General features: G+C 70.9%; 54 protein-coding genes (2 of these 54 only partly in view). 36 read left to right on the forward strand and 18 right to left on the reverse strand.

Annotation, left to right across the window (positions count from 1 at the left end; translation table 11 throughout):
* The 7 genes from secD to PKF00_RS22490 all read left to right on the forward strand — a co-directional run.
* Positions 1-650, forward strand: partial view of a protein translocase subunit SecD gene (secD, locus tag PKF00_RS22460; RefSeq protein WP_271219572.1) — the final stretch only. Its footprint begins 1,621 nt before the window's first position; only the last 650 of its 2,271 coding nucleotides appear in the window; the start codon falls outside the window, past its left edge; its stop codon occupies positions 648-650.
* 160 nt (positions 651-810) lie between these two features.
* Positions 811-1,011, forward strand: coding sequence for an EF-hand domain-containing protein (locus PKF00_RS22465; protein ID WP_271219573.1), 201 nt, complete (start codon positions 811-813; stop codon positions 1,009-1,011).
* A 778-nt stretch (positions 1,012-1,789) separates the two neighbouring features.
* Positions 1,790-2,329 carry an EF-hand domain-containing protein gene (locus PKF00_RS22470; RefSeq protein WP_271219574.1) on the forward strand — a complete coding sequence of 180 codons (540 nt, stop codon included), beginning with the start codon at positions 1,790-1,792 and terminating at the stop codon, positions 2,327-2,329.
* A 180-nt stretch (positions 2,330-2,509) separates the two neighbouring features.
* Positions 2,510-3,637 (forward strand): aminotransferase class I/II-fold pyridoxal phosphate-dependent enzyme, encoded by a 1,128-nt coding sequence (locus PKF00_RS22475; protein WP_271219575.1) that lies wholly within the window; start codon positions 2,510-2,512, stop codon positions 3,635-3,637.
* Entirely contained in the window at positions 3,634-4,704 is a 1,071-nt protein-coding gene (locus tag PKF00_RS22480; protein ID WP_271219576.1) for a cupin domain-containing protein, read from the forward strand. Before PKF00_RS22475 ends, PKF00_RS22480 begins: the two co-directional genes overlap by 4 nt.
* Positions 4,698-6,236: a tRNA ligase subunit PheS family protein gene (locus PKF00_RS22485; protein WP_271219577.1), complete on the forward strand. Its 1,539-nt coding sequence runs from the start codon at positions 4,698-4,700 to the stop codon at positions 6,234-6,236. Before PKF00_RS22480 ends, PKF00_RS22485 begins: the two co-directional genes overlap by 7 nt.
* Positions 6,233-6,655: a nuclear transport factor 2 family protein gene (locus tag PKF00_RS22490; protein WP_271219578.1), complete on the forward strand. Its 423-nt coding sequence runs from the start codon at positions 6,233-6,235 to the stop codon at positions 6,653-6,655. Before PKF00_RS22485 ends, PKF00_RS22490 begins: the two co-directional genes overlap by 4 nt.
* A 46-nt stretch (positions 6,656-6,701) precedes the next feature.
* Here the strand turns inward: PKF00_RS22490 and PKF00_RS22495 are convergent, their stop codons facing one another.
* Positions 6,702-8,072 carry a hypothetical protein gene (locus tag PKF00_RS22495; RefSeq protein WP_271219579.1) on the reverse strand — a complete coding sequence of 457 codons (1,371 nt, stop codon included), beginning with the start codon at positions 8,070-8,072 and terminating at the stop codon, positions 6,702-6,704.
* A gap of 360 nt (positions 8,073-8,432) precedes the next feature.
* Between PKF00_RS22495 and PKF00_RS22500 the strand changes: the two genes are divergently transcribed.
* Positions 8,433-9,065: an IclR family transcriptional regulator gene (locus tag PKF00_RS22500; protein ID WP_271219580.1), complete on the forward strand. Its 633-nt coding sequence runs from the start codon at positions 8,433-8,435 to the stop codon at positions 9,063-9,065.
* 143 nt (positions 9,066-9,208) lie between these two features.
* Positions 9,209-10,036, forward strand: coding sequence for an SAM-dependent methyltransferase (locus PKF00_RS22505; RefSeq protein ID WP_271219581.1), 828 nt, complete (start codon positions 9,209-9,211; stop codon positions 10,034-10,036).
* A 60-nt stretch (positions 10,037-10,096) separates the two neighbouring features.
* Here PKF00_RS22505 and PKF00_RS22510 read toward each other — a convergent pair whose 3' ends face one another.
* The 3 genes from PKF00_RS22510 to PKF00_RS22520 form a co-directional block, all read right to left on the reverse strand.
* On the reverse strand, positions 10,097-10,837 hold the full coding sequence (locus PKF00_RS22510) for a DUF981 family protein (protein WP_271219582.1): 741 nt from the start codon (positions 10,835-10,837) through the stop codon (positions 10,097-10,099).
* A 204-nt stretch (positions 10,838-11,041) separates the two neighbouring features.
* Positions 11,042-11,497: a MarR family winged helix-turn-helix transcriptional regulator gene (locus tag PKF00_RS22515; RefSeq protein ID WP_271219583.1), complete on the reverse strand. Its 456-nt coding sequence runs from the start codon at positions 11,495-11,497 to the stop codon at positions 11,042-11,044.
* 72 nt (positions 11,498-11,569) lie between these two features.
* A complete protein-coding gene (locus PKF00_RS22520) occupies positions 11,570-11,923 on the reverse strand; it encodes a VOC family protein (protein WP_271219584.1) in 354 nt (117 codons plus the stop codon).
* 247 nt (positions 11,924-12,170) lie between these two features.
* On the opposite strand from PKF00_RS22520, the gene PKF00_RS22525 reads away from it, so the two are divergent.
* The 4 genes from PKF00_RS22525 to PKF00_RS22540 all read left to right on the forward strand — a co-directional run bounded on the left by PKF00_RS22525 (position 12,171) and on the right by PKF00_RS22540 (position 16,577).
* Entirely contained in the window at positions 12,171-13,337 is a 1,167-nt protein-coding gene (locus PKF00_RS22525) for a homogentisate 1,2-dioxygenase (RefSeq protein ID WP_271219585.1), read from the forward strand.
* Complete coding sequence (locus PKF00_RS22530; protein WP_271219586.1) at positions 13,334-14,140, forward strand: hypothetical protein; 807 nt, start codon at positions 13,334-13,336, stop codon at positions 14,138-14,140. The genes PKF00_RS22525 and PKF00_RS22530 overlap by 4 nt, the downstream gene beginning before the upstream one ends.
* Before the next feature lie 8 nt (positions 14,141-14,148).
* Positions 14,149-15,285 carry a fumarylacetoacetase gene (fahA, locus tag PKF00_RS22535; protein ID WP_271219691.1) on the forward strand — a complete coding sequence of 379 codons (1,137 nt, stop codon included), beginning with the start codon at positions 14,149-14,151 and terminating at the stop codon, positions 15,283-15,285.
* Between the two features lie 89 nt (positions 15,286-15,374).
* A complete protein-coding gene (locus PKF00_RS22540; protein ID WP_271219587.1) occupies positions 15,375-16,577 on the forward strand; it encodes a L,D-transpeptidase in 1,203 nt (400 codons plus the stop codon).
* 28 nt (positions 16,578-16,605) lie between these two features.
* Here PKF00_RS22540 and PKF00_RS22545 read toward each other — a convergent pair whose 3' ends face one another.
* Positions 16,606-18,231 (reverse strand): ABC-F family ATP-binding cassette domain-containing protein, encoded by a 1,626-nt coding sequence (locus PKF00_RS22545; protein ID WP_271219588.1) that lies wholly within the window; start codon positions 18,229-18,231, stop codon positions 16,606-16,608.
* Positions 18,232-18,322: 91 nt separating this feature from the next.
* On the opposite strand from PKF00_RS22545, the gene PKF00_RS22550 reads away from it, so the two are divergent.
* From PKF00_RS22550 to PKF00_RS22575, 6 genes are all read left to right on the forward strand, one after another.
* Positions 18,323-19,066, forward strand: coding sequence for a TetR/AcrR family transcriptional regulator (locus PKF00_RS22550; protein ID WP_271219589.1), 744 nt, complete (start codon positions 18,323-18,325; stop codon positions 19,064-19,066).
* A gap of 103 nt (positions 19,067-19,169) precedes the next feature.
* Positions 19,170-19,604, forward strand: coding sequence for an NfeD family protein (locus tag PKF00_RS22555; protein WP_271219590.1), 435 nt, complete (start codon positions 19,170-19,172; stop codon positions 19,602-19,604).
* Between the two features lie 2 nt (positions 19,605-19,606).
* On the forward strand, positions 19,607-20,680 hold the full coding sequence (locus PKF00_RS22560; protein ID WP_271219591.1) for an SPFH domain-containing protein: 1,074 nt from the start codon (positions 19,607-19,609) through the stop codon (positions 20,678-20,680).
* Positions 20,681-20,931: 251 nt separating this feature from the next.
* The gene (tdh, locus tag PKF00_RS22565) at positions 20,932-21,960 is read left to right on the forward strand and encodes an L-threonine 3-dehydrogenase (RefSeq protein ID WP_271219592.1); all 1,029 of its coding nucleotides are present in this window, start codon (positions 20,932-20,934) and stop codon (positions 21,958-21,960) included.
* Entirely contained in the window at positions 21,960-23,132 is a 1,173-nt protein-coding gene (locus tag PKF00_RS22570; RefSeq protein ID WP_271219593.1) for a glycine C-acetyltransferase, read from the forward strand. Before tdh ends, PKF00_RS22570 begins: the two co-directional genes overlap by 1 nt.
* A gap of 18 nt (positions 23,133-23,150) precedes the next feature.
* Entirely contained in the window at positions 23,151-24,059 is a 909-nt protein-coding gene (locus tag PKF00_RS22575; protein ID WP_271219594.1) for a LysR family transcriptional regulator, read from the forward strand.
* 104 nt (positions 24,060-24,163) lie between these two features.
* Here the strand turns inward: PKF00_RS22575 and PKF00_RS22580 are convergent, their stop codons facing one another.
* Positions 24,164-24,580, reverse strand: coding sequence for a DUF6223 family protein (locus tag PKF00_RS22580; RefSeq protein ID WP_271219595.1), 417 nt, complete (start codon positions 24,578-24,580; stop codon positions 24,164-24,166).
* A gap of 274 nt (positions 24,581-24,854) precedes the next feature.
* On the opposite strand from PKF00_RS22580, the gene PKF00_RS22585 reads away from it, so the two are divergent.
* The 4 genes from PKF00_RS22585 to PKF00_RS22600 all read left to right on the forward strand — a co-directional run bounded on the left by PKF00_RS22585 (position 24,855) and on the right by PKF00_RS22600 (position 28,562).
* Positions 24,855-26,108, forward strand: a complete 1,254-nt coding sequence (locus PKF00_RS22585) for a sensor histidine kinase (RefSeq protein WP_271219596.1) — start codon at positions 24,855-24,857, stop codon at positions 26,106-26,108.
* Positions 26,105-26,800, forward strand: a complete 696-nt coding sequence (locus PKF00_RS22590) for a response regulator transcription factor (protein ID WP_271219597.1) — start codon at positions 26,105-26,107, stop codon at positions 26,798-26,800. Before PKF00_RS22585 ends, PKF00_RS22590 begins: the two co-directional genes overlap by 4 nt.
* Positions 26,801-27,161: 361 nt before the next feature.
* Entirely contained in the window at positions 27,162-27,740 is a 579-nt protein-coding gene (locus tag PKF00_RS22595) for a hypothetical protein (protein WP_271219598.1), read from the forward strand.
* A 399-nt stretch (positions 27,741-28,139) separates the two neighbouring features.
* Complete coding sequence (locus tag PKF00_RS22600) at positions 28,140-28,562, forward strand: hypothetical protein (RefSeq protein ID WP_271219599.1); 423 nt, start codon at positions 28,140-28,142, stop codon at positions 28,560-28,562.
* 286 nt (positions 28,563-28,848) lie between these two features.
* On the opposite strand, the gene PKF00_RS22605 is transcribed toward PKF00_RS22600, so the two are convergent.
* Positions 28,849-29,451, reverse strand: coding sequence for a DUF6461 domain-containing protein (locus PKF00_RS22605; RefSeq protein ID WP_271219600.1), 603 nt, complete (start codon positions 29,449-29,451; stop codon positions 28,849-28,851).
* 675 nt (positions 29,452-30,126) lie between these two features.
* Positions 30,127-30,795 carry an ATP-binding protein gene (locus tag PKF00_RS22610; RefSeq protein ID WP_271219601.1) on the reverse strand — a complete coding sequence of 223 codons (669 nt, stop codon included), beginning with the start codon at positions 30,793-30,795 and terminating at the stop codon, positions 30,127-30,129.
* A 234-nt stretch (positions 30,796-31,029) separates the two neighbouring features.
* Here PKF00_RS22610 and PKF00_RS22615 point away from each other — a divergent pair, with 234 nt between their 5' ends.
* The 3 genes from PKF00_RS22615 to PKF00_RS22625 all read left to right on the forward strand — a co-directional run bounded on the left by PKF00_RS22615 (position 31,030) and on the right by PKF00_RS22625 (position 33,716).
* On the forward strand, positions 31,030-31,902 hold the full coding sequence (locus PKF00_RS22615) for a helix-turn-helix domain-containing protein (RefSeq protein WP_271219602.1): 873 nt from the start codon (positions 31,030-31,032) through the stop codon (positions 31,900-31,902).
* Entirely contained in the window at positions 31,890-32,102 is a 213-nt protein-coding gene (locus PKF00_RS22620; protein WP_271219603.1) for a DUF397 domain-containing protein, read from the forward strand. The genes PKF00_RS22615 and PKF00_RS22620 overlap by 13 nt, the downstream gene beginning before the upstream one ends.
* 447 nt (positions 32,103-32,549) lie before the next feature.
* The gene (locus PKF00_RS22625) at positions 32,550-33,716 is read left to right on the forward strand and encodes a Cmx/CmrA family chloramphenicol efflux MFS transporter (RefSeq protein WP_271219604.1); all 1,167 of its coding nucleotides are present in this window, start codon (positions 32,550-32,552) and stop codon (positions 33,714-33,716) included.
* A gap of 7 nt (positions 33,717-33,723) precedes the next feature.
* On the opposite strand, the gene PKF00_RS22630 is transcribed toward PKF00_RS22625, so the two are convergent.
* Entirely contained in the window at positions 33,724-34,332 is a 609-nt protein-coding gene (locus PKF00_RS22630; protein WP_271219605.1) for a TetR/AcrR family transcriptional regulator, read from the reverse strand.
* A gap of 138 nt (positions 34,333-34,470) precedes the next feature.
* Between PKF00_RS22630 and PKF00_RS22635 the strand changes: the two genes are divergently transcribed.
* The 6 genes from PKF00_RS22635 (at position 34,471) to PKF00_RS22660 (ending at position 40,651) form a co-directional block, all read left to right on the forward strand.
* Positions 34,471-35,334 carry an SDR family oxidoreductase gene (locus tag PKF00_RS22635; protein ID WP_271219606.1) on the forward strand — a complete coding sequence of 288 codons (864 nt, stop codon included), beginning with the start codon at positions 34,471-34,473 and terminating at the stop codon, positions 35,332-35,334.
* A 433-nt stretch (positions 35,335-35,767) separates the two neighbouring features.
* On the forward strand, positions 35,768-36,670 hold the full coding sequence (locus PKF00_RS22640; protein ID WP_271219607.1) for a hypothetical protein: 903 nt from the start codon (positions 35,768-35,770) through the stop codon (positions 36,668-36,670).
* Positions 36,667-37,569, forward strand: coding sequence for a hypothetical protein (locus tag PKF00_RS22645; protein ID WP_271219608.1), 903 nt, complete (start codon positions 36,667-36,669; stop codon positions 37,567-37,569). Before PKF00_RS22640 ends, PKF00_RS22645 begins: the two co-directional genes overlap by 4 nt.
* Positions 37,570-37,832: 263 nt before the next feature.
* The gene (locus PKF00_RS22650) at positions 37,833-38,867 is read left to right on the forward strand and encodes a pentapeptide repeat-containing protein (RefSeq protein WP_271219609.1); all 1,035 of its coding nucleotides are present in this window, start codon (positions 37,833-37,835) and stop codon (positions 38,865-38,867) included.
* A gap of 247 nt (positions 38,868-39,114) precedes the next feature.
* Positions 39,115-39,927: an aminoglycoside 3'-phosphotransferase gene (locus PKF00_RS22655; protein WP_271219610.1), complete on the forward strand. Its 813-nt coding sequence runs from the start codon at positions 39,115-39,117 to the stop codon at positions 39,925-39,927.
* Positions 39,928-40,231: 304 nt separating this feature from the next.
* Positions 40,232-40,651: a hypothetical protein gene (locus PKF00_RS22660; RefSeq protein ID WP_271219611.1), complete on the forward strand. Its 420-nt coding sequence runs from the start codon at positions 40,232-40,234 to the stop codon at positions 40,649-40,651.
* Between the two features lie 128 nt (positions 40,652-40,779).
* On the opposite strand, the gene PKF00_RS22665 is transcribed toward PKF00_RS22660, so the two are convergent.
* Together PKF00_RS22665 and PKF00_RS22670 are read right to left on the reverse strand one after the other, a co-directional pair.
* Complete coding sequence (locus PKF00_RS22665) at positions 40,780-41,667, reverse strand: prenyltransferase/squalene oxidase repeat-containing protein (RefSeq protein ID WP_271219612.1); 888 nt, start codon at positions 41,665-41,667, stop codon at positions 40,780-40,782.
* Between the two features lie 49 nt (positions 41,668-41,716).
* On the reverse strand, positions 41,717-42,262 hold the full coding sequence (locus PKF00_RS22670; RefSeq protein ID WP_271219613.1) for a hemerythrin domain-containing protein: 546 nt from the start codon (positions 42,260-42,262) through the stop codon (positions 41,717-41,719).
* 366 nt (positions 42,263-42,628) lie between these two features.
* Between PKF00_RS22670 and PKF00_RS22675 the strand changes: the two genes are divergently transcribed.
* The 3 genes from PKF00_RS22675 to PKF00_RS22685 all read left to right on the forward strand — a co-directional run bounded on the left by PKF00_RS22675 (position 42,629) and on the right by PKF00_RS22685 (position 45,839).
* A complete protein-coding gene (locus PKF00_RS22675; RefSeq protein ID WP_271219614.1) occupies positions 42,629-43,861 on the forward strand; it encodes a TolB-like translocation protein in 1,233 nt (410 codons plus the stop codon).
* A 242-nt stretch (positions 43,862-44,103) separates the two neighbouring features.
* Positions 44,104-44,604, forward strand: a complete 501-nt coding sequence (locus PKF00_RS22680; RefSeq protein ID WP_271219615.1) for a SigE family RNA polymerase sigma factor — start codon at positions 44,104-44,106, stop codon at positions 44,602-44,604.
* Positions 44,601-45,839: a TolB family protein gene (locus tag PKF00_RS22685; protein ID WP_271219616.1), complete on the forward strand. Its 1,239-nt coding sequence runs from the start codon at positions 44,601-44,603 to the stop codon at positions 45,837-45,839. Before PKF00_RS22680 ends, PKF00_RS22685 begins: the two co-directional genes overlap by 4 nt.
* A gap of 132 nt (positions 45,840-45,971) precedes the next feature.
* On the opposite strand, the gene PKF00_RS22690 is transcribed toward PKF00_RS22685, so the two are convergent.
* The 7 genes from PKF00_RS22690 to PKF00_RS22720 all read right to left on the reverse strand — a co-directional run bounded on the left by PKF00_RS22690 (position 45,972) and on the right by PKF00_RS22720 (position 54,563).
* Entirely contained in the window at positions 45,972-47,822 is a 1,851-nt protein-coding gene (locus PKF00_RS22690; protein ID WP_271219617.1) for a GTPase, read from the reverse strand.
* Positions 47,819-49,612 (reverse strand): P-loop NTPase family protein, encoded by a 1,794-nt coding sequence (locus PKF00_RS22695; RefSeq protein ID WP_271219618.1) that lies wholly within the window; start codon positions 49,610-49,612, stop codon positions 47,819-47,821. The genes PKF00_RS22690 and PKF00_RS22695 overlap by 4 nt, the downstream gene beginning before the upstream one ends.
* Positions 49,613-49,937: 325 nt before the next feature.
* Positions 49,938-50,636 carry a response regulator transcription factor gene (locus tag PKF00_RS22700; protein ID WP_271219619.1) on the reverse strand — a complete coding sequence of 233 codons (699 nt, stop codon included), beginning with the start codon at positions 50,634-50,636 and terminating at the stop codon, positions 49,938-49,940.
* Positions 50,637-50,707: 71 nt separating this feature from the next.
* Positions 50,708-51,316 carry a hypothetical protein gene (locus tag PKF00_RS22705; protein WP_271219620.1) on the reverse strand — a complete coding sequence of 203 codons (609 nt, stop codon included), beginning with the start codon at positions 51,314-51,316 and terminating at the stop codon, positions 50,708-50,710.
* A 27-nt stretch (positions 51,317-51,343) separates the two neighbouring features.
* Positions 51,344-52,594, reverse strand: a complete 1,251-nt coding sequence (locus PKF00_RS22710; protein WP_271219621.1) for an ABC transporter permease — start codon at positions 52,592-52,594, stop codon at positions 51,344-51,346.
* Positions 52,591-53,376 (reverse strand): ABC transporter ATP-binding protein, encoded by a 786-nt coding sequence (locus tag PKF00_RS22715; RefSeq protein ID WP_271219622.1) that lies wholly within the window; start codon positions 53,374-53,376, stop codon positions 52,591-52,593. The genes PKF00_RS22710 and PKF00_RS22715 overlap by 4 nt, the downstream gene beginning before the upstream one ends.
* Positions 53,373-54,563 carry an efflux RND transporter periplasmic adaptor subunit gene (locus PKF00_RS22720; protein ID WP_271219623.1) on the reverse strand — a complete coding sequence of 397 codons (1,191 nt, stop codon included), beginning with the start codon at positions 54,561-54,563 and terminating at the stop codon, positions 53,373-53,375. Before PKF00_RS22720 ends, PKF00_RS22715 begins: the two co-directional genes overlap by 4 nt.
* Positions 54,564-54,708: 145 nt before the next feature.
* On the opposite strand from PKF00_RS22720, the gene PKF00_RS22725 reads away from it, so the two are divergent.
* Positions 54,709-56,057, forward strand: the 5' portion of a protein-coding gene (locus PKF00_RS22725; protein ID WP_271219624.1) for an efflux RND transporter periplasmic adaptor subunit. 598 nt of this gene lie beyond the right edge of the window; the window shows 1,349 of its 1,947 coding nt (coding positions 1-1,349); the start codon lies at positions 54,709-54,711; its stop codon lies off the right edge, out of view.

Consider the following 56,057-nt stretch of genomic DNA (forward strand, 5'->3'; position numbering starts at 1 on the left):
AGGCGGCGAGGATCGAGGCCGCCCTGGAGAGCCGCGGCGGCCAGGTCACCAAGCAGCGCGACGAGCTCATCGGCCCGAGCCTGGGCGAGGAGCTGCGCAGGAACGCGCTGATCGCGTTGGGCGTCGCGCTCGCCGCGCAACTCGCCTACCTGGCCTTCCGGTTCCGCTGGACGTTCGGCCTCGCGACGGTGCTGGCCCTGGTCGCCGACGCGGCGATCGTGGTCGGCGCGTTCGCGTGGCTGGGCAAGCCCGTCGACGGGGTCTTCCTGGCCTCGATGCTCACCGTGATCGGCTACTCGGTCAACGACAAGGTCGTGGTCTTCGACCGGGTCCGCGAGCTGTGGGGGGCGCGGCGCAGGACGCCGTTCGCCGAGGTGGTCAACACCGCGGTCCTGCAGACCGTGCCCCGCACGGTGAACACCGGCCTCGGCGCGCTGTTCATCCTGGCCGCGCTGGCCGTACTCGGCGGCGACTCGCTGACCGACTTCGCGGTGGCGCTGCTGATCGGCATCGTCACGGGCACCCTGTCCTCGGCCCTGGTCGCGGCGCCGCTCGCGATCGAGTTCGAGAGGCGCGGCACGGCTCCGCCGCCGCGTCCCCGTCAGGGTCAGGCACGCCGCCCCCGCGAGGGATCGGGAGCCGTGGTCTGACCTGCCGGGACTCCCCCGGGATCCGGTGTCTCCCGCCGGGTCCCGGGTTCCCCTCTCCGATCCGGGGCCTCCTTCCGGATCCGGGCTTTCCCTCCGGAGGGGAGGGCCCGCTAATGTGCGTTGGGTCTGATTTCCCTGCTGCCGGAAGGCGGATGCACCCGTGGCGGACGACTACGCGACGACTTTCAGGATCCTCGACGTCGACGGCGACGGCCTGATCTCGGTCACCGAGATGACGCGTCTCATGGAGGTGCTCGGTCAGCCGATCACCCCTGAGGCCGCCGCGCAGGCCATCGCCAGGATCGACCGGGACGGCGACGGCCTCATCTCCCTGGAGGAGTTCGCCGGATACATCAACTAGACCCTGTGGCCGGGGACGCTCACCGGGTCGCGCACCGCTCGTCGGCGCCGACCCGCCCAGCGTCACCCCTCGCCGTACCGGCGCCAGAGACGACCCCAGACACAGCGAGCGGCGGGCGATGCACCCCCGCCATGAACCACCACACCGGGGCGGCGGGCCGCACTGCGGACGGTCATGGGCGGAGTAGGAGGGGAAGGTGCTCATCGGGTCGGTGTCCCGGGCGGACGCGGTGAGGACGGGCGGTCTGGGCCTTGGCGCTCGGCCCGCGGATCCCCCTTGCCGGCCATGACGGCCACCCGCGGGCCGAGCGTGATCGGAGGCATTCCCATGGACACGGCCTCGACACCTGCGGGTTTTCCCTTTCGTCCTCCGACGCGGCTCCCGCGGGCCTCCCGCCGCGCGTCTCGACGCGGGCATCGCGACCGCAGGTTCCGCGACCGTGGGTTCCGCGACCGCGGGCTTCGCACGAAGTGACCTCGCCCCGGATTCCGGGGGGCGAAACTTCACACCGCGCGCCGCCTCATGACCGGCACCGCCCATGAGGCAACCACCCATACTTCCTTAAATGGATTTATGCATATTTAAGTCGACTCAACTCATCAAAACCCGGTACCGGCCGGGCGTTATGGCAAAGCATTCAGGCCTGGCCTGGAGAGCTATTGACTCTCCATTCGCGACCTAATAACTTAAAGTAGCCAATGAGATTCATACTGTAACGGAGAGGTAAGGGTTCGATGCATCACTCAGCCACGCCGCCCGTTCACGACCGAGGTGGCACATGACCACCGCCCCTCTCGAACGCGTCAGGCTCCGTTTCACCCTGCTCGACACCGACGCCAACGGTTACGTCGAGGCGGACGACTTCGAACGGCTCGCGATCCGGATCATCAAGGCGGTGGCCGAGCCGGTCTCCTCGCCGAAGGCTCTGGCGGTCCTCGAAGGACACCGCAGATACTGGCGGGGGCTGGTCGACGACCTGGGGGCCGACCACGACGGCAGGGTCGCTCTCCACGAGTACGTCACCCACGTCGCCAGGCCCGAGCGTTTCGACGACGTCATCCGCGAGTACGCCGAGTCGCTCGCCCTCCTGCTCGACGTCGACGACGACGGGTTCATCGAGCACGCCCACTTCCTCGCCTGCATGCGGGCCGTCGGTTTCCACCCGGCGAGCGTCGACGCCCTGTTCGCGGAGCTCGACCCGTACGGCGCGGGCAAGGTCGCCGTCCGCGCCTGGGTGGCCAGCATCAAGGATTTCTACGGCAGTCAGAGAACGGACATCCCGGCTCAGCGCCTGCTGGCGGTTCCCAGCGTGGGCTGATCCGGATCCTGTCCAGCGGATCGGTCGCTCCCCTTCGCCGACCTCCCGCCGACTCACCGCGACAGCGCGGAGCCAGCCGGAGACAACAGGCACACGACCGGTCTCCAGGGTCCTCCATCCGGCTTTCTCCGCGGGAGGTGAAACATGGCCGGAGGTCTCGCACGTGAAGCGATTCGGTCGATGCGATCGGCGTTCCCCTTCGAACCCCCTCCAGGACGCCACGACCTGATCAACCTGAGGGACAACGAGAATCCCTTCGGCGGCCCGCAGCGCCACTACCCCGACAACACGAACGGCGACCTGGTCGCCGCGTACGTCCGCGCTCTGGACGTCGTCGAGGTCGCGCCGGGCTCCGACACCCCGGGGTGGCACTGGGGAGCGGACAACATCCTGATCACCAGGGGCGCGGCCGACGCACTCGACCTGGTCTTCCGGGCCTTCTTCGATCCCGGCGCGGACGCGGTGGCCGTGACGCCCCCCACTTTCGCGATCTTCGACGAGCTCGCCACGGTGTACGGGGTCGCCCGGCGCCCGGTCCCGCTCCTGGGCGAGGACCTCGACCGGCTCGACGTCGGGCGGCTGATGAAGCTCCCGGTCAAGGGCGTCCTGCTGTGCGATCCGGGAAACCCGACCGGCACCTGTCTCGCACCGGAGGACGTCCTGCTGCTCCTGGACTCCTTCGACGGCCTGGTGGTGATCGACGAGGCGTACGTCGAGTGCTCGGGACGCCCGTCCTACCGGCACCTGATCCCCGACCATCCCAACCTCGTGGTCCTGCGGTCGATGTCCAAGGCGCTCGGCATGGCGGCCCTGCGTCTGGGGGCCGTGCTCGCGCATCCCGAGCTCGTCCTCGCGCTGCGCAAGGTGCGGCTGCCGTTCGCCCTGCCGGGGCCGGTGACGGCGCAGGCCATGAACGAGCTGTCACGTCCCGCGCTGCTGCGCGCCCAGATCGAGACCTTCGCCGAGGAACGCGACCGTTTCGCCGCCGAGCTCGCGCGGTGCCCGGGGGTCGGACGCGTCTTCGCCGAGGCGGGCTTCGTCACGGTCGAGGGGGACGCCGAGCTCGCCTCCCTTCTGCGCCTGGCGGGCTTCGACACCCTGCCCGAACCGATGGGCTGGCCGGGACACGTGCGCATCTCCATCGGGAGGCCGTCGGACAACTCCCGTCTGATCGCCGCGCTGAAGACGACGACGGCACGGACGTCGCGGACGCCTCAGCCGGCACGACCGGATCGACCAGGACAGACAGCGCGGGAAGCGCAGACAGCGGGGTCACCGCCGTCCCGGGTGAAGGGACACCAGACATGAGCGCCGAGACGACCGCGGTGACGTCCGTGACGACCGTCGCCCGCGACGACATCCGGGCCATCACCTCAGTGCGGGTGGACGGCGAGACCCACCAGCTCGGCCAGCAACGGGACTTCCGCCGCAACGGCGCCCTCGCCGCGTTCCTGCCGGAGGCGGGCCGCCCGTCCTTCGCCTGGGTACGGCTGCGCGACGGGGAGACCCTGGCCGTCCACCGGCATCCGACCAAGTCGATGATCCTGGTCTGCAGCGGCTCGGTGCTGCTGCTCGGCACACGCGAACGCGAGCTGTCGGAGGGCGACGTGGTGTGCGTCCCGCCGGAGAGCGACCACGGCTTCCGCACCCGTCCCGGCGAGGAGTTCCACGGCCTGTCCGTCCAGTTCGAGGGGGCCGGTCTCTACGAGCACGAGCTGGCCCCCAGGGCCAGCTTCGGCGAGGCGGGCGCGGCGCTGGCCGAGCTGGAGCGGCTGAACGAGTCGCTGCTGGAACGCCACACCGGAAACGCCCTGTTCACCCTGTTCGGCACGGGCAGGCTCCGGCACGAGCCCGCGCTGCGCGCCCGGTTCGTCGCCGCCCTCTACGTGTGGTCGACCTACTTCCAGCGGATGCTCCACGCCCGTCAGGCGACCTGCGCCGACGCGGACCTGCGGGCCGAGTACGGCGAGCACCTGCGCGAGGAGCTCGGCCACGACCGCCTGCTGCTCGAACACCACGACGCGGACGCCGAGGCCTACGACACCGTCCTCGAGGCGGCGGGAAACTGGTTCGTCGCCCAGATGCACCAGCTGGACGAGGCGCAGAAGATCGTGCTCGTGCACATGGTGGTGGAGTCGAGCGGTCACGTCTTCGGCCTCGCCACCTCGGAGATCTTCTCCGAGGAGGCGAAGGGCGGCTACTTCGACCTGCACGCCGAGGCGGACGACGACCACCGGCGCATCGGCAGGGCCTACCTCCACCGCCTGCCCGCCTCGGCGTTCCCCCGGCTCATGGAGACCTGCAGACGGGCGTGGGACCAGATGGACCTGGTCCACGAACGCATCGCCGCCTGGACCCTGGAGCGCCAATGGTGACGAGACCCCGGAGAGGCCGCGGGGGCGACCGCGCGCCGCACGACTCCTCCGACCAACCGGACGAACGCCACGGGGCCAGGCATCCCGTGGTCGTCATGGCGGAGTGGATGGCCGACGTCTTCGTCGACCTGGGTTACCGGATCTCCGAGGGGCCCGAGGTCGAGGCCGAGTGGTTCAACTTCGACGCCCTGAACATGGACGACGGCCACTTCGCCCGCGCCCCGGACCGCACCTTCTTCGTCGCCGACCCCTCAGGACGGGGATTCGGTTCGGGCCTGGTGCTGCGGGCGCACACCTCGCCGGTCCAGGTGCGGGAGATGCTCGGCTCCTCCCCTCCGATCCGGATGGTCTCCACGGGGCGCGTCTTCCGCCCCGACCCGGTCGACGCCACCCACAGCCCGGTCTTCAACCAGCTCGAGGGGCTGGCCGTCGACCAGGACCTGACCATGGCCGACCTCAGGAGCACGCTCGACTACTTCGCCGCCCGCGTGTTCGGGCCGGGGACCGTGACCCGGTTGCGGCCCCACTGGTTCGCCTACACCGACCCGTCCGCCGAGGTGGACGTGGCGTGCGTCGTCTGCCGCGGCGGGGGGCGTGGTCCGGCGGGGCGGTGCCGTACGTGCGGGGGCGAGGGGTGGATCGAGTGGGGCGGTTGCGGGATGGTCCACCCGAAGGTGCTCGCCACGTGCGGCATCGACCCGGGCAGGCACACCGCGTTCGCCTTCGGCATGGGGATCGAGCGCACGCTGATGCTCAGGCACGGCCTGGCGGACATGCGCGAGATCGTCGACGGCGGCGTCCGCTTCACGCTCGGCACGGCCGAACCGCCGGTCTCCTCCCGCGCGTGGCCGGGCCTCGGCCTCACCCGGTCGCAGGGCGTCCGGCGTCTGGTCGGGCGGGCGCTCGCCCGCGCCGGGTTCGTCGAGACGCCCACCTTCCCCTTCGTCGGCGCCACCGTGTGGGACGCCTTCGGGCTGGCGTCCGACGATCCGCGCCGCGACGCCCTCACCCTCGTCAACCCGATCAGCCTCGGGGAGCCCGCGCTGCGCACCACGCTCCTGCCCGGACTGCTGGCCGCGCTGCGCCGTGACGCGGAGCACGGCAGGCCGCGCGCCGGGCTCTTCGAGCAGGGAACGGCCTTCACCTCTCCGCCCCGCGCGTGTCGTCCGCCGTGCCTGCCCGCGGACCGCCGTCCCACGGACGAGCAGCTTCGCGCCCTACGGGCCCTCGTCCCCGCGCAGCCGCAGCATCTGGCCGCTGTGCTGGACGGGGAGTCCGGATGGGACGAGGTGGTCGCCGCCGCGCGCGCCGCGGCCGACGCCGTGGGAGCGGATCTGACCACGCGCGGAGCGCGACGGCCGCCCTGGCTGCCGGGGCGCTGCGTGGAGCTGCTCGCGGGCTCGACCGTGCTCGGTCACGCGGGAGAGCTGTGCCCGGAAACGGTCAGCGCCCTGGGCCTGCCCCGGGGAACCAGCGCGATGGAGATGGACCTCACCACACTCGAACACCTCATGGAGGGGGAGGAACCATGACTCCCGAGCGGCTGGCGAGCGTCTACCTCGACGGGCTGGAACGCGGCGACCTGGAAACCGTGCTGAGCCTGTACCGGGAGGGCGGGATCGTCCACTCCCCCCTGTACGGTCCCATGCCCGCGACCGCGTTCTACCCCGCGTTGTTCGCCGACACGGGACGCGCCAGGCTTCGGCTGCGCGGCGTGACCGAGGGCAGGACCACCGCCGGAGACCCGCTGGTCACCATCTGGTTCCGCTTCGAGTGGACCCTGCCGTCGGGGCAGCCGGCGAACTTCGAGTGCGTCGACGTCATGGAGCTCGCGGACGACGGGCGCGTCGAGGCGCTCCACATCGTCTACGACACGGTGACCGCCAGGCCCGCGTTCGAGGCGGAGAAGGGGGCGGGCAGCTCCTGGCGTCCCGGCCGCGACACCGGGTGACGCGCGGAGGCGGCGATCCGCCCCCGCGCGCCGCGGGTCATGACGTTCAGACGGTCGTGAGATAGACCTGGCCGAAGACCTCGGAGAGCTTCTTGAGGTCGGAGGCGGTGTTCACCTCGGGGGTCGCCGGGTCGTAGACGGCGGCCACCCGGCGCTGGATCGGGGTGAGCTTCTTCAGCTCGTCCCAGGCGGTCAGCCGGGTCACCGTGCCCTTGGCGTCCTGGACCCGGGTCCAGACGTTCACCTGCTGGGCGGAGCCGTCCAGGACCGGCTTGGACACCCTGGCCGCGACCTGCTCCGCGGTGACCTGGCCGACCAGGCCGGTCTCCTCCGCGGCGACCTGGCCCAGGACGTCCCAGGCGCGGGCGCGGACCTGGATCCACTGGTTGCGCTGGGCCTCCTCGGCGTTGATCTTCCAGGTGTCGTAGCCGCCGTACAGCAGGCCGCTGTCGAGGGAGAGCTGGTCGACGCGACCGGCGATCAGGTGCGACTCGATCCGCTCGGGGGCCAGCAGCGGGTAGCGCTTGCGCATCTCGGTCTTGCAGGCGTCGTTCGCGCCGCAGGCGAGCTCGGGGACGACGGTGTGGACACCGAGGCGCTTGCCCGGCACGGCCTGGCGCAGCGCGGTCGACGCGGCCGTGACGAACGCGAGGACCTCGTCGTCGGTCTTGAACGTCGTGTTGTAGCCCAGCTGCGAGCTGAACCGGATGCCCGCCACCTCGGGGCGGGCGGCCAGCACGGCGATCCGCTTGACGGCCGCGGCGAAGTTCGCGGCTCCGGCCTTCCAGTCGTCGGCCAGCTCGGTGTCGATCCAGACCCGGAGCCCGGTCGTCCTGGCCGCGGTGACCACCTGGCCGACGGGGCTCTGCGCGGCGGCGGCGACCTCCTGCGCGGTCGGAGCCGCGACCTGGACGGCGGGGGCGGCACTCTGCGTGGTCGTCTTCGTCTTCGACGAGGCGGCGGGATCGGCGGGGCTGCCCGGCTCGGCCGCGCTCTCCGTGCCGTCGCCGCCCTCCTCGTAGCCGCCGACCGAGCACTCCTGACCGGCCTCGCACTCGGGCGTTCCGCCGTCCTCTGTGCCCTCGGGAAGCGGGGTGTTCTCGTCGCCGACGGCGCCGTCGCCCTCCAGTTCGGGGCAGAAGGTGCCGGGGGCCGAGCAGTCGATGAACTTGCCGTCCGACGGGGTCGCGCCCTTGAGGTTGGCCGCGTCGTTGCCCGCCCAGAACTTCACGATGTCGTATGCCTCGTCCGGCTTGGCGAGCCACCGGCACACGATGAACGCCGGGGCGTCGTCGCCCATCAGATCGTTGCAGCTGCGGTCGTCGTCCTGCGAGTACGCGGCGACCGCGGGCGTCACCACACCGACGACCGCGAGCATGGCTCCGACTGCGAGGGTCCGCCGCAGGTTGAATCGCATGTCCTGAACTCCCCGGTAAAGCCGGTCAAAACGATCGTCTTGCACCCTATCGAGATCATCACCACCCGAACAGCCCCAGTCAGGAAAACGTCAGGTACCCGACACGTCACATTCAGCTCAGACAGGTCATACCGACCGTCCATACCGGAAGCTGCCCGTCTTTCGGGCAGGGAACGGTCACCGGGGCGCGCGTCGCCCGCCGACGCCGGTCAGACCGCCGTCACCGCACGCTCCCGCCTCACGTGAGCCCTTCCACGGCAAAGGGGCGGACGACACCGGTGAACGGCGGGGCGTGGCCGTCGCGGTCGCCACGGCTACCCGGATAATCGTGGGCATGCTCCCAGTCCGGCAGGTGATCTGATGCCCGCAGAATCCTCACAGACCCTGGAACGCGGTCTGCGCCTGCTCCGCCTGCTCGCCGACGGCCACCGGGGCCGCACTCCGACCGAGCTCGCGACGGAACTGGGGCTGAGCCGCCCCGTGGTCTACCGGCTGCTCACCACCCTGCAGAGCGAGGGCTTCGTCAGGCGGGACGGTGAGGGCCGGGTCCACCTGGGCTTCGGCGTCCTGGTGCTGGCCCGGGCCGTCCAGCCGCTGCTCCGCGAGGGGGCGCTGCCCACTCTGCGCAGGCTCGCCGAGGAGGTCGGGGCGACGGCGCACCTCACGGTGGCGGAGGGAGACGACGGTCTGGCGGTCGCGGTGGTGGAGCCGTCGTGGACGGACATGCACGTCGCCTACCGCGAGGGCTCCCGCCATCCTCTCGTCAGGGGCGCGGCCGGGCTGGCCGTCCTCGCCCTGCGCGAGGGCCGCACGGGTTACGTGGTGACCGAAGGCCAGCTCCAGGAGGGCGCCCGGGGCATCGCCGCCCCTGTGCCCGGCCTGCCCTGGCTCGAAGCGTCGGTGGGCGTGGTCGCCTTCACCCCCCTCGATCCCGGCGTGGTCGGCCCCAAGGTGGCCGCCTCGGCCGCCGAACTGGCCCGGTCCCTCGCCTGAGGGTCCTCACCTCGGAGACACCAGGCCCCATTTCATGAAATATAGGTGCAAGATATAAATCATCCTCAACAAAATGGGCTACACAAGGAAATGACGATATAAAGGTCTTCGTTTGTTTCCGGCGTCAACGAAAGAGTCTCCCCGTGCCCGATGCCTCCCCCCTTCTCCCTTTCGACCAGGAACCTCCGAGGGGAATCGACAGTGGCGTCGCCCATTCAGCACGAATCTGGAACTACTGGTTGGGTGGCAAGGACAACTACGCCGTCGACCGTGAGATCGGCGACCAGTTTCGCGCCATATTTCCCGATATAGTCGATATCGCCAGATCCTCGCGCGGGTTTCTCGCCCGCGCCGTACGGTATCTGGCGGGCGAGGCGGGGATCCGGCAGTTCCTCGACATCGGCACCGGCCTGCCGAGCGTGGACAACACCCACGAGGTCGCCCAGCGGGTGGCCCCCGACTCCCGCGTCGTGTACGTCGACAACGACCCCCTGGTCCTGGCGCACGCCCGCGCCCTGCTGGTCAGCGCTCCCGGGGGAGTCACCGAGTACATCGACTCCGACCTGCGCGACCCCGAAAGGATCCTGAAGGCCGCCAGGGCCACCCTGGACTTCTCCCAGCCGGTCGCGCTCGTGCTGATGAACGTCCTGGGGCACGTCACCGACACCGACGAGGCGCGGTCCGTCGTGAGGCGGCTGCTGGACGCGCTGCCCTCCGGCAGCCACCTGGCGGTCGCCGACGGCGTCAACGTCATCAGGGGCCGGGAGTTCGAGGAGGCGATCGCCGTCTGGAACAGGGAGGGGTCGACCCCGTACCTCCTTCGCGCCCCCGAGGAGATCGCCCGCTTCTTCGACGGCCTGGAACTGGTCGAGCCCGGGGTGGTCTCGTGCCCGCACTGGCGTCCCCAGCCTGTCGTCCTCGGCGACAACCGCGAGGTGGACGAGTTCTGCGCCGTCGGCCGCAAACCCTGACCGCCGCCCCGCCCCTGACGGGAGGGGCTGCGGCCCCTCCCTGAAGCACGGCGCGCCCGCTCACATGGTGTTGACGATCAGGCCGATGTGGGTGAAGTAGTTCAGCGCGCCGAACAGGGTGAACGCCAGGCCCGCCAGCCCCCAGCACACCCCGACGGCCGTCGCGAGCCCGCCGCCCCTGGCGCGCAGGGCGAAGGGGAACAGCACCGCGCCGAGGCCGACCAGGACGTACAGGCCGGAGATGAACGTCGCCTCCAGCAACGGCAGGTCGGCGAAGGCCCCGGAGATGGGCTCCTGCGGAGGCGCGGCGAAGAGGGTGTAGGTCCATCCGGCGGCCGCGATGCCGAAACAGCCCAGCCCCATGCCGAACACGAACAGCGAGACGGGGCCCGCCGTACGGGCGACCATGCCGAGGCGGTCCAGCGCGGCGGCCAGCAGGACGCCCTTGGACCACAGATAGAAGGCGGCGGCCAGCAGCAGCACGCCGAAGGCCAGGGACGGCTCGCCGAAGACGATGTTGTCGAAGGGGAAGCCCTGTCCGGCCAGCGGCCAGGTGAGCGTCATGTGCAGCCCGGTGGCGGTCAGGATCAGGCCGAGCACGCCGAAGGCCAGCGCCCAGCCCTCGAAGTGGTCGGGCGTCCTGCCGCGCAGCAGCCGGCGGCCGAGCGCGACCACCAGGAGGAGCCCCACCCCCGCCGCGACCGCCATGATCGTGTTGTAGGTGGGCATCCTGGACCAGTCGATCTTCAGCTCCGGAGCCGCCCCGATCCGCGCCGCCGCCCCCACCCCCACTATCCACATAGGGGGAAATTTCCCTATGTAGTCACGTCAAAACAGGGAGTGACGACAACCGATCGCCTCCGAGGCGCGACCCGCCCCGCCACACCCCCGGGAAGCGGACGGACCGGGCCGCGTGCAGCGACGTCGGGAGGCGAAAGCGGACCGTGAGCCGTGTGCGGCGTCGGGAAGCGGAGCGGGGCGGGCCGTGAGCCGTGCGCGGCGGCCTCAGGGAGCGGAGCAGGCCGGGTCGTGGGCCGCGTACAGGCGAGCGATCATGTCGTTGAGCTGACGCCGCTCCGCGGGCTCCAGCGGGGCGAGGAAGCCCGCCTCGACCTCCGTCATGTGTGCCAGCGCCTCCTCGACGACCCGTCTGCCCTGGTCGGTGAGCACGACGAGCTGTTTGCGCCGGTCGGCGTCGCTGCGCGTCCGCCTGGCGTAGCCCAGCCTCTCCAGCTTGTCGATCACGGCGACCATCGTCGTGCGGTCCGTGTCGGCCAGCTCGCACAGGTCGCGCTGCGACAGCTCCTGCCCGTGGGCGTAGCCCAGCACCCGCAGCTCCTTGCCGGAGATCTCCCACCGCCGCAGTTCGCTCTCGATGCGGTCGCGGGCGAGGTCGCCCAGACGCAGGAGCATGTAGCCGGTCGCCGAGGAGATCTGCCGCGCTGCGGTCCACGTGCTCATCCCTCCAACCTACGACGCCGAGGGCGGAGAAACCATCAGCCGGCCTGACGGTCAGACCGGCCGGGCGGGAGATCAGGAGAGCGGTTCGAGGAACTCCAGGCGATTGCCGTGGGGGTCCTCGCTGTGGAAGCGACGCATCCCCGGGAAGTCGTCGTCGAAGGCGACCGGGTACCCGGCCTCGCCCAGACGCCGGGCCCATTCGTCGATGTCGCGGACCAGCAGGCCGGGGTGCGCCTTGCGCGCGGGACGGAAGTCGGCCTCGACTCCCAGGTGCAGCTCGATGCCGTGCCCCCGGAACCAGCATCCGCCGCGAGCGGCGAGAGCCGGGGGCTTGGGGATCTCGGCGAGGCCCAGCACCCCTTCGTAGAAGTCGCGCAGGACCGGTTCGCTGCCCGGCGGGCAGGCGATCAGAACGTGGTGCAGCATCACAGCCCCCACACATACCTTGACATCAAGATATTTCCCTTGACATCAAGATACTTTGCCCGGCCACCCATGTCGACCGCGCCACCCGTGTCGAGCGCGCCACCCGCGCCACCCGTGTCGACCGCGTCGACCGCCGATCGATTCCACCCCGGCGGGGCACATGTTTGACATCGCCCTCCTGGTGACGGATGGTTGTACGTATAAAGGACGTAGATGTCCGATAAACGGACGAGTTTGGGAGAAGCGGATGCCGTACTACCGCGTCGTGGGTGAGATTCCCCGCAAGCGACACGTGCAGTTCCGGCGGCCCGACGGCGGGCTGTACGCCGAGGAGCTGATGGGCGAGGAGGGTTTCTCCAGCGACTCCTCGCTGCTCTACCACCGGCACCTGCCCACGGCGATCATCAAGTCCGAGGCGGTCGAGCCGACGGCGGCGACGCTCACCCCCAACCTGCCGCTCTCCCCCAGACACTTCCGCACCCAGGACCTGAAGGCCGGCGGCGACCTGGTCTCCGGGCGCGGCCTGCTCGCGGGCAACTCCGACGTCCGCATGTCGTACGCCGCGAGCGAGACCCCCAGCGAGCTCTACCGCAACTCCATGGGCGACGAGTGCGTCTACATCGCCTCGGGGCGGGTCAGGTTCGAGTCGACCTACGGCGCGCTCGACGCCGGGGAGGGCGACTACGTCGTCATCCCGACCGGGACGATCCACCGCTGGGTTCCCCAGGGGCCCGTCACGGCCTTCGTCATCGAGGCCGCCGGGCACATCAGGCCGCCCAAGCGCTATCTGTCCAAGTACGGCCAGTTCCTGGAGCACGCCCCCTACTCCGAGCGCGACCTGCGCACCCCGCAGGAGCCGATGCTCGCCGAGGGCGAGGAGGTTCCCGTGCTGGTCCGCACGCGCGGCGGACTGACCCGGCTGGTCTACCGCAACCACCCCTTCGACGTGGTCGGCTGGGACGGCTGCCTGTATCCCTACGCGTTCAACATCAACGACTTCGAGCCCGTCGTGAAGCGCACCCACGCCCCGCCGCCGGTGCACCAGACCTTCGAGGGCCCGAACTTCGTGATCTGCTCCTTCTGCCCCAGACCTCTCGACTTCCACCCGGAAGCCATCCCGATCCCCTACAACCACCACAACGTCGACTCCGACGAGCTCATGTTCTACGCGGGCGGCGACTACACCGCGCGCAAGGGCTCGGGCATCGACATCGGCTCGATCTCGCTGCACCCCGCCGGGTTCACGCACGGCCCCCAGCCCGGCGCCGTCGAGGCCGTCATCGAGGCCGTACGGCAGGGCCACACCCAGACGAGCGAGCTGGCCGTGATGGTCGACACCTTCCGCCCCCTCGACCTCGGCCCCGCCGGCCTCTCCGTCGAGGACCCCTCCTACGCCTGGACGTGGGCCCGATGAGCCTCTTCCACGCCCTGGTCGACGACGCCGGGCTGTTCCCTCCCACCGCGCTGCCGATGACCGACGCCCTCGCGCGGCACAAGGCGGACCTGGCCGAGGGCAGCCCGGTGCTGACCCACCGCTTCCTGGTCGCCGCCAGCCGGCTGCCCGAGCTGCGCGAGCACCTCGACCACCCCGTCCGGCTCGGGATCATCCTCGACACCCCGGACCTGCCGCCGCTGAAGGACCTCGACGTCGAGCTGGTCGAGGTTCCCGGAGGCGCGGCCGTCGACCTCGGCGACCTGCCCGCCCGCCAGTTCGTCGAGGCCACCGCCGCCCAGCTGCCCGTCGACCTGCCAGCGGGTGTCGGGCTCAAGGTGAGGTGCGGCGGGACGGTCGCCGCCGCCTTCCCCACCGCCCAGGACCTGGGCGCCTTCATCTCCCACTGCGTCGAGCGGGGCATCCCCTTCAAGGCCACGGCCGGGCTGCACAACGCGGTCCGCCACTTCGACCCGGCGCTCGGCGTCGACCGGCACGGCTTCCTCAACCTGGTCCTGGCGGTCTGCGCCGCGGTGGCGGGCGAGGACCCGGTCGCCGTGCTGAGCACCACGGACGTGGGCGAGCTGGTGCGGCTGGCCCACGACGTGCCGGACGGCGTCGCCGTACGGGCCAGGGAACTGCTGGTCTCCTACGGCTCGTGCAGCACGAAGACCCCGGTCGAGGACCTGCTGGCCCTCGGCCTGATCACCGAGCGGCAGGACGGCGCGGCCACCGCGAACGGCGCCTCCGTCACCCGCACCGTCAGCGCAGAGGAGAACGTGTGATGCCCGTGATGTCGTGGGGCCTCGAGCACCTGCCCTACGGGGTCTTCTCCCGGCACGCGGGCGAGACCCCGCGCGTCGGCGTCCGGTACGGCGAGCACGTCGTCGACCTCGCCGGGGCCCTGCACGACGAGGTGTTCGCGACCGGGTCGCTCAACGCCTTCCTGGCCAGGGGCGCGACCGCGTGGCGGGACACCCGGGCGGTGATCCAGAACAAGCTGAGCACCGACGTCGCCGCCGTCGAGCCGCACATGGTCCCGCTGGAGCAGGTGACGCTGCACCTGCCGATCGAGGTGGCCGACTACGTCGACTTCTACTGCTCGCTGGAGCACGCCTCCAACCTCGGCCGGATGTTCCGTCCTGACGAGGAGCCGCTGAAGCCGAACTGGCGTCACCTGCCCGTCGGCTACCACGGCAGGGCCGGGACGGTCGTCGTCTCGGGCACCCCGGTCGTCAGGCCGTCGGGCCAGCGCGGCGCCGGGGTCTTCGGGCCCTCCGCCAAGCTCGACATCGAGGCGGAGCTGGGCTTCGTGGTCGGCGCGCCGACCGCCCTGGGCGAGCGGGCGGGCCGCTTCGAGGACCATGTGTTCGGGGTGACGCTCGTCAACGACTGGAGCGCCAGGGACATCCAGGCGTGGGAGTACGTCCCGCTCGGCCCCTTCCTCGGCAAGTCCTTCGCCACCTCGATCTCGCCGTGGATCACCCCGCTCGCGGCGCTGTCGGAAGCGCGGGTCGCCGGGCGGGAGCAGGAGCCGCAACCGCTCGACTACCTGCGGCGCGAGGAGCCGTGGGGGCTCGACCTGACGCTGGAGATCGCGTTGAACGGGGAGGTCGTCTCCCGCCCGCCGTACCGGGGCATGTACTGGACCCCCGAGCAGATGCTCGCCCACATGACCGTCAACGGCGCGAGCCTGCGCACCGGCGACCTGTACGCCAGCGGCACCGTCTCCGGCCCCGAGCCCGACCAACGGGGGTCGCTGATCGAGCTGACCTGGAACGGCACGGAACCCCTCAAGCTGCCCGACGGCTCCGCCAGGGCCTTCCTCGAGGACGGCGACACGGTCACCATCACCGCTTCGGCTCCCGGCCCCGGCGGGACGGTGATCACTCTGGGCGAGGTGTCGGGGACCGTCGCCCCCGCCCGGTGAACCGCCCGCCGTCACCTGACGTGATTTCATGATCACATGCCGCTAACCTGGGGGAGCCGAGCAACCGCGAACCCGGAGGCAGGAAACCGATGCGGCGCGCCGCGGGATCTCTCCCGATCGTCCTTCTCCCGCTCACGGTCACGGCCTGTTCGTCGGTCGTGGCCGGGAGCGTCGCACCGCAGGAGCCCCCGCCCGACGTGCGGATCGTCCCCGTCCCCGGCTCGACGGAGGCCGAGACGCGACGGGGCCTGGTCGTCCGCGCCCGCGCGGGCACGCTCACCGAGGTGAGCGCCTACGCGGGCGGGGCCCCGGTGCCGGGGCGCTTCAACGCCACCCGGACGACCTGGCGTTCGGACTGGGCGCTCGCCCCCGGCAGGGAGCACATCGTCAACGTCACCGCGTCGGGGGCGGGCGGCGTCCCGGTGAGCACCTCCGGCAGGTTCAGGACGCTCACCCCCGCCCGCGCCTTCGGCATCGCCTCCGTCGCCCCCTCTCCCGGCGAGACCGTGGGCGTCGGCATGCCGATCATCGTGAACTTCGACACGCCGGTGACCGACCGGGCGGCCGTCGAACGGGCTCTGGAGGTGCGTTCGACCAAGCCGGTCGAGGGCGCCTGGCGCTGGACGGGCGAGACCGAGGCGGTCTACCGGCCCCGCCGCAACTGGCCCGCCCGGCAGAAGGTGGTCTTCGCCGCCCACCTGTCGGGCGTCCGCGCCGCCGGGGACGCCTACGGCACGTCCGACCACGAGACGTCCTTCGCCGTCGGCCGCAGGCAGGTCAGCCTCATCGACGCCCAGGAGCACCAGATGGAGGTCAGGCGCGACGGCCGCGTGGTCCAGCAGATGGCGATCAGCGCGGGCATGGGCACCACCAGGGAGTACACCACGACGAGCGGCGTCCACCTGACCATGGAGAAGGGCAATCCGGTCCGGATGGTCTCTCCCGGCCGCAAGAAGGGCGACCCCGACTACTACGACCTGATGATCGACTACGCGGTCCGGATCTCCGACAGCGGCGAGTACGTCCACGCGCTGGACAACATCTGGGCCCAGGGCCGCCAGAACGTCAGCCACGGCTGCGTCAACGCCCGCCCCGACCAGGCCGCCTGGTTCCACGACACCTCCCTGCGCGGCGACCCCGTCGTCATCCGGGGCACCGACCGCGAGCTGGAGTGGGACAACGGCTGGGGGTACTGGCAGCTGTCCTGGGCGGAGTGGCTCGAGGGCAGCGCCCTGCGCGCGGCCCCGCCTCCACGCCCGACGACCGGTTCCCCTGCCCCTCCCGCCCCCTGAACCCTCCTGGGGTCCCTTCGGGAGGACGTCAGCGGGCGCGGTCGACCCGTCCCTCGTCCCACACCGGTTCGGCCGACTCGTAGACCCGCCCGTCGGCGCCGAAGACGAGGAAGCGGTCGAAGTCGGCGGCGAACCAGCGGTCGTGGGTGACGGCGAGGACGGTGCCGGAGAAGGCGGCCAGCCCCGTCTGCAGGGCCTCGGCGCTGGCCAGGTCCAGGTTGTCGGTCGGCTCGTCGAGCAGCAGGAGGGTCGCGCCCGACAGCTCCAGGAGCAGGATCTGCAACCGGGCCTGCTGCCCGCCGGAGAGCGTCTCGAACGGCCTGCCGCCCGCCTGCGCCAGCTCGTAGCGGGCCAGCGCCGCCATGGCCTCGTTCAGGGTCAGGGCGTGCCCGCCCTCGACCAGCTCGACGGGGGTGCGGCCGTGCAGGTCGGGACGCGCGTGGGTCTGGGCGAAGTGCCCGGGGACCACCCGTGCCCCCAGGCACGCCGACCCGCTGTGACGCACGGAGGGGGTCGCGCCGTCCGCCGCCTCGGCGAGGAGCCTGAGGAAGTGGGACTTGCCCGAGCCGTTCGAGCCGAGGACGCCCACGCGCTCGCCGTACCAGATCTCGGCGTCGAAGGGGCGCATCAGGCCGGTGAGCTCCAGCGACTCGCACAGGACGGCCCGCTTGCCGGTGCGGCCGCCGCGCAGCCTCATCCGGACGTTCTGCTCCCTGGGCGCCGCCTCGGGCGGCCCCGCCTCCTCGAACCTCCTCAGCCGGGTGCGGGCGGCCCGGTACGCCGAGGCCACCGCGTCGTTGTTCGCCGCGGTCTGGCGCAGGGTGTTCGTCATCCGTCTGAGCCTGACGTGCTCCTCGTCCCAGCGGCGGCGAAGCTCCTCCAGCCGGTCGACGCGGTCCCTGCGTCCCTGGGCGTAGGTGGCGAAGCCTCCGCCGTGGATCCAGACCCTCCGCGACTCCACGGTCACGACGCGGTCGGTGACGTTGGCGAGGAGCTGCCGGTCGTGTGAGACCAGCAGGACGGTCTTGCCCGTGCCGAGCAGCCGTTCCTCCAGCCACTGTTTGGCGGGGACGTCCAGGTAGTTGTCCGGCTCGTCGAGCAGCAGGACCCGGTCGGGGCCGCGCAGCAGCGCCTCCAGGACCAGCCGCTTCTGCTCGCCGCCCGACAGGGTGTTCACCGGACGGTCGCACGCGCCGTCGAACGACAGAGCGAGGGCCTCGGTGACGCAGGCGTCCCAGACGACCTCGATGTCGTATCCGCCCGCGTCGCCGTAGTCGGCGAGGGACTGGGCGTAGGCGAGCTGGTTCCGCTCGTCGTCGCGTTCGGCCAGCGCGGCCTCGGCGTGGCGCAGGGCGGCGACCGCCGCGCGGATCCGGTCGGGGGCGACGGACAGCAGCAGGTCGCGCACCGTGCGGCCGTCGCGGACGCCGCCGACGAACTGCCGCATCACGCCCAGTCCTCCCGAGTGGGTCACCTGCCCCGAGGCGGGCGTCACGTCTCCGGCGATCAACCGGAGCAGCGTGGTCTTGCCCGCCCCGTTGGGGCCGACGAGCCCGGCCTTGACGCCTTCGCCGACCCGGAAGGACACCTCGTCGAGCAGCGGCCTCCCGTCAGGCAGCAGATAGGTCAGGTGGTCCACCTCGACGTGTCCCATGGCCGCCCCTCACCGCTCATCGGTTGTGGACCAACGATCGAGTGACTGGATCGTTGGTCCGGTGGTCGATCACCATACTAGACTCGTCGTCGTGAACGACGGTGAGACAGGCGCGGCCCGCGCGGGTGACGCGGACGGCCCGAGTACGGCGCGGCAGGGCCGGACGGCCGCGGGAGACGTGTGGTTCCGCCCCTCCCGCGCGCGGCGGGAGACGCCCCCGCTCAGCCGGGAGCGCATCGTGCGGGAGGCGGTGGCGCTGCTGGACGAGGAGGGCGCGGAACGGCTGACCATGCGACGTCTCGCCGAGCGCCTCGGCACCGGCTCGACCACGCTGTACTGGCACGTCAAGACCAAGGACGACGTGCTCGACCTCGCCCTCGACTCGATCTTCGGCGAGGTCGGGCTGCCGTCGGGGCCCGACGGCGGCCGCTGGCGCGAGGACCTCACCGCCCTGGTCGGCGGCTGGCGCGCGGTGCTGCTGCGCCATCCCTGGTCCGCGGCCGTGCTGGGACGTCCCCTCATGGGCCCCAACGTCCTGGACCGCACCGAGTTCATGCACGCGACCCTGGTCGCCGCGGGATTCACCGAGCCGCATCTCAGCGCCGCGGCGTACGGCCTGTCCAACTACGTCATCGGCTCGACCCTGATGCAGGCCACCTGGCAGGCGAGAGACGAGGAGACGGCCAGGCAGGCGGCCGAGGAGCACCTGAGGGCACGACGCGACCGCTACCCCACCCTCGCCGAGCACGGCCCGCCGATCGGCAAGGACTGGGACGCCTCCTTCGCCCTGGGCCTGACCTATCTGCTCGACGGCCTGGAGGCCAGCAAGCTCTGAAACCTCGGTGAATCTCCGCTGTCAGCCCCGTGGATAACGACATACCGTGGAGAAGGGAACCTCCTGGACATCCAATTCGTTCATCAGTGAGGAGGGCCGGAGCATGGACTACTGGGTCATCTGGTTGATTCTCGCGGTGGCGCTGGGTGTCGCTGAGATCTTCACCCTGACCACCGCCCTCGGCCTGATCGGCGGAGCCGCCCTGATCACCTCCATCACCGCCGGTCTCGGCCTCCCGCTCCCGCTCCAGTTCGTGGTGTTCGCGGCCTCCCTGGTGACGGGGATGGTCGTGGTGCGCCCCATCGCCAAACGCCACCTCATGCCGCCGTCCGCCGACAGACGGTTCGGTGTCCAGGCTCTCGTCGGCAAGCCCGCCTACGTCCTGCGGGAGGTGACCGGCAGGGACGGCCGGGTCCAGATCGGCGGCGAGGAGTGGTCCGCCAGGGCGTACGACGAGACGCTGGTGATCCCAGCGGGAGCGGTCGTCGACGTCATCGAGATCGAGGGCGCCACCGCGCTCGTATATCCCCGGGAGTGACCATGGACGCACTGCTGATCGCCGGACTGCTCGTCGTCCTGTTCGCCGTGTTCACGGTGATGCGCTCGGTGCGCATCGTCCCCCAGGCCCGGGCACGCAACGTGGAACGGCTCGGCCGCTACCACAGCACGCTCAAGCCCGGCCTGAACTTCGTGATCCCGTACATCGACCGGGTCTACCCGATGATCGACCTCCGTGAGCAGGTCGTCTCCTTCCGCCCGCAGCCGGTGATCACCGAGGACAACCTCGTCGTCGAGATCGACACCGTCCTGTACTTCCAGGTGACCGACCCCCGCGCGGCGGCGTACGAGATCGCCAACTACATCCAGGCCGTCGAACAGCTCACGGTCACCACCCTGCGCAACGTCGTCGGCTCGCTCGACCTGGAGATGACGCTCACCTCCCGCGACACGATCAACAGCCAGCTGCGGGGCGTGTTGGACGAGGCGACCGGCAAGTGGGGCATCCGGGTGAACCGGGTGGAGATAAAGGCCATCGACCCGCCCAAGACCATCAAGGAGGCGATGGAGAAGCAGATGCGCGCCGAGCGCGACAAGCGCGCGGCGATCCTCAACGCCGAGGGGCAGCGTCAGTCCCAGATCCTCACCGCCGAGGGCGACAAGCAGAGCGCCATCCTCCGCGCGGAAGGCGACAGGAGCGCCGCGATCCTCAAGGCCCAGGGCCAGTCCCAGGCCATCGACGAGGTCTTCCAGGCGGTCCACCGCAACGACCCCGACCCCCAGCTGCTGGCCTACCAGTACCTCCAGGTGCTTCCCGAGCTGGCCAAGGGCCAGGGCAACACGTTCTGGGTGATTCCCAGCGAGGTCACCTCCGCCCTCCAGGGCGTCTCGAAGGCCTTCACCGAGTCCCTGCCCCGCTCGCCCGCGACCCGCGAGGCCCCGGCCGTCAGCGAGACGGCCGCCAGGGAGTCCGCCCAGGCGGAGCAGGCCGCGGCCGAGGCGGTCGCCGAGGCCGCGCAGGCCGACACCCTCGGCCCCCGTCAGCTCGGCCCCGGCGTCACCTCCCCCGACCCGCTGGCCGACCTGCAGGAGAACCGCCACCGCACGACCTCCTGACCCGCCCGCCCACGACTCCCCCGCCCCCGTACGGTCCCCCGTGCGGGGGCGGTCGCCGTTCCCGCACGGGTCGGCCGGGAACGGGGCGACGCGGGCGTGCGCAGGCATGACACGGGACGGCACGGGAACGGGGGAGACGTCCGAAGGCGAGCGTGAAGCAATGCTGTGGACCGGGTTAAGAAAACCGCGATGGACACCTGGGGAACCGGCCGGGCACAGTGCGTAAGGTCGAACCTGAGGGGGGATCTGTCATGAAAGCGCTGGTCAAGGAGAGGGCCGAGCCTGGCCTTTGGCTGGCCGACGTGCCGGAGCCGGTCGTCGGGGCGGGAGAGGTGCTGATCAGGGTGCTGCGCACCGGCATCTGCGGCACCGACCTGCACATCCGGAGTTTCGACGCCTGGGCCCAGCACGCTCTGCGGACGCCGCTGGTCGTCGGCCACGAGTTCTGCGGCGAGGTCGTCGAGATCGCGCCCGGCGTCGAGGACATCGCGGTCGGCGACCTGGTCAGCGGTGAGGGACACCTGGTCTGCGGCAAGTGCCGCAACTGCATGGCAGGGCGGCGGCACCTGTGCCGCAGCACGGTCGGCCTCGGCGTGAACCGCGACGGCGCCTTCGCCGAGTATGTGACGCTTCCCGCCTCCAACGTCTGGGTGCACCGGACGCCGGTCGACCTCGACGTCGCGGCGATCTTCGACCCGTTCGGCAACGCCGTGCACACCGCCCTGACGTTCCCGATGGTCGGCGAGGACGTGCTGATCACCGGCGCCGGGCCGATCGGGCTGATGGCGGCGGCGGTGGCCACCCACATCGGGGCCCGCAACGTGGTCATCACCGACGTCAGCCCGGAACGGCTGGCCCTGGCGAGCAAGCTCGGGGTGAACCTGGCGCTGAACGTCGCCGAGCGGACCATCGCGGACGGCATGCACGAGCTGGGCCTGCGCGAGGGCTTCGACGTGGGCCTGGAGATGTCCGGGCACCCGGGAGCGCTCCGCGACATGATCGCCAACATGACGCACGGCGGGCGGATCGCCATGCTGGGCCTGCCCGCCGAGGAGTTCGCCGTCGACTTCGCGACGGTCGTCACCTCGATGATCACCATCAGGGGCATCTACGGCAGGGAGATGTACGAGACGTGGTACTCCATGTCGGTGCTCCTGGAGAAGGGCCTCGACCTGTCCCCCGTCATCACCGACCGCTTCTCCTACCGCGACTTCGACGCGGCCTTCGACACCGCGGCGAGTGGCAAGACCGGAAAAGTCATCATGGATTGGACCGCCTGATGTTCGACAACGTCCGCGCCGACCTGCGTGACACCCTCGACGAGATCGCCGCCGCCGGGCTGCTCAAGCCCGAACGGGTCATCACCACCCCCCAGCGGGCCGACATCGCCGTGACCGGGGGCGGCGAGGTGCTGAACTTCTGCGCCAACAACTACCTCGGCCTGGCCGACCACCCCGAGGTGGTCGGCGCGGCCAGGGAGGCGTTGGACCGCTGGGGTTACGGCATGGCCTCGGTCCGGTTCATCTGCGGCACCCAGGAGGTGCACAAGGAGCTGGAGGCGCGGCTGGCCGACTTCCTCGGCCAGGAGGACACGGTCCTGTACAGCTCCTGCTTCGACGCCAACGGCGGGGTGTTCGAGACGCTGCTCGACGAACGCGACGCGGTGATCTCCGACGCGCTCAACCACGCGAGCATCATCGACGGCATCCGGCTGTGCAAGGCCCGCCGTCTGCGCTACGCCAACCGTGACATGACGGAGCTGGAGGCCAGGCTCAAGGAGTCGGCCGACGCCCGCCGCAGGCTGGTCGTGACGGACGGCGTGTTCTCCATGGACGGCTACGTCGCGCCGCTGGAGGAGATCTGCGACCTGGCGGAGCGGTACGACGCGATGGTCATGGTCGACGACTCGCACGCGGTCGGCTTCGTCGGCGAGGGCGGCAGGGGCACTCCCGAACTGCACGGCGTCATGGACCGGGTCGACATCATCACCGGCACGCTCGGCAAGGCGCTCGGCGGGGCCAGCGGCGGCTACGTCGCCGCCCGCAAGGAGATCTGCGAGCTGCTGCGCCAGCGCTCCCGCCCCTACCTGTTCTCCAACTCGCTGGCCCCGGTGATCGCCGCCGCCTCGCTGCGCGTCCTCGACCTGATCAGCGGCTCCAGCGAGGCCCGCGAACGGCTGCGCGCCAACACCGCGCGGTTCCGCACCCGGATGACGGAGGAGGGATTCGACCTGCTGCCCGGCGACCACCCCATCGTCCCGGTGATGATCGGCGACGCGGCGGAGGCGGGCGCGATGGCCGATCGGCTGCTCGAACAGGGCGTCTACGTGATCGGCTTCTCCTACCCTGTCGTCCCGCACGGCAAGGCCAGGATCCGGGTGCAGCTGTCGGCGGCGCACTCCACCGAGGATGTGGACCGGGCTGTGGCCGCTTTTGTGGCGGCCCGCAAATAATCAGAGCAAAATGGACAAGTGATAGACACGCGGCGGCTCAGGACCCTGCGTGCGGTGGCCGACCACAGGACGGTCACCGCCGCTGCCGCCGCGCTTCACCTCACGCCCTCGGCCGTCTCCCAGCAGCTCGTCGCCCTCGAGCACGAGGTCGGTCACCGGCTGCTGGAACGCGACGGCCGGGGCGTCCGGCTGACCTCGGTCGGCCGGATCCTGCTCGGCCACGCCAACGAGGTGCTCGCCCAGCTGGAGCGGGCCGAGGCCGACATCGCCGCCTACACGACGGGCACGGCGGGCGAGGTGAAGGCGGCCTCCTTCGCCACCGCCATCGGGCTGGTCGTGGCCCCGGCCGTCGAGCGCCTCATGGACAAGGAGCCGGGCATCCAGGTGCGCGTCCTGGACGCCGAGGGCGACCAGAGCCTCACCATGGTCCTGGACGGCGCGGTGGACGTCGCCGTCGCGGTCGAGTACCGCGGCGCCCCGGCCGAGGACGACCGCAGGCTGTCCCGCATCCCGCTGTACTCGGAACCGTTCGACGTGGTGCTCCCCCGCGACCACGCCCTGGCGGGCGGCGAGGTGACCGTCGCGGACCTGGCCGGGGAGAGGTGGATCGGCCCGTACCCGGGCAACCCCTGCCACGACGTGATCGCCCTGGCGTGCGAGCACGCGGGTTTCGCCCCCGTGTTCGCCCACTCCTCCGACGACTTCAGCGCCGTGGTCGCGCTGGCCTCCGCCGGAGCCGGAGTGGCGATGGTGCCGCGCCTGGCACTGCGCGGCATGGACCTGTCCGGCGTGGCGATCCGCCAGGTCGCGGGCCCCGAACGCCGCGTCTTCGCCGCCGTACGGCGCGGCGCGGAACGCCACCCGTTGCTGGTCCCCCTGCTGGACGCCCTCCAGGACACCGCGACAGCCCTGCGCCACACCGCCTGAATCGCGTACATCAGGGCGCCTGGCCGTGCCGGACGGCTCGTACGGGTCTCTGCGGCGGTTCACCCCGCAGAGACCCGACGTTGGAGAACGACACGGGGGCGGGGTCAGGCGGTGCGACGGGAGCGGGCCAGAGCCAGCCCGCCGAGGACCATGGCGATCGGCCCGACCACCAGGTCCACGTAGCCCCCGACTATTCCGTAGCCGGTGCCGGGACCACCGTCGGCGGCGGCCACGACCAGCCCGCCGACGACCGTGCAGGCCAGCCCCGCCGCCAGGGCCACGACAGCCCCCCTTCTCCCGGTGCCCCTGCCGATGCGACCGGCGGAGCGGGCCAGAGCCAGCCCGCCGACGACGACTCCGGCCAGCCCCGGCAGCGCGGCCACCGCGGACCAGAGACGCCCGGCGGTCAAGGTGTAGGCATCGACCGGCTGGGCCAGAACGTGCGCGGCCGCCGGTGTGGCGAGCCCCACGATGCCGAGCAGGACGGCTGCGACGGCGGCCATCGCGTGACGGACGGACATGAGGATCCTTTCGGTCGAATGACAGGCGTCGGCAGCGTGTGCAGCGCGGTGAACACGCCTGTGCCGGTCGAGGCGCCGGCGCCGAGCGTGAGCGCCTGGGAGGGGTTTCACGGAATCGATCGTCGCGCCGTCGAGGCGGCCGCCGCCTCCGACAGCGGACGGCAGCCTCTACGGACTTCTGCGTAGACGGCACGTGCCTCGGTACGCCCGTCGTCGTAGGCGGCCGCGCGCCTGGGCGGAGTGTTCCCACGGGCGGCAACCGTAGGATCACGGCATGGAACACCGCGTGATGTCGTTACGCCTGCCGGTGCCGGCACAGGACGTATTACTCGCGCTCTTCATCACCGTGATGCAGGTTCAGGGCACGGTAGTCCGCAATGCCGGTGAGGTGATACAGCGTCCCCTTACCGACCCCGGAAACCTGGGATATGTCCTGCTCATCGTGAGTGGCATGGTCGTCGCCGTCCGCCGCCGGTGGCCGGTGCCGGTGTTCGTCACCGCAGCGCTCGCCAGCGTGGTGTACTACGGCCTCGACTTCCCGGACGGGCCCGGCTGGCTCGGGCTCTTCGTCGCCCTGTACACCCTCGCCGCCTACGGCGACGGGCACCGGTCGCTGGTGATCGCCGGCGTGGGCGTCATGGTGCTGGCCGTCGTCTGGCTGGTCGCCGCGGCCGACATCGAGCCACGCGCCGCCATCGGCTGGGTGTACTTCCGGATCGGCGTGTCGGTCATGAGCGTGACCCTTGGCGAGTCCGTCCGGTCGCGACAGGTCATCGCGGCCGAGGCTCACAAGCGCGCCGAGTTGGCTGAACGGACTCGCGAGGAGGAAGCGCGGGCGCGGGTGGACGCCGAACGGCTCCGGATCGCGCGCGAGGTCCACGACACCGTCGCGCACGCCATAGCGATCATCAACGTCCAGTCCGGTGTCACCGCGCACGTGCTCGACAAGCGGCCGGAAGTGGCGCGCGAGGCGCTGCGCACCATCGAACAGACCAGTTCCCGGGCGCTGCGGGAGATGCGGGCCATCCTCGGCGTACTCCGTGACGACGACGGTGACGACAACGGGCGGGGGCCGTACCCCGGGCTGGGGCAGATCGACGAACTGGCCGCCAAGGCCCGCGAGGCCGGACTCGACATCAAGGTCGAGGAGACCTCGCCCACGGCGCCGTTGCCCAGCGCGGTGGGCAGCGCCGCCTACCGAATCGTTCAGGAATCGGTCACCAACGTGGTCCGCCACGTCGGTCCGACTCGGGTGACGGTAGCGCTGAACCCCGGGATCGAGGCCTTGGAGATCCGCGTGACCGATGAGGGCCGCCGTGCCGCCCCAGGTCATGACTCCGCCGATCCGCGCCTACCGGCCCGGCATCCGAGCGGCACGGGCAGCTCGGCCGAGCCCGGTCACGGGATCGTCGGCATGCGCGAACGCTGCCGGCTGCTGGGCGGAGAACTCGACGCCGGGCCGACTCCAGGCGGCGGGTTCGAAGTCAGGGCACGGCTGCCCCTCGCGCCGACGGGGTCGCGCCTGTGAACACGGCGGCCGCCTCACCGTCGACCAACGCTCAGATCAAGGTGCTGCTCGCCGATGACGAGGGGCTCGTGCGATCCGGGTTCAAGGTTCTGCTCGACCTCGAGGACGACATCACGGTGGTGGGAGAGGCCGCCAACGGCGCCGAAGCCGTCGAGCGGGCCCTCGCCACCCGTCCCGACGTCGTCCTCATGGACATCCGCATGCCGAAGCTCGACGGGATTCAGGCCACTGCCCAGATCGCCGGGACGCACGGGTTGGAGCAGGTGCGAGTCCTCATCCTCACCACCTACGACACCGACGAGTACGTCTTCGACGCCTTGCAGGCCGGTGCCAGCGGCTTCCTGCTCAAAGACGCCGGGCCGGCCGAGCTCCTGCATGCCGTCCGGGTGATCGCCGCCGGAGAGGCGCTGCTCGCGCCGCGGATCACTCGACGCCTTATCGGCCAGTTCACCACGCGACGAACAGCCGCCCGGGCCGCGGAGGACCGGCTCGCGGTGCTGACCGAGCGCGAGCGCGAAGTGCTGGCCCTGGTGGGGCAGGGCCTGAGCAACCATGAGATCGGCGCCGAGTTGTTTCTCAGCCCGGCCACCGCGCGCACCCATGTCAGCCGCGCGATGGCGAAACTGGGTGCGCGCGACCGTGCGCAACTGGTCGTCATCGCTTACCGAACAGGACTGGTCGGCCAGGATTAGCGAAACACCGGGTCGGAGCCGTGTTCGCTCGGTTTCTCCTGACTGCCACGGCGACCCCGACATGGGTCGACGGCTCGCTGATCAGGCATGATTCGCGTGCCGATCATCCGGGGGAAGGCCGGAAGGTCACCCCGGGGACTGATCGGCGCTCACCCGGAAGAGGGACGACGGAGCGGCGCGGCGACGAGCACCATGATCTTCGTCCCCGGTGGCGCCCCCTTCCCGACGCGCGCACGACGGGAAGGGCGAAGGCGGCGCGCCACCTGTCGTGGGCGCCGCCCCGCGTCCCGGGGACGGCGTGGGCCGTCGGCGCACGAGCTCTCGGCCCGCACCGACGACATCGGAACACCAGCCGGAGGACATGAACGTGCACAAGAAGGCTTTACCCACCGTGGTGGCCGCCGCCGCCCTGGCCGTCCTGACCGCCGCTCCCGCCTTCGCGGCGGACACCGCCGCCCAGGTGACCGTCAAGATCGAGCTCGGGCACACCGAGACCGTCAAGGAGTCGGCCGGCGTCTCCTTCCGCTGCCCCGTGAACCAGGTGCTGACCGGCCGGGCGCACAGCGGGGACGAGAACGGCAACACCACGTACTACTGCAGCTCGATCTCCATCAACGACCAGCCGGTCACGGTGGGGATCAGCAGCTGGAGCCCTCCGCAGAAGGAGAGCACCTCGCGCTTCGCCGCCCCGATCGGCGAGGTCCTCACCGGCAGGCGGCACCAAGGTGACGAGAACGGCCCCACCGAGTACCGGCACGCCCCGCTGACCTGGCAGGGCAGACCGGTGCAGCTGATCTCCCGGACCTGGAGCGGGTGGATGAAGGAGAACAGGCACTCCTTCACGACGGGAGCCACCCAGGTCCTGACCGGCCGCCAGCACACGGGTGACGAGAACGGCGACACCAGGTACCTGTACGCCACCGTCACGATCGAGAACTGACCCCCTCCGGTGCCGCCTCCGTACGGGGGCGGCACCGGGAGCACCTCTCCGAACGACCCCGTTCACACCACCCCACCCTTCACCTCGCACTCCACGCCGCACCCCACCGCGCATCCCCTGCTCGACGCCGCACCCTCACCTCGCACCTTCGGACCTTTCACAGCGCCGGTACGGCGAGCGGTGACGCGGACCCGACCGGCGCCGATGAACGACGCCGAAGCCGTTGAGCACTCACGGCGAACACCGGGAATCGGAAAACGAGTCAGACCGGAAAACCGAGTCACGTACCTTTTCCACCGCTGTCGGTGCGGTGTCGCCGGCGGAAAACACCGTTCTCGGCGAAATCAAGCACGGTCGTCGACGACTTCACCCGCACACCGCCTCTGATACCGACATAGCGTGGTCGACAAAAACATGAACGGGGTGTTCATGGGACTCGTCGGACAGCGAGGCCGGAAGATCGCATTGGTGGGGGCCGGGATTCCGGTGGGGGCGGCGCTCGCGCTGGGCGGGGTCGCCGTGGCGGACAGGATCGACGGACCGGGCGTCACCATCGTGCAGGAGACCCGAACGGTGCCGGAGCAGGGAATCCTGTCCACCAACGTCCTGTGCAAGGAGGGGCAGCGGGTCGTGAGCGGAGGCTACGGCTCTCCCGAAGTCGCTCATCGTCTGGACGCGCCGCTGGCCGTTCCGGTCAGTGCCCCCGGCCGGGTGAGCCTCGATCCCAAGGCTCCCGAGGACTCGTGGGACCTCGTCCTGCTGAACCCCTCGGACGAGAAGATCGACATCAAGGTCTACGCGACCTGCGTCCCTCTCGACTGAAGCATCGGTCTACGCGACCCGCCTCTCGACTGAAGACGGGCGAAAACCCCGGGTGGTGTCCGTTGTCGGCAGGCGGCTTCGGTCCTGGACGCGCAGCCCGGGTCGCAGAACGGCTACCGGCAAATGACAGTGAGGCTTTTTCATCCTGACGGCCTGGTACGGCAAGCCTGCGAAGAACAGTGCCTCCATGGAGCCTGCAGAAGCTGCGGCGAAGTGATCCACCGTCCACGGCCAGTTCGCGGGGGCTGTGGACGGTGGGTTCTGCTCACCTCGATCTGGGCATGCCTCAGCCCAGATAGGTGGACTCCTCCAGCAGCTGCGGCGTCATCGTGATCCCGGTGAGGCGCTCGGCCAGGAGGAACGCCGGCCCTTCGTGGGGGGCGGCGATCGGATAGACGGGAGAGTCGATCCGCTCCAGGGTCTCTGCGAGTTCGTCCGGCATCTCCTCTGAGTAGCCTTCCTGCTGCGGGAACTCGAACTGGATCTTCCCGTCCTTGATCCAGTGGGAATAGCCTTCCTGGTGCAGGAACTCGAACCGGATCTTTCCGTCGTCGATCCAGTGGAAGTAGTCCATCCCGTCGACGTCGAGGTAGAAGTGCGAGACGAGACGGGTGCCCGCCGACAACGGCATGATGATCTCTTCGGTGATGCCGAGCAAGCCGTTGGTCTCGACGAGGAGTACCCAGTCTCCGACGGCGACGGCGCCGAAGGTCTGCCGCCGGATCAGCTCATCGAGCGTCATGCGAGAGCAGTTTTCAACCCGGACGCCGAGCCGGGTCATCAATTCCTCAGGCGTCAGGCCGCGGACGTAGGTGAAGCAGTAGGCATCCGCCAGGCCGGGGAAGCGCTCGGGGGAGAACCAGGAGTAGTCGTCAGGAGTCGCGATCACCCCGTCATGCTCGCAGCGCCCACCGACACGACAAGAGCAATTTCGTCCTGAGTGGCGGCCTCTTCCACGAGCTGCGACACAAGCGCCTGCACGAGCGCGGTCGGTGCGCCTGGGCGCTGGACCGCGAGGGAGGACCGTGTCAGCGGGTGCCTTCCAGGGCCGTCCTGACGAACCATGTGATCCAGGGTGACCGGCTGTCCGCCGGCCAGCCACCGCTACCGCCGAAAGGGTGCCGGTGGGATGTCGCCGGCAGCGACTCCGACATGAGGATTGACGCGCTTCGTCCCTGCTCAGCCATAAGGAGACGCGTCCTTGTTGAAGCGACACATCCCCATCGCCCTCATGATCGGCACCGCACTGGCCACCGTGGCGCCGACCCTTCCGGCCTTCGCCGGCGGCCCGCCGGGAGGCCCTGCCTGAAGTCCATCCCGCCCCTGCCGGTCCGCTCGGCACACTGACCTGACCGGCGCCCTGGCTTGACCAGGGCGCCGATCTGCGGTGCCGACCTGCGACGACGACAACCGCGTCGTCGGGATGAGCCCCGGCGGGGCGCTCCAACGGGGGAAGGGGAGCGCGGGCGCACGTGCCGGTTCGCGGGGGACGACCGGGTGCCGCCGTTTCCCGCCGGGGTGGTTCGAACGGCCTTCACGGCCGGACGGCGTGGCCGGGGAGCGTCTACCCGGACCGAGGCGGATGCCACCACACCCGGGTCGAGAGGTCCCCGTGCTCAGGCCAGGCGAGGCGGGCGGAGGTGCGCGGAAGGTCCTGCTGATGACTCCCCGAAGGGGCCGCCCGGGAGTCCTCAGAGGGTGACGGGCCTGCCGGGATCTCGCACCACACGGTCCGGCCGAGTCCGGGACCGTGCGAGCGGTAGCCCCAGTTCCCGTCGGAGAGCGCGCTGACGATCGCCAGTCCTCGGCCGCTCTCCTCCGGCTCGTCCCCCGGGTCCGCCCTGAGCACCCGGGGTTCCCCCGTGCTCCAGCCCCGGTCGACGACCTCGACGCGCAGGGAACCACCGTGCGCCGTCAGCCGCAGAACCAGCGCCCCGGCCCCCGCCCCGTCGACGTCCCAGGGGCCGTCCACAGTCGCGAAACTGTCGAAGGAGGCGGAGCCGCCGCCTCCTTCGGGACCGGCGGCGGTCGCCGAGTCCTTGCCTCCGGGCTCCCCGTCCGGCTCACCTCCCGCGTGTCGGACGGCGTTGGTCACCAGCTCCGACACGGCCAGTCGCGCGTTCTCGTAGGCGGAGTGGTCCCTCCCCAGCCATTCACAGACTTTCTCACGCGCCAGTGAAGCGGTTTCCGGGGTACTGGGAAAGCAGATCTCGCCGAGCGTCTCCGAGTTCATGGGGTGCCTCCCCCAGCCGAACAGGGCTGGTTTCCGTGTCAATCACGCCATTTGCGCCGAGGCGTCGCCGTGGTTTCCCCACGCGACCCTCATAAGGTCGCAAACCCTTGGGTTCACCGTCCGGAGAATCGGGTCCGCAATCCGTTCACACTTCTGTGAAAACCGCTCCGAGCAGCTGGAACTCCCCCGACAATGACCCGAGACCGGCCCGTGAAACCGAAAGGAGCCCGGCGCATGACCGTCCCCCCGGAAATGGAACAGGAACCAACCGCAGAACCGACACAACTCATCGATCCCTACATTTCCCCGCGCATTAGATTCGGTACAGAACTACGCAAGTTCCGACTTGCCGCCGGGTTCAGCCAGCGAAAGCTGGGCGAGGCGATCCACCTGTCGATCAGTCAGCTCAGCATGCTGGAGAACGGCCACCGCTCGCCGACGCTGGCCCTGGCGAGCAAGGTGGACGAGGCCCTCAACCTCGGCACGACGCTCACCGGTCTGCTCGACCGCCTCAACCGCGCCGAGGCCCAGCTCCCCCGCTGGTTCCGCCCCTGGCTGGAGTTCGAGCGCGAGGCCGAGTCGCTGCGCATCTGGTCGGCGCTGATCGTGCCCGGCCTGCTGCAGACCGAGGACTACGCCCGGGCCATCCTGAGCCGCAAGCCTGGCGCGACCACCGAGGAGATCGAGGACAAGGTCGCGGCCAGGATGGAGCGGCAGGAGATCCTGAGGAGGCGGATGCCGCCGATGCTCTGGATCGTCATCGACGAGGGCGTGCTGTACCGTCCCGTCGCCGAGCCCGACGTCATGAGGGGCCAGTGCGAGCGCCTCCTCGAAGCCGGGGAGCACCTTCGCATATCCCTGCAGATCCTTCCCTACGAGGCGCACAACGTGCTTGGCTTGCTGGGCAGCTTCACCCTCGCGGACCTGGCGAGGGAGACCCACCCGGTGGCCTACATCGACTCGCAGAGCCTGGACGACCGCGTCACCGACCGGCCCATCGACATGAAGAACCTGGTGTTCAGATACGAAGCGATCCGGTCCGACGCCCTGTCCCGGCACGATTCCCTCAACCTGATCAAGGAGACGATGCGCAGATGGACGACCTGACCAGGGAGCTCACCACCGCCCGGTGGCGCAAGTCCAGCCTGTCCGGCGACGACGGCAGCGACTGCGTCGAGGTCGCCGCCCTCTCCGGCGGCCACCACGCCCTCCGCGACACCAAGGACCGCACCGGCCCCGCCCTCATCCTCACCCCCGCCGCCTGGACGTCCCTCATCACCGCCCTCAGAACCGACGCCCTCGGCTGATCCACGACATTCCTCCGTGCAGCCCTCCGGTCCCGCCGGAGGGTCTCCACGCGGCTTCTTTGCGAAACCGTCGCCGGCAAGGGCCCAACGGCCTCGCGGGCAAAGCGGTGGACACACCGCGCACGGGATTGCTAGCTTGCGCGTGTGTCCAGTCCCGAGGCGTCAAGACTCTAGCCACCGGTCGTCCGGTGGCTGCCCACGTCGTCGCCTCACGGCCCCGCGGTGATTGAGACCGCGGGCGTCGCCGTTCGCGACCACCGCCGCCGGATCGCCCCAGAGCGGGCTGTGCTCTCATCCTGATCCGTCGTCGCCCCCGTGGCGTCGGCGGGTTCTCGCGCGCCGGTCGCGCCTGCCCTGTCGGACGGTCGCCGTCTCCGCCGCCGACACGGGTGCCGCCGCGACCCGCCGCCTCCTCATCGATCCACGACATGGTCGCGGAGTTCTGTCATGCCGTTCGTCGTCCATCTCCTGGGACTGGCGGTTTTCGCCCAGGGGACCTCTGAGTTCATGCTGTCCGGCCTCGTGCCGGACATCTCACGGGACATGCACGTGTCCGTTCCCACCGCGGGGTTCCTGACCTCGGCGTTCGCGGCCGGGATGGTCGTCGGCGCCCCGCTGACGGCGGTCGTGAGCCTGCGCTGGCCGCGACGCCGCTCGCTCCTGACCTTCCTGGTCGTCTTCCTGCTCGTCCACATCCTCGGCGCGGTCACCACCGACTACGGGGTGCTGCTGGCCACGCGGGTCGTCGCGGCGCTGGCCAACGCCGGGTTCCTGACCGTGGCCCTGGCGACCGTGACGAGCATCGTCGCGCCGGACGCCAAGGGCCGTGCCACCTCCATCCTGCTCGGCGGCATCACCGTCGCCTGCGTCGTGGGCGTTCCCGCCGGTGCGGCGCTCGGCCAGGTGTGGGGCTGGCGTGCGGCGTTCTGGGCGGTGGCGGTCCTGTCGGTCCCGGCCGTCGTCGCGATCGTGTGGTCCGTGCCGCCCGACGACCTTCGCCCCGCCTCCACCGGCGCGCGTGGAGAACTGCGATCCCTGCGCGACCGGCGTCTCCTGGTGATCCTGCTCCTGGGGGCCCTGGTGAACGGCGCGACGTTCTGCACGTTCACCTACCTCGCGCCGCTGGTCACCGCCGTCTCCGGGATCGCCCCCGCCTGGGTGCCCGCCCTGCTGGCGCTTTTCGGTCTCGGGTCCTTCCTCGGCGTCACCGTCGGCGGACGCGTCGCCGACGCGCGCCCCGGCCTCCTGCTGCTGGTCGGCGGGGTGGCCCTGCTCGTCGGCTGGGCGGTGTTCGCGATGACCGCGGGCAGCCCGATCGCGACGATCGTGCTCGTCTTCGTCCAGGGGAGCCTGGCCTTCGCCGTCGGGACGATCCTGATCTCACAGGTGCTCTACACGGCGACCGAGGCTCCCCGTCTGGCGGGAGGGTTCGCCACGGCCGCGTTCAACGTGGGCGCGGCGGCCGGTCCCTGGCTCGGCGGAATCCCCATCGGCGCGGGGCTCGGCTACCGCTCACCGCTGTGGGTCAGCGCGCTGCTGGTGACCCTCGCACTCGCCGTGGCCGGGACCGCCCGGGTGAGGGGCCACCTGGCTTCGAACCGCTCGCGCGTCTGAGTAGAGCTCACCGGCGGGGGCGCAGGCCGTTGAGGGCGGTCTCGACGACGTTGTCGGCGTACTCGGGGGTGAGCGGGCCGGTGCGCTGGAGCCAGCGGTTGAGCAGGGGGCCCCACAGCATGTCGACGGCCACGTCGAGGTCGAGGTCCTCGGCCAGGTGCCCGGCCCGCTGGGCGGCGCGCAGCCGATGCTTCTTGAGCTCCCGCATCGGCCGGTCGAGGCGTTCGAGATAGGCGGCGGCCAGTTCGGGGTCGTGTGCGATCTCGGTGCTGAGCGCACGCATCGGCTCGTCGTAGCGCGGGTCGTTCAGCTCCGCGACCGTGGCACGCAGGACGGCCTTCAGGTCGGACTCCAGGTCGCCGGTGTCCGGCAGGGCGGCCTCGCCATCCGCCCCCTCGCCGAGCATGAGGAAGGCGTCGAAGAGCACCGCGCCCTTCGACGGCCACCAGCGGTAGATCGTCTGCTTGCCGACTCCGGCCCGCGCGGCGATGCCCTCGATGCTCAACTTGGCGTATCCGACCTCGCCGACCAGGTCGAACGCCGCGGCGAGGATGGCCCGCCGGGAGGCGTCGCTGCGGCGGGAGGCGTTCGGGGAGGTCCTGCGCTGCGTCGTCATGGGGCCAACCTAACAAAAACCTAGACGAGACGGGTCGTCTTGACTCGGGGCGCACGGTTCGTCTATGGTCATCACCACAAGACGAGACGAACCGTCTCGGTTCGCCCGTCGTCGGAAGAAACGATCGGAGACCCGCGTATGCGCACCCCAGCTCCCTCCCGCACCTGGTTCGTCACCGGCGCGAGCCGCGGTCTCGGCCGCGCGTTCGCCCTGGCCGCGCTGGAGCGCGGCGACCGGGTGGCCGCCGCCTCACGCACCATCGCCTCGCACGACCTCGGCGACCGGTACGGCGACCGGCTGCTGGTCCTGCCCCTCGACGTGACCGACCGCGCCGCGGTGTTCGCCGCGGTGACCACCGCCGCCGAGCACTTCGGCGGGCTCGACATCGTGGTCAACAACGCCGGAACCCTGTCCATGGGCATGGTCGAGGAGTTCACCGAGGCCGAGGCCCGCGCCCAGCTGGAGGTCAACCTCTTCGGGGCGCTGTGGGTCTGCCAGGCCGCGCTGCCGCACCTGCGCGCCCGGGGATCCGGGCACATCCTGCAGATCTCCAGCATCGCCGCCCTCGGCGGCTTCCCGAGCACCGGGATGTACAGCGCGAGCAAGTTCGCGCTGGAGGGCATGAGCGAGGCCCTGGCCATGGAGGCCGCCGGTTTCGGCGTCAAGCTCACGATCGTCCAGCCCGGGGGCTACTGGACCGACCTCTACACCAGCATGACCGCCACCACCCCCATGGAGACGTACGGCCCGCTCCGCGCCGAGCTGGAGAAGCAGTGGGCCGAGGGCTCGGTCGACAGCGAGCCGCGCCTGGCCGCGGAGGCGGTGCTGAAGCTGGTCGACAGCGAGGACCCGCCGCTGCGGCTGCTGCTCGGCGGCATGGTCTACGACCTGGCCTTCGACGTCTCCCGCAGGCGGATGGAGACCTGGGCGGGCTGGGAGCAGGTCAGTCGCGCCGCCGAACACGCCGTCGCCTTCGACGCCTTCAGCGCACCGTCCGCTTGAACCAATGATTCTTCACGAAGAAGAGCATGTTCCGTCTCCACCGACTGGACCGGCGCGGTGCGCCAAACAGATCAGGGAAACCTCTTTGTCCACCCGCCCCCCCGAGGCGACGGGACACGAAATGACGTGGACCGAGGAGGCGCGTCGATTCAACGATCTTCCGGGCCGATTCGCAGACCCCTGCCGAGCGCGGGACAGATGGGGTCTCGTGCCTGCGGCCAACGTCACGGACACGAATCGGCACCCAAAGAGCGCTCCCTTTTGTCCAGTAAGTCGCAATATTAGAAGAAATTACTTCTGTTTCATAACCGTTTATGGAGGGCGGAGAATCAGCGAGAAGGTGGCCGTATCCTTGCGGTAGATCGGTCTATGAAGGATCAGCGACTGCTCCTCGGGACGACTTATGACGCGATCGCGGATACGCATCCTTGTCATGACGGGAATTCTCTGCCTCGTGGCGATCGTCGGGATCGTCTGGCTGGTCGGGATCGCGACCGGTGGGGGCGGAAAAAACATGGCAGGGCAGGGAACGACCGCCCCGACCACGCCGATCCTCCCCAACGCGCCGAACACCCCTGTCACGCCGGACACCCCGACCACGCTGACCGCTCCGGCCTCGCCGAACACCTCGACCACTGCGACGCCGTACGGCACCCGGACGAACGGCACCCGGACGAACGGCCAGGGGACGCAGCCGACGGCGTCCAGCGGCGGCACGCCGTCGAAAACGCCGCAGAACGGTCGGCGCAGCATCCACTGGAACGGCATACACCTCGACGGCAGCGCCGGCGACGAGGGCTGCATCACCGTCATCAACAAGACCGGGACCGTCGGAGTGATCGAATCGGTCTCTTTCTCCGTGATCTCCGGCCCGGGGTCGGCCACAGCCCGCCCCGACGTCGCGCACTGCGATCCCACCGGAGATCCCGCCTGTGACGGAATACGGCTGAGGGCCGGCAGTCAGTGCCTCGCGGGAGCGGTCCTCACCGGCGACGCCTCGCCGAATCCGTACCGCCTCCAGCCGCAGGTCCGCTTCCGCTACTTGTGCGTCAACGTGGAGGACTCGCCCTGCAACGAGGTGAGGGAGTGGCAGGGGCCGCCTCCGACAGCGGAGTCGCCGGTCGAGATCCATGGGGGCACCACCGACATCCCGAAGATCGACGCCTTCGTCGCCCCTTCCTCTTCCTCATCGTCGGAGGAAGAGGGGGAAGGGGAGGAAGAGAAGGAGACGACTCCCGAACAGTCCCCCACGGCGAACCAGGAGGGCTCCGACTCGGCGCCTCAGGAATCCGATCCCACACCGGAGGAGGCCGACCCGCCATCGGAGGAGGGATGACGGACGAGGAACCGGCGCGGGAGGAAGCGGCGTCGGCAGCCCAGGAACCGATCTCAACCCGGATCCGGCAACTCACCGAGGCGATCGGCCCGACGACGCTGGCGACCGCGCTGCTGATCTACTTCGGCTACGTCGCGACCCGCGCCCGCTTCGACTACTTCGGCGTCTCCCTGGAGATGACGGACCTGTCCAACCAGAGCCTGCTGTTGTACGGGCTCGAGGTCGTCTACGTACCGGCGGCACTGATCTTCCTGGGCGCGCTGACGGTCATCGGGGTGCACACCGCCGTCATGTGGCGGCTCACCCGCCGCCCGGACGATCTGGCCAACACCTTTCTGGCAGCCGGGATCGGGCTCGTCGGCGTCCTCATGATCGGCCGTGCGCTGATCGGCATGTTCGTCGAGGGCTCCGACACGAGCGTGGTCATCGGCGCCACACCGCTGTCGCTGGCGTTCGGCCCGGGCACCGTGGCCTATGGCGTCTGGCTCCACGGGAAGATCCGAGGCCGCCCGCTGCTGTCGCAGCGTCTCGCCAGGAACGGCGTGATCTGCGCCGTCGGCCTGGCCGTCGCAGGCCTGTTCTGGGCCTCGACCCAGGTCGCGTGGGCCTACGGCACCGGCAGGGGCGAGGAGGACGCCCACGACCTCGCCAAGCGTCCCGAGGTCGTCATCGACACCAAGGAACCGCTGGCGGGACTTCCGTCCGGCGTCACGCAGACCGCTCTCACCACCAGGGGCAAGGACCCCGCTTTCGTCCACCGGTATCACGGTTTCCGGTTACTCCTGGCCTCCGGCGGCCGCCTCTTCCTGGTCAGCGGGACATGGACCCTCGGCCGTGACCAGACGATCGTCCTTCCCTACGACAACGGCATCCGGATCCAGCTCATCTCCCAGCCGTGACGGTCCCGCTCGCCCACGGCGTCATCCGCTTCCGGCGACTCTCCAGATCATCGTGAAGACGACGGATCAGCGATGGCGGTGGTCGCCCGCTCCTGGGCGAGGGCCTTCGTCCGCCGCGGGACGAGCCGCACGGTCTCGGGCTCGTCGTCCGGACGGAGACACCGGCTCGAAGAACACACTACGGCTTCAAGGTCGTGCAGTGCCTTGGCGGGCCGAAGCCGAGCGGCTCCAATGGCATCATGCGGTGGAGAAGGCTCGCACGCGTGGTCGCCTGGGCGGTCGTGGCCGCGGTGGCGGCAGCGGGAGCGGCGTGGCTGGCTCGCGGCGCCTCCGGCCCGGACTGGCTGAAGTGGACGCTGGGGTGCCTACTCGCCGTGATCGTGACATCTGTGGGCGCGGCCCTGTTGCTGGGTCCGGTCGCGCGGCGCATGGCCGGGGAGACGCGCCCGCTGACCCCCCAAGACCGTGAGCAGCTGACGGTGAAGGACCGCGTCGAGGCGGTCAACACCGCGCGGGCCACCCTGTTGCAGGCGGCCACCGGGCTCGTGGTCGTCGGCGGCCTGGTCTTCACCGGCGCCGGCCTCGTGTACACCGCCCGCACCCTCGACGTATCCGTGCGCACCTTGGACGCGACCCGGGAAGGGCAACTCACCGACCGGTACACGAAGGCCGTCGAGCAGCTCGGCTCATCCAAGATCGACGTTCGCCTGGGTGGCATTTACGCGTTGGAACGCCTGGCCAAGGACTCTGCTCGCGACATGCCCACCATCGTGCAGGTCCTGGCCGCCTATGTACGAGTGCACGCTCACCCTCCCAAGGCGCAGGTCGTCAAGGGCCAGGCGCTTGTGGACGTGGCCGCGGCACTCAACGTGATCAGCGTCCTTGACACCACTCGCCGGTACCTTCCCTATGCCTTCGACCTGGGGGCCGTCGACCTGCACGGCCTCAATCTGTCCGGCGCGAACCTGAACGGCGCAGACCTGAGCCAAGCGGACCTGAACGGCGCGGACCTGACCGGCGCAGATCTGACGGGCGCGAACGTGGGCCTCGCGAACCTGCACGACGCGAAACTGTCGGGCGCACGCCTGTATGAGGTGGACATGGCCCGCGCGAACCTGACGCAGGCGGACCTGTCCAGCGCGAATCTGCTCGGCGCCAACCTGACCAGTGCCGAGTTGGCCGGCGCGAATCTTGAAGGCGCAGTCCTGGTCGACGCCGACCTGACAGATGTTCGAGGGATGACGGCTGCTCAGATCAGAGCTGTGGCGAAGACCAACGCCAAGACCACGTTCGGTTGACTCAGGCTGAGTTCCCCCGCAGGACGGACACCTCGCCTGATTCGTCCGCCCACACCTCAGCGACCCCGCCGACGACTGTTCCGACATCCGCTCGGCCGAAGCCGCCTGTAGCGACATCCGGCCACCACGGCGGTGGCCGCCTTCCCTCAAGGACGCGCCGAGGCTGTCGACACATGCTCACGAACAGGGCCTCTTCACCTCGAAAACCCGTTTGCCGCCAACACGCCTTCTGGCAGGATCACGCCCCATGAGCCGCGCCGTCTTCTCCGAGATCCCGACCGGTCCTGTGACCGTCCCCGACGTCGTCACGGCGCTCGCCGACGGCGACACCGTCACTCCGGTGTGGCGCAACGAGCTCGGCGGCCTCACCTTCCGCCTTGAGGACGGGCGCGACACCACCAGGTACGCCAAATGGGTCGCCGTCGGCACCCCGGAGATCGACCTCGCCGCCGAAGCCGAGCGCCTGGCCTGGGCACGGCGATGGGTGACCGTCCCGCGAGTCATCGAGCACGGTACGGACGCCGACGGCGCGTGGCTGGTCACAGAAGCGGTCCCCGGCCGCTCGGCGGTGGACCCTCGGTGGGTCGCCGACCCGGCGACCGCGGCGGCCGCGATCGGCCGAGGACTGCGCCTGCTCCACGACGCCCTGCCCGTGGACGAGTGCCCGTTCGAGTGGAGCGTCGATCGGCGGCTCGCGCGCGCCGACGAGCGCATCGCCGACGGCGCAGGGCCCGCCGGCTGGTTCCCCGAGCACCGCCACCTCGAACTCGCCGAGGCCCGGGCACGCATCGGCGAGCCGCCCGCGATCGACCGCCTCGTCGTCTGTCACGGGGACACGTGCGTCCCCAACACCCTGCTGCACGACGACGGCACGTTCTCCGCGCATGTCGACCTCGGTTCGCTCGGGGTGGCCGACCGGTGGGCCGACCTCGCGGTCGCGGCCTGGAGCACGGAGTGGAACTACGGCCCGGGGTACGACGGCGTCGTGTACGACGCGTACGGGATCACCCCGGACCCGGAGCGCATCGCCTATTACCGCCTGCTCTGGGACATGTGCTAGCCGCTTACGCCCGGCCTTGCGGGTTCCACATCCGACTTCCGCTGTTCATGATCGAATAAGGGGTCCGAGGCGTCCCGGCATGGCATGCTTGAGACCTTCCGATCTGAGGCCGGGACGATGCAGGTGGTCGGTGCACGCGGGTGCGCTGGTGATCGAGCCGAGAAAGGGCGTCATCCGTACGGCCGACGCCCCTGCTGTCACGACTCGCCTCGGACGGGCGACCGGTGAGCTCCAAGTGTTCTGCAAGCGCGGCGGCATATCTATTGATCTGTCACGAACGCTTAGCTGTCTGGAGTTTTTCCCCATGCGTACCGGCATCCGCGTCCTGCTCGGCCTGACCACCGTCGCCGCGCTCACCTTCGGCGGCTCGGCCGCCGCCTCCGCCGCGGCCGTGCCCTCCATCTGGAAGTGGGGTCCGGTCTACTCGACCGACGGGCACGCCGAGGCCAGGGGCAAGGTCGCCCTCGCCCAGTCGGGTTTCGTGGTGTACGGCTCGCTGGAGGACACCCTGGGCTCTGGCTGCTCGTGGGCTCAGGTCCGCGCCCTGAGCGCTCGCGGGAAGGTGAGCACGGCGTCCTACTACAACTGCGTCCCGGGCAAGGGAACCTTCCGCAAGGACTACGGCGCGGTCCTGACGATCAAGGTGAGGGCCTGCCGGGGCACCGCCACCCGGCCGACCGGACGGTGCTCCCGTTGGAAGACCGTCTACACCCAGGGCGGCTGACCGTCCCGACGTTCGCGGGCCCGGCTCTCCCGGGCCACCTGCGAGTCCGGCGGAACAGCTCTACCACCTGCGAGTCCGGCGGAACAGCTCTACCACCTGCGAGTCCGGCGGAACAGCTCTGCCGCCCGTCAGATCCTGGCGTTGCGCCGCAGGACGTCGACGGCGCGCACGGTGGCGTGGCCCCGCCAGTCGAGAACGCCCGCGGGTGAGATCCTGGCGTAGTCGACGGTCCATCCGCCGTCGTCCTCCTGCAGCCCGGCCAGGCGGTCCAGGTCGGCGGTGATCGCCTCCTCGGTGAACAGGGACCGGGCCGGGCGGTCGGGGAACGGGGCGAAGTCCAGCGGGCGGAGCATCTCCTCCTCGGTTCCGCCCTCGACGTGCATCAGGCCGTCGGCGGGGATGTGCCCGCCCAGACGCCGCAGGAGATCGGGCGCCTCGGGGTGGGTGTCGTGCACGGCGTCCAGGAACCGTACGGCGAAGGCGAGCACGTACGCGTGGGGCGTCTTCTCGATCGCCTCGACGGCGGCCAGGCAGTAGCGGGTGGCCCGCGCGAGCCAGGGGTGGGCGGCGACGGCCGGATCGTGCGCGGCCACGCGGTGCGCGGCGGCCGCGGTCACGGCGGTGATCTGCAACGAGGAGGCCGTGAGGTCTGCCTCCGCCCACCAGGGGGCGGTGCCCGCACGGACGGTGAGGGGCAGCGCGAAGGGCAGGCCCCCGTCGGGCAGGGAGACCGACTCCAGCCAGTCGCACAGCTCGACGGCCCGCGCGGCGGTGGCCGGGGAGACGTCCTCGAACACCTCGAAGGCGTGCAGCGCGGCGCCGGGCTGGCTCTCCGGCGAGCGCAGATCGGGTTCCAGCCCCCAGCCGTAACCGCCGTCGGGGTTGCGATAGCCGTCGAGCGCGGCCAACGCGGCGGTGGGATCGCTCTCGCCCGTCAGCAGCTGGAAGCGGCGACGGTCCAGGACACGCGCGTGGGTGGCCAGGAAGGAGGCCGCCGCGGAAAGGTCGACGTTCATAGGTCCATCGTGCGCCTGCCGTACGCGCGTGGTCTTGCAGGAATCGGTCTCACCCCGCGCGATCGGGCCCCACGACGACGGACTCGAACCAGGCGGGCAAGGGAAGGTCGGCTCCCGAGTCGTCCCGGGTCGGGGTGCTCAGCGCGTTGAGGGCGTCGACGATCTTCTTCTCCTCGTAGACGAAGTGTGACTCCAGCAGGGCGGTCAGGCCGTCCAGCTCGGCTCGCACACGTCGCGCCTCGGCGGGACCCGGACCCGCCTCGAGGCCGTCGAGCAGGTCCTCCAGGCTGCGCAGGATCCCGGTCACCGTCTGGTGGTCGTGCACCAGCTCCTCGATCACCGGGCGCAGTTCGGGATAGCGCTCCGCCAGGACGGGGAAGGCCCCGGCGTCCTCGCCGGTGTGGTGCCGGGTCAGCGCCGAGCAGAAGGCCAGGCAGTGTGCCCGCAGCTCTCGTGGCCGCCCATCGTGCCCATCGAGGAAGGCGTCGACGTCCTCGCGGAGCCGGGCCAGCTCCTCACGGAGCCAGAGGTGCACTTCGATCAACTGGTTGCCGAACGCCGCGAGGCGGCCGCCCGGCTCTGTGGGTGTTTCCATGGTCGTCCCATGATTCGGCGCCTCCATGCCCACGGCGATCTCTTTGCCGGGTGCACCGCGACGCTGAGGCGGGATTTCATCATCCTTCGGATCGCCCGTCAAGCTGAGTCGCGCGAGGACGCCGGAAGCAGGCCGACCGGACGTTCCACCGCCCGCCGACCGCCGCCGACGATGTGCCCCTCTGGATCGGGCGTCGTCGCGAACGGCTCACCGGAGACTTCGAGGATTGCCGGAAAGCTTCCTGGAAAAGCGCGTTCGGCCGTATCGTCCTTCAAGATCGAGCAGTGGGTGTGGCGCGTGCCCGTCGGCCTGGGCGGACACCGCGTCGCATCATGTCCCGCACCGCGACCAAGAACGGAAGCGTCAATGAGCGACGACCTCGAAGACCGCCCGCGCGACGCTCCCGGACAGGCTCCGCAGCCCGCGCGGGAGACGCGGGACGACCCCGCGGCGCGGAGCTCGGCACACCCGGAACGGCCCAGAAGCCGCGCGCTGACCCTGGTCACGGCCGTCGTCATGGTGATCGGAGGCGGAGCGGGGATCGTGGCGCTCCGCCTCCAGGAACACTTCGCCTCCCCACCGGCGAGCTCGACCTCCCCGCCGGCGAACCGGGCACAGCCGCCGAACACCGAGCCTCCGGATGAGGCGTCTTCCGCCTCCGGCGCGCCCGTCCCCATCAAGCGGCTCTGGCCGCAGGCGGTGTGGGAGATGCCGACCGTCCTGCCGGACGGACGGAGGCTGCGCCCACGGTTGTTCATCGACGACCGGACGCTCCTGGTGGAGGCGCTGGAGGGATCGGGGAAGGCCGAGGCGCTCCACGCCTACGACCTGGGCAGCGGCCGGAGCCGTGAGATCGCTGAGATCCGCGCGCCGGGCGGGGCCTCCCCCTCCGGCTACGCGTCGGGCGGCGGGCGGATCTTCTGGCAGACGATCCACGGGAAAGGCCGCCACGAGGTCACGAGGCTCTGGACGGTTCCGGTCCTGGGCGGGACGCCGGAGGCCGTCGGCACGAACCGTCCGGTCGGGGGAGGCGACGGGCAGCTCGCAGTCGTCGGCGACAGACTGGCCTTCTCCCTCCTCGAAGGCGGCGTCTTCACGGTTCCCCTCGGCGGCGGGACCGTGACACCGGTCCCGGGCACGGAGAAGCACCCCTACCATCTCCTGCGCTGGCCCTGGGCCGTCACGTCCTTCAGCGACGACGCGGGGCCTGGAGTTCCGGTGCAGGAGGTGCTGCTCAACGTCGAGACCGACCGGAAGGAACTGGTGAGCACGCGTACGGCTTACAAGTGCGAATGGGGGAAATGCCACAGCGTGGCCGGCAGGGTCGTGTCTCCATGGCGGCACGATCCGCCGGGGCCGGGCGACCTGCCCGACTCCCTGGTGATGGGACTGGCCGCCGACCGCTTCCGCCTCATGGTGGGCGACGGGGGCCGCGCGTTCCTGCTCGACGAGGTCACCGACAGGACCGCCGACCTGGGGATGCGTCAGGCCGCGGGAGACCGGACGAGCAGCATACGGCTGGGCTTCGGCGACGGCCGTCTGATGTACTACCCCCTTGGCCGCGCGTACGTGATCGTCGATCTCACGAAGGTCAGGTGAGAGGAGCTCCCCGCGGCGGGCGCGCGTCGACGCCCGCACCCCTGTGGCCGACCCCGGAGCGGAGACGGCGGAGACGTTCGGTGCTTCCACGTCGCCGGCCGGGGCGTCGGCGGCCGTCCCGGCTTCGCGGGTGACGGTCCCCGTCGTGGTCTCGCGACCGGGCGAACTCCGCCGTCCCGTGATTCAACACTTTCGCCTCCGAGTCCGTCTGGGATGTGACGGACTCGGAAAGGCGAAGGTAATTGGACGACGATCCCCGCTTCGCGGACTTCGTCGCTGAACGGGCCGACGCGCTTCTGCGTTACGGCTACGTGCTCAGCGGCAATCCCCACGACGCGGCCGACCTCACCCAGGAGGCGCTGATCCGGCTGCACCGCGCCTGGTCGCGGGTTCGCCGCAAGCACGACCCCGAGAGCTACACCAGGGTGATCATGGCGCGGCTGCACGTCAGCGTCTGGCGGCTGCGCCGCCGCGAGCGGCTCGACTGGGACCTTCCCGAGGAGGCGAGCCTGGACTCGTTTCCCTCGGACGCCGAGCAGGGTCTCTGGGAGGCGCTCGAAGGGCTGCCGCGCAAGCAGCGGGCCGTGCTCGTGCTGCGCTACTACGAGCAGCTGACCGACACGGAGATAGCGAAGGTCCTGAACATCTCCCGGGGAACCGTCCGCAGCCACGCCTCCCTCGGCCTGGGCAAACTCCGCTCCGTCCTACCGCATCCCACAGCCGCCAACAGGAGGACCCAGTGAGCGACGACCTCGAAGACCACCTCCGCAGTGCCCTCGGGCACGCGTCGGAACGCGCCCCGCAGGCGCCGAACGGCCTGCCCGCACAGGTCATGGCCCACTCCCGGCGGCGCAGGGCACGCGCCCAGGCCCTGGTCGCGGCCGTCGCCGTGGTCGCGGTCGCGGGCGGCGTCGGGGTGGCGGCGCACGGTTCCGGAGGCGTCCCCGCCTCGGGAACCCTCAGCCCGGCCCAGACGCCGAGCGTCGAGATCCTGACCTCGACGCCGTCCCCCTCCGGCGGGCAGGCGTCCGAAGGGCCCGACCCCGTGGAGAAGGTCTGGCCGCAGGCGGTCTGGAAGATCCCGGCCAAGCTGCCCGACGGACGCGCGTTCCGGCCGAAGACCTTCATCGACGACCGCACGCTGCTGCTGGAGACGTGGGAGAGGCCCGGCAAGGCCGACGCGCTCTACTCCTACGAGCTGGACAGCGGCCGGACCCGGAAGATCGCCGACATCGGCGGGCCGGACGTGTTCCCCTTCGCCTACGCGGTGGGCGACGGGCGGATCGTCTGGCAGGAGAACGACTCATCCGACAAGGGCTGGGCCACGCGGTTCCGGTCGGTGCCGGTCACCGGTGGAGAACCCGAGACCATCACCACGGACCGCCGGGTCCTGGCGGTCGACAACGAACTCGCCGTCGTCGGGGACAGGCTGGTCTTCAGCGAAGCCGAAGGGAAAGGCGTCTTCACCGTTCCCCTCGAAGGCGGAGCCCTGAAGCAGGTCAAGGGCACCGAGCGGCACCGCGTCGTACGGTGGCCCTGGGTGGGCGTTCTCACCGAGTCCGTACAGAACCTGCCGGAGAACTACGAGAGGCTGCTCAACGTCGACACCGGCGAGACGAGCAGGGCGGTCGTCCGTCCGGGTGAGCGGCGCGTGCGGTGCGGCGTGAAGGAGTGCGCGGGCGGGCGGGCCGACGGCACGCTCTTCCACCGGCTGCGCGACGGCTCGCAGGAGGGCGACCTGCCCGGTTCCGTGCCGATGGGGTTGGCCGCCGACCGCTTCCACACCTTCGAGACGCCCGGCCCGCGGCGCGGCCAGGTGCTCTACGACCTGGTCACCGGTAAGTCCGGAGACCTGGGCCTTCCCTTCGACATCGACGGCCCGCCGATCAGCCTGGAACCCGGTCTCGGCAACGGCCGCCTGCTGGCCTACCCGCGCAAGGGCGAATACGTGATCATCAACCTCACGAAGATCCCGTGAGCGGGAAGGCCGCCTGCCCGTCCTCCGCACACGGGACGAAGGGTGGTCCTCGCCGTACGACACGGACGCCAGACGACCGTCTCCCTCAACCGGTACGACCTGCCCGCGTCGAAGGGTGGACGTGTGAAGGGGTCAGGCGTCCCTGGCCAGGGCGATCGCCTTGGTGAAGCGGTCGTAGCGGGACAGTTCCTCCTCGACGGGTTCCAGCACGAGCCTGCGGGCGACCTGGTGCACGTTGACCTGAAGCGCCCTGGCGGCCTTGCGGGCTCGGCGGCGTCCGCCGAGCCAGGCGGCCCCCCGGGACAGGAGGGCGATCACCAGGCCGAGGAGGACGCCGCCGACCAGCAGCAGTGTGGGCCAGGGCAGCTCACCCGCCGTCGGCAGGTACGGCTGCGGCAGCCTGAGGTAGTCCATGCCCAGCAGGCCGAGCAGCCACAGGCCGCCCGCCAGCACGGCCGCGAGCGCCAGCCACTGGGCCAGCCCGGCCGCCCGCCACCACACAGGCCGCCTGGACGCCCCGAGCGAGGTGCCGGCCACCGCCCGGTCGAGGCCGTCCTCCAACTCGTCCCCCCGTGACCTGGCGGCCCGCCGTACGGCCGCCGCCCACGGTTCGGGCAGCCCGTCGGAGGCGGCGCTCGCGGCCTCCCGGATCGCGGTGTCCATCCGGGAACGCTGGACGGCGGTCGTGACGGGCATCGAGGTCCGGCCCACGGGCCCTGCGGAGTCCTGGCCGAACTCCTGGGCCGAGTTCTGGGGGACGGAGAGGCGCAGGCGGCGCAGCGGGTCGGGACGGAACCGGCGGATCCACCGGGTCGGCGGCCAGCCGGTCGCGGCGACCGAGCGGTGCCGGTGCGCCTTGGCCACGGCCCTCACGACGACCGGCACGCCCGCGGCCTCGGACAGCGCGGCGGTCAGCGGCCCGGCCAGCCGATCCACGGACACCGCGGGCGTGTCGGGGAGAACCGGGGGCGCGACCTGAGGGACGACCTTGGGCACGGCCGGGGGCGAGCCGTGGAGAACGGCCTGGGACACGGCCTGGGGCGAGCCTTGAGGGACGACCTCGGCCATGGCCGGGGGCGCGGCGGAGGCGGGCAGGGCCGTGCCGGAGGCGGACGAGGGCGCGGTGAAGACGGACAGGGGCGTGCCGGAGGCGGACAGGGGCGCGGTGGAGGCGGACGAGGACACCGCCAGCGCGTCCGCGGCCGTGCCGACGTCGGCGCCGAGCCGGACGGCCCACGACCTCCGGTCGGCGACCCTGGAGGCGAGCAGGGAGCCCAGCTCGGGCATGCCCGCCCCGGTACGTGTGGAGACCCCGACCAGCGGCACCCCCGCCAGGCCGTCCTCGTCGAGCAGCCGCCGCAGGTCCTTCAGGCACCGTTCCGCCGCGCCCTGGGTGAGCCGGTCGACCTGGTTGAGCACGACGACCATGACGTCCCGGTGCCGGGCCAGCGGGCGCAGGTACCGGTCGTGGACGGCCGCGTCGGCGTACTTCTGCGGGTCGAGCACCCACACCAGCAGGTCGACCAGCTGGACCAGCCGGTCGACCTCCAACCGGTGCACGGTCTCGATCGAGTCGTGGTCGGGCAGGTCGAGCAGGATCAGCCCGGCCGCCTCGTCCTCGCCGTGCGCCACCTCGTGGCGGCGGGGGATCTCCAGCCAGTCGAGCAGCGGTCCCGCCCCCTCTCCCTCCCAGAGCGCGGCCTGCGCCGTCGAGGTGGTCGGACGGGTCACTCCGACCTTGGCCAGGGAGGTGCCCGACAGCAGGTTGAACAGCGACGACTTGCCGCTGCCCGTGGCTCCGGCCAGCGCGACCACGGTGTGGTCGATCGACAGACTCCGCCGTGCCCCGGCGCGGGAGACCACGGAGCGGGCCCCGGCGACCGCGTCCGCCGCCAGCCGTCCCTCGGCCAGGTCGGCGGCCTGGGCCAGTCCCTCAAGGCGGTCGTCCAGGGAGACGGAGCTCTTGCGTCGCAGCAGCTTCACCGCTCACCCGCCTCACGGTCGTCCGCACGGGAGTCCGTGGCGGAGGTCAGCGCCGCCTGGCCGCCCGAGGGCGGAAGTTCACCGCGGTGATCCTGTACGGCCCGCCCGACGGCGCGCAGCGCGGAACCGGTGTCCCGCGGAGGCTCGACGGCGTCGAGAAGGCCGGTGAAACGGGCGGCCTCCGTGCCGAGCAGGGCGGCGACGCGGGCTCGCAGGTCGACGCGGGCCTTGACGGTGAGGGTGCGCACCGCCTGGTCGCCGAAGACGGCCTCGAGGAGTTTCTGGCTCAGCACGCTGGTTCCCCCGGCGATGCCGACCTCGATCCCGGTCAGGCCGCCGGTCGAGGCGAACACCGCGAGCATCAGCAGCAGTCCCGCGCCGTTGACGCCGTAGGAGGTGAACCTGGCCACGCTCCGCTTGTCGGCGCCCTCCTCGCGGACCAGGTCGAGCACGTATCCCTGCCAGCCCCTGACCACCGCCTCCGCCTTCGCGGGAAGGTCGGCGGAGGATCTGCCGAGACGCCCGGCCGCCGCGACCCCGGCCTCCTCGAGCAGGGCGCGTCCCGACGGATGCGACGACCACGACTCCAGCACGCGTTCGGCCGCGGTGTCCGCGGAAGCCCTGATCAGCGCCTCGACCCCGCTCTCCAGCGCGACCCGCAGCTCGTTCTCCGGCGCGGGCCGCCCGGTGAACAGCGCCACCAGGCGGTCCCTGAACCGGCCGACCCGGTTCTCCAGGGAGCGCATCAGGTCGCCGGTGCCGATGAAGTCCTGCCAGCGGGCCAGCACCTCGCCGCGCAGCAGCGAGCCGTCCAGCATCCCCTCGTCGAAGGCGGACAGGCCGGAGGCGTACGCCGCACCCGTCATCGAGCGGAGATCCTCGGCCGCCGCGCGCTGGCGGTCCACGGCGTCGGCGAGGGCGGGGACCCGCACCGCGAGGCTCTCCAGGGCTCCGGACAGGGTCTGACGCACCACGTCGGCGCGGGCCCTGGAGTCGGCCGCGATGCCGGTCAGCCAGTCGGTGACGTCCTGGACCGCATGGCGCGGCAGGCGGGCGTTCTCCTCCGGCAGCACCAGTTCCGGCACCTCGAACAGGCGTGTGCCGCCCAGCCCGTTGGCCTCGAGCAGCCTGGCCAGGTCCTTCTGGACCACGCCCAGGGCTTCGGGAGGGACCCGCGACAGGATGACCGCGAGCGCGGTGCTCCGCTCCCTGGCCGCGCGCAGGAAGCCCCACGGCACCTCGTCCGCGTAGCGGGCGGCGGTCGTGGTGAACAGCCAGAGGTCGGCGGCGGCGAGCAGCTGGGCCGCCAGTTCGCGGTTGGCGGCGACGACCGAGTCGATGTCCGGTGCGTCGAGCAGGGCCAGGCCCGCGGGAAGGGACGGAACCGTGACCACGCGGAGCGTGCCGGGCTCACCGCGCGCGCCGCCCGTGACGCGGGGAAGGCCCGGCAGAACGTGCTGGGCGGTGAACCACGCCTCGTCCGCCTGGCTGGTGACGAGGGTGGGAGCCAGTGTCGTGGGCCGCAGCACGCCCGGTTCGGAGACGTCGGCGCCGACGACGGAGTTCACCAGGGTCGACTTGCCCGCTCCGGTCGAGCCGCCCACGACCGCGAGCAGCGGGGCGTCGATCGCGTTGAGCCGGGGGATCAGGTAGTCGTCGAGCTGACCGGTCAGCTCGCGCAGCGCTCCGCGCCCGGCCTCCGCGTCGCCGGTCGCCAGGGGGAACAGGTCGTGGTCGAGGCGGCGTCGCAGTTCACGCAGCGTCTCCAGCAGACCCTCGCTCCGGCTCATAGGAGCGACCCTTCCCTGATGGAAGGCCCCTAGACATGCTTCGGCGCGGACGCGGCGGCGGCGGGCTCGGCTCCCTCAGGCCAGATGGAGGACCCGGACATGATTTTGCCCCACCGCTCGACCGGGTCACGGGGGCGAACCCGGTAGAGCGGTGGGGCCTTTACCCCGGTTTTCGCGTGGGGGTCATGCCGGACTCGTCTCCCCCGCAGCTGGAGGCGAACCCAACCCGCCGCGCGGCCGCGGGGTGATCGGGGGTCATTCGCTGCCCATTGGAACACCCGAAGCTCAGGGTCACATGAAGCAAAGCTGAATGTCCGCTGAAGATTCAACCATTATGGGGAGGTCGTAGGACATATCCCACCCCCCGCAGGGTGTGAATGAGACGCGGCTCGGCCATGTCGACCTTGCGGCGGAGGTAGGACACGTAGGACTCGACGACCCCGGCGTCGCCTCCGAAGTCGTAGTTCCAGACGTGGTCCAGGATCTGCGCCTTCGACAGCACCCTGCCGGTGTTGACCATGAAGTAGTGCAGCAGCTTGAACTCGGTCGGCGACAGCCGTACGGGCTTGCCCGAGCGCCAGACCTGGTGCGCCTCCTCGTCCAGCTCCAGGTCGCCGACCTTCAGGCGCGTCGGAAGGTCGAGGTCCCCCCTCGTACGGCGCAGCACGGCCCGGATCCGGGCGAGGACCTCCTCCAGGCTGAACGGCTTGGTCACGTAGTCGTCGGCCAGGCGCAGACCCGCCACCTTGTCGTCGGTCGCGTCGCGCGCGGTCAGGAAGACCACGGGCATCTGCCCTCCCAGCGCCCGCAACCGTCCGGCGACCGTGAACCCGTCCATGTCGGGCAGCATCACGTCCAGCACGACGAGGTCGGGGCGGATCCGCTCGGCGAAGTGCACGGCCTCCCGGCCGTCCGCCGCCGTCACAACCTCGAACCCGGACCTGCGCAGGCTGGCGGAGAGCAGCTCACGGATGTTCGGCTCGTCGTCAACGATCAACAACCTGGCTTCGACTCTGTCCAGCACAACACGAGGCTTACTCACCCCCCTGGAACACAGCTCAGCCTCGGCTGAACGTTTCCTGAGAGGGGAGACCCTCATCGTCGACCGCCCCCCTCGCTGATCGTGGTCGCGGTGATCGAGCCGTCCTCGCCGCCGGTCCCCTGCACGACCACCGTGCCACCGGACCTGAGGTCGGTGACCTTGCCTTCCCTGGAGACCCGCACGGTCGTCCGTCCCGTGGTGTTGACGGTGACGACCGTCCCGTCGGACCGCTGAAGGTAGACCTTGCCGCCCTCGACCCGCTGCACCGTGCCGAAGGTCACGCCGCCCATGCCGCCCGCGTTTCCCTGACCGCCCTGGTTGCCCTGGTTGCCCTGGCCGCCCTGCTGCCTGCCTCCGAAGCCGCCGTAGCCCCCGGGACCCCCGGGGCCACCGGGGCCACCGCCGTACCCGCCGGGTCCCGCCATGCCCTGCCGCATCGCGGCGGGGGCGCCTGACGTCCCGCCCTGGTCGCCCATCGCCTTCTGCGCCTGGATGCCCAGGATCACGCCCACCACGAGTGTCACCCCCGCACCGAGCACCAGCGTGAGCGTGGAAGGACGGTGTCGCGGCCCCGCCGCCAGCTCCTCCTCCAGGTCGCCCGCGAACGGGGAGGTCTCCAGCAGTTCCTCCGTCCCGGCCTTCTCATCCGCCCTGCCGCCCATGTCTTCTCCTCGCGTAAGTCGTACAGGTCATTCGTGCCGCAGCGCCTGGATGGGCCTGAGCTTGGCCGCCCGGTTCGCCGGATAGCCGCCGAAGAACAGCCCGATGCCCACCGAGACGCCCAGGGCGAGCACGATGGAGGACGGCACGAGCACGGGTGAGATGCCCGCGATCGTGAACCGGGTGCCGACGAAGGCGATCGCGACCCCTGTCAGCCCGCCCAGCAGGCTCAGCACCGTCGCCTCCAGCAGGAACTGGCCGAGGATCGCGCTCCTCGGCGCGCCGATGGCCTTCCTGATGCCGATCTCCCTGGTCCGTTCGGTGACGGTGACCAGCATGATGTTGGTGATGCCGATGCCGCCGACCAGCAGGGAGATCGCGGCGACGGCGCCGAGCAGGGCGGTGAAGACGCCGATGGTCGAGCTGACCGTCTCCTGCAGGGTGGCCTGGTTCAGGATCCGGTAGTCCGCGGCGCCCGTCGGGGTGATGCCGTGCCGCTGGTTGAGCACCGCCGTCACCTCGGCCTGCGCCGAGGTGGTCGTGTCGGCTCCCGTCGCCTGCACGACGATCGACCCGAGCGCGCCGAACCCGGTCAGGCTCTGCTGTACGGCGGGCAACGGCACGATGGCCACGTCGTCGGCGTCCTGCCCGCCGAGGCCGGAGCCCGACTCCTTGAGCACCCCGACCACGGTGAACGGCACCCCGGAGACGCTGACCTGCTCACCGACCGGGTTCGTGGAGCCGAACAACTCCTCGGCCACCGTCTGCCCGATGACCATGACCTTCCTGGCGGCGAGCACGTCGTCGTTGACGAAGTAGGCGCCGGTTCCGACGGGCTTGTTCGTCGCCTCGAAGTAACTCGGATACGTGCCGACGAGCTGGGAGATCGTGTGGCTGACGCCGTCGCGCACGGCGGTCGCGGAGGAGGTCGTCACCACCGGGGACACGCTCTTGGCCGACGGCACCTGTTCGGGGTCGGCGAGCGCCTTCGCGTCCTCCAGGGTGAGCTGCCTGGCCTGGGTGCGCGGCCCCGTGCTCTGCCTGTTCGCGCCGACCGGCCCGCCGAAGCCCCCTCCGGAGAAGGAGGCGGAGACGGTGAGGGTGTTGGCCCCCAGGCGCTGGATGCTCTGCTGGATGCTCTGTGAGGCGCCTTCGCCGAAGGCCACCAGCAGGATCACCGCGGCGACCCCGATGAGGATGCCCAACGTGGTCAGGAAGCTGCGCAGCTTGTTGGCGGCCAGCCCGCGCAGCGCGAAGCGCAGGATCTCCAGCCTGCTCACGACGCGGCCTCCGACACCTGAGGAGCCTGCGGCGTGCTCACGGTCTGCCGCGTGCTCACGGTCCGCGTCGTGCGGGGCGGCGGGCCGTCCACGGGCGCCTGACGGTCGTCCTCGACGATCAGTCCGTCGACCAGGCGGATGACCCGTTTGGCGTGCGCCGCCACGTCGTCCTCGTGGGTGATGAGCACGATCGTGCGGCCGGAGTCGCTCAGCCGGTCGAGGATCTCCAGCACGTCGCCGGTCGCCTTGGTGTCGAGGTTGCCGGTCGGCTCGTCGGCGAGCAGGAGGGCGGGCGAGGTGACCAGCGCCCTGGCCACGGCCACCCGCTGCTGCTGGCCGCCGGACAGCTCGTTCGGCTCGTGGCGGACCCGGTCGGACAGGCCGACCTGCTCCAGGGCCGCCAGCGCGCGGGCGCGACGTTCCTGCGGGGCGACCCCTCCGTATGCCATGGGCAGCTCGACGTTGGCGAGCGCGCTCATCCTCGGGATGAGATTGAACGACTGGAAGACGAACCCGATCTTCCGGTTGCGCAGTACGGCGAGCCTGCGCTCGTCCAGCGTCCCGACGTCGGTGCCGTCGATGAGGTAGCGGCCCGAGGAGGGCACGTCCAGGCAGCCCAGGATGTTCATGAGCGTGGACTTGCCCGAGCCCGAGGCGCCCATGACGGCCACGTAGTCGCCCCGTTCGACGGTGAGGGAGACCCCGCGCAGGGCCTGGACCTGGGCGTCTCCCCTGCCGTACGTCTTGGTGATGTCCGTGAGGGACAGGACGGGGGTGCTCACCGGCCGCCTCCCGCGCCACCGGGGCCGCCCATGCCTCCGCCGCCGCCGACACGCGTGCCGCCGCCGAAGCCGGGGAACCCTCCTGTCTGCTGGTTGGTTCCGGTGCTCACCGGACGGACGACCTGGTCTCCCTCTGCGAGCCCGGAGGTGATCTCGGTGAGCGCGTCGCCCTTGACCCCCACCTGGACCTGCGCGGACGTCTGCGCGCCGTTCCGCAGGACGGTCACCGTGCTCCGGCCCCCGGCCGTCGAGACCACGGTCGAGGGGACGGCCAGGACGTTCTCCGCCTGTCCCACGACGACCTTTACCGTGGCGGTCTGGCCGAGTCTGACCTCGTCGGGAACCTCGGTGAAGGAGATCGTCACCGGATACTGGACCACGTTGTTGCTGGTCGAGGCGGTCGGCTGGATCTGGGTGACCTTCCCGGACGCGGTGACGCCGGTGAGGGCGTCGAACGTGATCGAGGCCGTCTGACCGATCTTGAGCTTGGTGATGTCGGACTCGGTGAAGTTCCCGACGAGCTGGAGCCTGCCGATGTCGGCCATCTCGACGAAGCCGCCCGCCGTACCGCCCGAACCTCCTCCGGAGGAGCCGGAGCCCGCCCCGCCGCCTGCCCCGGATCCGCCCGAGCCTGAGCCGCCCGCCGTGGCGCTCGACGCCCCCGAGGAACTCGAGGAGCCTCCCTCCGTGCCGTTGACGGCGGTGACCGTGCCGGCGAACGGGGCCTTGATGACGGTGGCCGCCACCTCGCGCCGAGCCTCACGGTAGGCGTTCCTCGCGGTGATGTACTGGGCGTAGGCGGCGGCGGTCGAGGTGTCGTCGTCCGCGGTGTCGAGAGCGGCGGCCGCGGCGTCCAGGCTCTCCCTCGCGGAGCTGTCGTCCAGCCGGGCCAGGAGCTGCCCCTTCTTGACCTTGTCCCCGACCGCGACGTAGACCTTCTCGACGGTGCCGCTCGTCCCGAAGCCGAGCGAGCGCGCCCTGGCGCTCTCCACAGCCCCGGAGGCGGAAACCGAGGCGACCACCGTGCTCCGGGTCACCGAGACGGTCCGCGTCGCGGCGCCCGCGTCCGCGGCGGAGGGGGTCGCGCCCCCTCCGAGAGAGGAGTAGGCGATTGCCGCGCCGCCCAGCAACAGGACCCCCAGGGTCCCGTTCACAATCAGCGCTCCGCGCTTGGTCGACAACTTCACAGCGCCTGACCCTGGCGTACCAGACTTGGGCTAAACCCAACTCTTGCTGAGTGTTTGCTGCAAACGTCTGAGAAACTACGACATACAGGAAATCTTCAGGTGTTTGTGAGCAGGCAGTGAAACGGGCACGCCAATATGGTCGCCCATGAGACCGACCAATCTCCCGAAACCCGTGCGTGTGGGAGGACTCGCCCTGGCCGCCCTCGTCCTCGTGGGCGCGGGCGTTTTCTACACACTCGACGAAGGCTCGGACCAGGCCCCCGGGGTCGAACTCGTCTCCGCCAGACGCGGAACGGTGACCTCGGCGGTGTCCGCCGCGGGCAACACCGTGGACGACAGGACCAGGGACCTGGCCTTCGGCGGGGCGGGCACGGTCAGGAAGGTCTACGTCAAGGCCGGGGACAAGGTCGACAAGGGAGAGGTGCTCGCCAGCATCGGCTCGGCGCCCGCGCGGGAGCGGTACACCGCGGCCAAGGCGCAGTTCGCGGCGGCGCAGGAGGCGCTGGACGAGGCCGAGGAGAGGGCGGCGTCCCCCTCGGCTTCTCCCTCCCTGTCCCCGTCTTCCCTGTCCCCGTCGACGGCCCTGTCCCCGTCGGCGGCTCCGTCGCAGGGGCAGAACGGCGACCGGGGTCAGACGGGCTCCCCGGGGTGCGAGCCCACGGCGTCGCCGACCGCGCCGGTGAGCGCCGCCCCCACTCCCCGCCCGAGCGGTACGGCCACGCCGTCCGGGCCTCCCGGCCAGGGCCGTACCCCCTCGCCGGCCACGACCCTCGTGCCGGGTGTCACCCCCGTTCCCACCGGAGTCGCTCCTACCGGGGCCGTTCCCACCGGGGCCGGGCGGCTCGAGGCGGCGGTCCCCGCGGGCGGAGTCGTGCCCGCGGGACATCTCGTCAAGTCGGCGCCGACTCCCACTCCGGTCCCGTCCTCGGCCTCCGCCCAGACGCCGACGGCCACGGCCGCGACGGGGACGAGGCACGGGACGGACCCCGGCGGAGAGTCGCCCCGTCCCGCGCCGACGGTCACCGTCACCGTGACGGCCACCGCCACGGTCACCGTCACCGCGACCCCGCCCTCGCCCACGAGGCCCGGCCCCTCGAACGCGCCGACGGACCAGGGGGCCGAGCCGAGCCGGAGCCCGAAGCCCAGCTCGTCGGCCAGGCCGACCACGACCGGGAAGCCGACCGCGAAGCCCGGCGCCAGCCAGTCTCCCGGCCCCCGGCCCACCGCATGCCCCGGCCAGGACAACGGACAGGGCAACGGGCAGGGCAACGGGCAGGGCGCCAAGCAGAACAGCGGGCAGAACAGCGGGCAGGGCGACGGACAGAACGGTGTGTGGAACACCGGGCAGGGAACCAGGCAGAGCACCGGGCAGCAGCTGGGCGCGAACCGGGGAGCGACCGGGCAGGACGGCGCGGCGGGAGGCGGACAGGGAACGCTCAGCGTGGAGCAGGCCGAAGCCCGGGTGAAGCGGGCGCAGGCCGACCTCACCGACGC

Origin of the sequence: Streptosporangium carneum (assembly GCF_027922005.1) — a bacterium.
Lineage (GTDB): Bacteria > Actinomycetota > Actinomycetes > Streptosporangiales > Streptosporangiaceae > Streptosporangium > Streptosporangium carneum.

Excerpts from the sequence above, each read along its gene's own strand:
- PKF00_RS22470 (WP_271219574.1), top strand. The coding sequence starts at position 1,790 with ATGACCACCGCCCCTCTCGAACGCGTCAGGCTCCGTTTCACCCTGCTC.
- PKF00_RS22475 (WP_271219575.1), top strand. The coding sequence starts at position 2,510 with ATGCGATCGGCGTTCCCCTTCGAACCCCCTCCAGGACGCCACGACCTG.
- PKF00_RS22480 (WP_271219576.1), top strand. The coding sequence starts at position 3,634 with ATGAGCGCCGAGACGACCGCGGTGACGTCCGTGACGACCGTCGCCCGC.
- PKF00_RS22485 (WP_271219577.1), top strand. The coding sequence starts at position 4,698 with ATGGTGACGAGACCCCGGAGAGGCCGCGGGGGCGACCGCGCGCCGCAC.
- PKF00_RS22490 (WP_271219578.1), top strand. The coding sequence starts at position 6,233 with ATGACTCCCGAGCGGCTGGCGAGCGTCTACCTCGACGGGCTGGAACGC.
- PKF00_RS22495 (WP_271219579.1), bottom strand. The coding sequence starts at position 8,072 with ATGCGATTCAACCTGCGGCGGACCCTCGCAGTCGGAGCCATGCTCGCG.
- PKF00_RS22500 (WP_271219580.1), top strand. The coding sequence starts at position 8,433 with ATGCCCGCAGAATCCTCACAGACCCTGGAACGCGGTCTGCGCCTGCTC.
- PKF00_RS22510 (WP_271219582.1), bottom strand. The coding sequence starts at position 10,837 with ATGTGGATAGTGGGGGTGGGGGCGGCGGCGCGGATCGGGGCGGCTCCG.
- PKF00_RS22515 (WP_271219583.1), bottom strand. The coding sequence starts at position 11,497 with ATGAGCACGTGGACCGCAGCGCGGCAGATCTCCTCGGCGACCGGCTAC.
- PKF00_RS22520 (WP_271219584.1), bottom strand. The coding sequence starts at position 11,923 with ATGCTGCACCACGTTCTGATCGCCTGCCCGCCGGGCAGCGAACCGGTC.
- PKF00_RS22525 (WP_271219585.1), top strand. The coding sequence starts at position 12,171 with ATGCCGTACTACCGCGTCGTGGGTGAGATTCCCCGCAAGCGACACGTG.
- PKF00_RS22530 (WP_271219586.1), top strand. The coding sequence starts at position 13,334 with ATGAGCCTCTTCCACGCCCTGGTCGACGACGCCGGGCTGTTCCCTCCC.
- fahA (WP_271219691.1), top strand. The coding sequence starts at position 14,149 with ATGTCGTGGGGCCTCGAGCACCTGCCCTACGGGGTCTTCTCCCGGCAC.
- PKF00_RS22540 (WP_271219587.1), top strand. The coding sequence starts at position 15,375 with ATGCGGCGCGCCGCGGGATCTCTCCCGATCGTCCTTCTCCCGCTCACG.
- PKF00_RS22545 (WP_271219588.1), bottom strand. The coding sequence starts at position 18,231 with ATGGGACACGTCGAGGTGGACCACCTGACCTATCTGCTGCCTGACGGG.
- PKF00_RS22555 (WP_271219590.1), top strand. The coding sequence starts at position 19,170 with ATGGACTACTGGGTCATCTGGTTGATTCTCGCGGTGGCGCTGGGTGTC.
- PKF00_RS22560 (WP_271219591.1), top strand. The coding sequence starts at position 19,607 with ATGGACGCACTGCTGATCGCCGGACTGCTCGTCGTCCTGTTCGCCGTG.
- tdh (WP_271219592.1), top strand. The coding sequence starts at position 20,932 with ATGAAAGCGCTGGTCAAGGAGAGGGCCGAGCCTGGCCTTTGGCTGGCC.
- PKF00_RS22570 (WP_271219593.1), top strand. The coding sequence starts at position 21,960 with ATGTTCGACAACGTCCGCGCCGACCTGCGTGACACCCTCGACGAGATC.
- PKF00_RS22580 (WP_271219595.1), bottom strand. The coding sequence starts at position 24,580 with ATGTCCGTCCGTCACGCGATGGCCGCCGTCGCAGCCGTCCTGCTCGGC.
- PKF00_RS22585 (WP_271219596.1), top strand. The coding sequence starts at position 24,855 with ATGGAACACCGCGTGATGTCGTTACGCCTGCCGGTGCCGGCACAGGAC.
- PKF00_RS22595 (WP_271219598.1), top strand. The coding sequence starts at position 27,162 with ATGAACGTGCACAAGAAGGCTTTACCCACCGTGGTGGCCGCCGCCGCC.
- PKF00_RS22610 (WP_271219601.1), bottom strand. The coding sequence starts at position 30,795 with ATGAACTCGGAGACGCTCGGCGAGATCTGCTTTCCCAGTACCCCGGAA.
- PKF00_RS22615 (WP_271219602.1), top strand. The coding sequence starts at position 31,030 with ATGACCGTCCCCCCGGAAATGGAACAGGAACCAACCGCAGAACCGACA.
- PKF00_RS22620 (WP_271219603.1), top strand. The coding sequence starts at position 31,890 with ATGGACGACCTGACCAGGGAGCTCACCACCGCCCGGTGGCGCAAGTCC.
- PKF00_RS22625 (WP_271219604.1), top strand. The coding sequence starts at position 32,550 with ATGCCGTTCGTCGTCCATCTCCTGGGACTGGCGGTTTTCGCCCAGGGG.
- PKF00_RS22630 (WP_271219605.1), bottom strand. The coding sequence starts at position 34,332 with ATGACGACGCAGCGCAGGACCTCCCCGAACGCCTCCCGCCGCAGCGAC.
- PKF00_RS22635 (WP_271219606.1), top strand. The coding sequence starts at position 34,471 with ATGCGCACCCCAGCTCCCTCCCGCACCTGGTTCGTCACCGGCGCGAGC.
- PKF00_RS22640 (WP_271219607.1), top strand. The coding sequence starts at position 35,768 with ATGACGGGAATTCTCTGCCTCGTGGCGATCGTCGGGATCGTCTGGCTG.
- PKF00_RS22645 (WP_271219608.1), top strand. The coding sequence starts at position 36,667 with ATGACGGACGAGGAACCGGCGCGGGAGGAAGCGGCGTCGGCAGCCCAG.
- PKF00_RS22655 (WP_271219610.1), top strand. The coding sequence starts at position 39,115 with ATGAGCCGCGCCGTCTTCTCCGAGATCCCGACCGGTCCTGTGACCGTC.
- PKF00_RS22660 (WP_271219611.1), top strand. The coding sequence starts at position 40,232 with ATGCGTACCGGCATCCGCGTCCTGCTCGGCCTGACCACCGTCGCCGCG.
- PKF00_RS22665 (WP_271219612.1), bottom strand. The coding sequence starts at position 41,667 with ATGAACGTCGACCTTTCCGCGGCGGCCTCCTTCCTGGCCACCCACGCG.
- PKF00_RS22670 (WP_271219613.1), bottom strand. The coding sequence starts at position 42,262 with ATGGAAACACCCACAGAGCCGGGCGGCCGCCTCGCGGCGTTCGGCAAC.
- PKF00_RS22675 (WP_271219614.1), top strand. The coding sequence starts at position 42,629 with ATGAGCGACGACCTCGAAGACCGCCCGCGCGACGCTCCCGGACAGGCT.
- PKF00_RS22695 (WP_271219618.1), bottom strand. The coding sequence starts at position 49,612 with ATGAGCCGGAGCGAGGGTCTGCTGGAGACGCTGCGTGAACTGCGACGC.
- PKF00_RS22705 (WP_271219620.1), bottom strand. The coding sequence starts at position 51,316 with ATGGGCGGCAGGGCGGATGAGAAGGCCGGGACGGAGGAACTGCTGGAG.